The 55,608-nt window shown below is 70.8% G+C and carries 52 protein-coding genes and 1 pseudogene (1 of these 53 only partly in view); 28 read left to right on the top strand and 25 right to left on the bottom strand.

Going from position 1 to position 55,608, the window contains the following annotated elements:
* Positions 1–8 precede the first annotated feature (8 nt).
* Positions 9–140: a hypothetical protein gene (locus GSE44_RS26195; RefSeq protein ID WP_268893635.1), complete on the bottom strand. Its 132-nt coding sequence runs from the start codon at positions 138–140 to the stop codon at positions 9–11.
* Positions 141–151: 11 nt separating this feature from the next.
* Between GSE44_RS26195 and GSE44_RS09440 the strand changes: the two genes are divergently transcribed.
* Entirely contained in the window at positions 152–361 is a 210-nt protein-coding gene (locus GSE44_RS09440; RefSeq protein WP_235924677.1) for a hypothetical protein, read from the top strand.
* A 25-nt stretch (positions 362–386) separates the two neighbouring features.
* Here GSE44_RS09440 and GSE44_RS09445 read toward each other — a convergent pair whose 3' ends face one another.
* Together GSE44_RS09445 and GSE44_RS09450 are read right to left on the bottom strand one after the other, a co-directional pair.
* Positions 387–2,201, bottom strand: coding sequence for an ATP-binding protein (locus GSE44_RS09445; RefSeq protein ID WP_159348548.1), 1,815 nt, complete (start codon positions 2,199–2,201; stop codon positions 387–389).
* A 111-nt stretch (positions 2,202–2,312) separates the two neighbouring features.
* A complete protein-coding gene (locus GSE44_RS09450) occupies positions 2,313–3,557 on the bottom strand; it encodes an MFS transporter (RefSeq protein ID WP_159348549.1) in 1,245 nt (414 codons plus the stop codon).
* 54 nt (positions 3,558–3,611) lie between these two features.
* On the opposite strand from GSE44_RS09450, the gene GSE44_RS09455 reads away from it, so the two are divergent.
* Positions 3,612–4,466 (top strand): AraC family transcriptional regulator, encoded by an 855-nt coding sequence (locus GSE44_RS09455; RefSeq protein ID WP_235924678.1) that lies wholly within the window; start codon positions 3,612–3,614, stop codon positions 4,464–4,466.
* 126 nt (positions 4,467–4,592) lie between these two features.
* On the opposite strand, the gene GSE44_RS09460 is transcribed toward GSE44_RS09455, so the two are convergent.
* The 3 genes from GSE44_RS09460 to GSE44_RS09470 form a co-directional block, all read right to left on the bottom strand.
* Positions 4,593–4,904, bottom strand: coding sequence for a hypothetical protein (locus GSE44_RS09460; RefSeq protein WP_159348550.1), 312 nt, complete (start codon positions 4,902–4,904; stop codon positions 4,593–4,595).
* Entirely contained in the window at positions 4,904–5,578 is a 675-nt protein-coding gene (locus tag GSE44_RS09465) for an AzlC family ABC transporter permease (RefSeq protein WP_159348551.1), read from the bottom strand. The genes GSE44_RS09460 and GSE44_RS09465 overlap by 1 nt, the downstream gene beginning before the upstream one ends.
* Before the next feature lie 85 nt (positions 5,579–5,663).
* On the bottom strand, positions 5,664–6,467 hold the full coding sequence (locus GSE44_RS09470) for an EcsC family protein (RefSeq protein WP_159348552.1): 804 nt from the start codon (positions 6,465–6,467) through the stop codon (positions 5,664–5,666).
* A 137-nt stretch (positions 6,468–6,604) separates the two neighbouring features.
* Between GSE44_RS09470 and GSE44_RS09475 the strand changes: the two genes are divergently transcribed.
* From GSE44_RS09475 to GSE44_RS09490, 6 genes and pseudogenes are all read left to right on the top strand, one after another.
* The gene (locus GSE44_RS09475; RefSeq protein WP_159348553.1) at positions 6,605–7,012 is read left to right on the top strand and encodes a hypothetical protein; all 408 of its coding nucleotides are present in this window, start codon (positions 6,605–6,607) and stop codon (positions 7,010–7,012) included.
* A gap of 251 nt (positions 7,013–7,263) precedes the next feature.
* A pseudogene (locus tag GSE44_RS26400) lies at positions 7,264–8,064 on the top strand (PepSY-associated TM helix domain-containing protein); the annotation flags it as partial.
* A gap of 62 nt (positions 8,065–8,126) precedes the next feature.
* Entirely contained in the window at positions 8,127–9,917 is a 1,791-nt protein-coding gene (locus tag GSE44_RS26405; RefSeq protein ID WP_328799065.1) for a sulfite reductase flavoprotein subunit alpha, read from the top strand.
* A 243-nt stretch (positions 9,918–10,160) separates the two neighbouring features.
* Positions 10,161–10,871, top strand: coding sequence for a cysteine hydrolase family protein (locus GSE44_RS09485; protein WP_159348554.1), 711 nt, complete (start codon positions 10,161–10,163; stop codon positions 10,869–10,871).
* Positions 10,872–10,925: 54 nt separating this feature from the next.
* Positions 10,926–11,057, top strand: a complete 132-nt coding sequence (locus GSE44_RS26200) for a hypothetical protein (protein WP_268893636.1) — start codon at positions 10,926–10,928, stop codon at positions 11,055–11,057.
* A gap of 15 nt (positions 11,058–11,072) precedes the next feature.
* Positions 11,073–11,279, top strand: a complete 207-nt coding sequence (locus GSE44_RS09490) for a hypothetical protein (RefSeq protein WP_159348555.1) — start codon at positions 11,073–11,075, stop codon at positions 11,277–11,279.
* A gap of 18 nt (positions 11,280–11,297) precedes the next feature.
* On the opposite strand, the gene hslU is transcribed toward GSE44_RS09490, so the two are convergent.
* Positions 11,298–12,635: an ATP-dependent protease ATPase subunit HslU gene (gene hslU / locus GSE44_RS09495; RefSeq protein ID WP_159348556.1), complete on the bottom strand. Its 1,338-nt coding sequence runs from the start codon at positions 12,633–12,635 to the stop codon at positions 11,298–11,300.
* A 74-nt stretch (positions 12,636–12,709) separates the two neighbouring features.
* The gene (locus GSE44_RS09500) at positions 12,710–13,093 is read right to left on the bottom strand and encodes an ArsR/SmtB family transcription factor (protein ID WP_201306000.1); all 384 of its coding nucleotides are present in this window, start codon (positions 13,091–13,093) and stop codon (positions 12,710–12,712) included.
* Between the two features lie 77 nt (positions 13,094–13,170).
* On the opposite strand from GSE44_RS09500, the gene GSE44_RS09505 reads away from it, so the two are divergent.
* Together GSE44_RS09505 and GSE44_RS09510 are read left to right on the top strand one after the other, a co-directional pair.
* On the top strand, positions 13,171–14,382 hold the full coding sequence (locus GSE44_RS09505) for an MFS transporter (RefSeq protein WP_159348557.1): 1,212 nt from the start codon (positions 13,171–13,173) through the stop codon (positions 14,380–14,382).
* Positions 14,383–14,501: 119 nt separating this feature from the next.
* A complete protein-coding gene (locus GSE44_RS09510; protein WP_159348558.1) occupies positions 14,502–14,873 on the top strand; it encodes an HPF/RaiA family ribosome-associated protein in 372 nt (123 codons plus the stop codon).
* Between the two features lie 84 nt (positions 14,874–14,957).
* Here the strand turns inward: GSE44_RS09510 and hslV are convergent, their stop codons facing one another.
* A complete protein-coding gene (hslV, locus tag GSE44_RS09515; protein ID WP_235924679.1) occupies positions 14,958–15,527 on the bottom strand; it encodes an ATP-dependent protease subunit HslV in 570 nt (189 codons plus the stop codon).
* 234 nt (positions 15,528–15,761) lie between these two features.
* On the opposite strand from hslV, the gene GSE44_RS09520 reads away from it, so the two are divergent.
* The 7 genes from GSE44_RS09520 to GSE44_RS09550 all read left to right on the top strand — a co-directional run bounded on the left by GSE44_RS09520 (position 15,762) and on the right by GSE44_RS09550 (position 21,517).
* Positions 15,762–16,994: an energy transducer TonB gene (locus tag GSE44_RS09520; RefSeq protein WP_159348559.1), complete on the top strand. Its 1,233-nt coding sequence runs from the start codon at positions 15,762–15,764 to the stop codon at positions 16,992–16,994.
* A 98-nt stretch (positions 16,995–17,092) separates the two neighbouring features.
* Complete coding sequence (gene hisB / locus GSE44_RS09525; RefSeq protein WP_159348560.1) at positions 17,093–17,698, top strand: imidazoleglycerol-phosphate dehydratase HisB; 606 nt, start codon at positions 17,093–17,095, stop codon at positions 17,696–17,698.
* A complete protein-coding gene (locus tag GSE44_RS25650) occupies positions 17,698–18,063 on the top strand; it encodes a DUF2628 domain-containing protein (protein WP_159348561.1) in 366 nt (121 codons plus the stop codon). The genes hisB and GSE44_RS25650 overlap by 1 nt, the downstream gene beginning before the upstream one ends.
* Positions 18,060–18,710, top strand: coding sequence for an imidazole glycerol phosphate synthase subunit HisH (gene hisH, locus GSE44_RS09535; RefSeq protein ID WP_235924680.1), 651 nt, complete (start codon positions 18,060–18,062; stop codon positions 18,708–18,710). Before GSE44_RS25650 ends, hisH begins: the two co-directional genes overlap by 4 nt.
* Entirely contained in the window at positions 18,707–19,282 is a 576-nt protein-coding gene (locus tag GSE44_RS09540; RefSeq protein ID WP_159348563.1) for a GNAT family N-acetyltransferase, read from the top strand. The genes hisH and GSE44_RS09540 overlap by 4 nt, the downstream gene beginning before the upstream one ends.
* Positions 19,282–20,004, top strand: a complete 723-nt coding sequence (gene hisA / locus GSE44_RS09545; RefSeq protein WP_159348564.1) for a 1-(5-phosphoribosyl)-5-[(5-phosphoribosylamino)methylideneamino]imidazole-4-carboxamide isomerase — start codon at positions 19,282–19,284, stop codon at positions 20,002–20,004. The genes GSE44_RS09540 and hisA overlap by 1 nt, the downstream gene beginning before the upstream one ends.
* Before the next feature lie 25 nt (positions 20,005–20,029).
* On the top strand, positions 20,030–21,517 hold the full coding sequence (locus GSE44_RS09550; protein ID WP_159348565.1) for a mannitol dehydrogenase family protein: 1,488 nt from the start codon (positions 20,030–20,032) through the stop codon (positions 21,515–21,517).
* Positions 21,518–21,557: 40 nt separating this feature from the next.
* Here GSE44_RS09550 and ugpB read toward each other — a convergent pair whose 3' ends face one another.
* From ugpB to GSE44_RS09565, 3 genes are all read right to left on the bottom strand, one after another.
* Entirely contained in the window at positions 21,558–22,922 is a 1,365-nt protein-coding gene (gene ugpB / locus GSE44_RS09555; protein WP_159348566.1) for a sn-glycerol-3-phosphate ABC transporter substrate-binding protein UgpB, read from the bottom strand.
* 118 nt (positions 22,923–23,040) lie between these two features.
* Entirely contained in the window at positions 23,041–23,496 is a 456-nt protein-coding gene (locus GSE44_RS09560; protein ID WP_159348567.1) for a hypothetical protein, read from the bottom strand.
* Between the two features lie 167 nt (positions 23,497–23,663).
* Entirely contained in the window at positions 23,664–24,332 is a 669-nt protein-coding gene (locus GSE44_RS09565; RefSeq protein ID WP_328799063.1) for a bactofilin family protein, read from the bottom strand.
* 334 nt (positions 24,333–24,666) lie between these two features.
* Here GSE44_RS09565 and GSE44_RS09570 point away from each other — a divergent pair, with 334 nt between their 5' ends.
* The 5 genes from GSE44_RS09570 to GSE44_RS09590 all read left to right on the top strand — a co-directional run bounded on the left by GSE44_RS09570 (position 24,667) and on the right by GSE44_RS09590 (position 32,916).
* Positions 24,667–25,668, top strand: a complete 1,002-nt coding sequence (locus GSE44_RS09570) for an adenosine kinase (protein ID WP_159348568.1) — start codon at positions 24,667–24,669, stop codon at positions 25,666–25,668.
* Between the two features lie 62 nt (positions 25,669–25,730).
* A complete protein-coding gene (locus GSE44_RS09575; RefSeq protein ID WP_159348569.1) occupies positions 25,731–27,173 on the top strand; it encodes a hypothetical protein in 1,443 nt (480 codons plus the stop codon).
* Positions 27,174–27,307: 134 nt separating this feature from the next.
* Entirely contained in the window at positions 27,308–27,919 is a 612-nt protein-coding gene (locus GSE44_RS09580) for a hypothetical protein (RefSeq protein ID WP_159348570.1), read from the top strand.
* Between the two features lie 298 nt (positions 27,920–28,217).
* Positions 28,218–30,053 carry a translational GTPase TypA gene (gene typA, locus GSE44_RS09585; protein WP_159348571.1) on the top strand — a complete coding sequence of 612 codons (1,836 nt, stop codon included), beginning with the start codon at positions 28,218–28,220 and terminating at the stop codon, positions 30,051–30,053.
* Positions 30,054–30,267: 214 nt separating this feature from the next.
* Positions 30,268–32,916 (top strand): tetratricopeptide repeat protein, encoded by a 2,649-nt coding sequence (locus GSE44_RS09590; protein ID WP_159348572.1) that lies wholly within the window; start codon positions 30,268–30,270, stop codon positions 32,914–32,916.
* Positions 32,917–33,015: 99 nt separating this feature from the next.
* On the opposite strand, the gene GSE44_RS09595 is transcribed toward GSE44_RS09590, so the two are convergent.
* From GSE44_RS09595 to GSE44_RS09615, 5 genes are all read right to left on the bottom strand, one after another.
* Complete coding sequence (locus tag GSE44_RS09595) at positions 33,016–33,723, bottom strand: alginate O-acetyltransferase AlgF (protein ID WP_159348573.1); 708 nt, start codon at positions 33,721–33,723, stop codon at positions 33,016–33,018.
* On the bottom strand, positions 33,723–34,733 hold the full coding sequence (locus GSE44_RS09600; protein ID WP_159348574.1) for an alginate O-acetyltransferase AlgX-related protein: 1,011 nt from the start codon (positions 34,731–34,733) through the stop codon (positions 33,723–33,725). Before GSE44_RS09600 ends, GSE44_RS09595 begins: the two co-directional genes overlap by 1 nt.
* A 79-nt stretch (positions 34,734–34,812) precedes the next feature.
* Positions 34,813–35,811 (bottom strand): alginate O-acetyltransferase AlgX-related protein, encoded by a 999-nt coding sequence (locus GSE44_RS09605; RefSeq protein ID WP_159348575.1) that lies wholly within the window; start codon positions 35,809–35,811, stop codon positions 34,813–34,815.
* A 177-nt stretch (positions 35,812–35,988) separates the two neighbouring features.
* Positions 35,989–37,755, bottom strand: a complete 1,767-nt coding sequence (locus GSE44_RS09610; protein ID WP_201306001.1) for an ABC transporter transmembrane domain-containing protein — start codon at positions 37,753–37,755, stop codon at positions 35,989–35,991.
* Positions 37,752–38,279, bottom strand: a complete 528-nt coding sequence (locus GSE44_RS09615) for a metallophosphoesterase family protein (protein ID WP_235924681.1) — start codon at positions 38,277–38,279, stop codon at positions 37,752–37,754. The genes GSE44_RS09610 and GSE44_RS09615 overlap by 4 nt, the downstream gene beginning before the upstream one ends.
* A gap of 514 nt (positions 38,280–38,793) precedes the next feature.
* Here GSE44_RS09615 and GSE44_RS26205 point away from each other — a divergent pair.
* The gene (locus tag GSE44_RS26205; protein ID WP_268893637.1) at positions 38,794–38,916 is read left to right on the top strand and encodes a hypothetical protein; all 123 of its coding nucleotides are present in this window, start codon (positions 38,794–38,796) and stop codon (positions 38,914–38,916) included.
* The gene (locus tag GSE44_RS26210; protein ID WP_268893638.1) at positions 38,898–39,023 is read left to right on the top strand and encodes a hypothetical protein; all 126 of its coding nucleotides are present in this window, start codon (positions 38,898–38,900) and stop codon (positions 39,021–39,023) included. Before GSE44_RS26205 ends, GSE44_RS26210 begins: the two co-directional genes overlap by 19 nt.
* A gap of 21 nt (positions 39,024–39,044) precedes the next feature.
* On the opposite strand, the gene GSE44_RS09620 is transcribed toward GSE44_RS26210, so the two are convergent.
* Both GSE44_RS09620 and GSE44_RS09625 read right to left on the bottom strand, forming a co-directional pair.
* Entirely contained in the window at positions 39,045–40,403 is a 1,359-nt protein-coding gene (locus GSE44_RS09620) for a DUF5666 domain-containing protein (RefSeq protein WP_159348576.1), read from the bottom strand.
* Positions 40,404–40,408: 5 nt separating this feature from the next.
* Positions 40,409–41,287 (bottom strand): DUF6502 family protein, encoded by an 879-nt coding sequence (locus tag GSE44_RS09625; RefSeq protein ID WP_235924682.1) that lies wholly within the window; start codon positions 41,285–41,287, stop codon positions 40,409–40,411.
* A 94-nt stretch (positions 41,288–41,381) separates the two neighbouring features.
* Between GSE44_RS09625 and GSE44_RS09630 the strand changes: the two genes are divergently transcribed.
* The 3 genes from GSE44_RS09630 to GSE44_RS09640 all read left to right on the top strand — a co-directional run bounded on the left by GSE44_RS09630 (position 41,382) and on the right by GSE44_RS09640 (position 47,314).
* Positions 41,382–42,065 (top strand): sensor histidine kinase family protein, encoded by a 684-nt coding sequence (locus GSE44_RS09630; protein WP_159348577.1) that lies wholly within the window; start codon positions 41,382–41,384, stop codon positions 42,063–42,065.
* 74 nt (positions 42,066–42,139) lie between these two features.
* Positions 42,140–43,531: a dihydropyrimidinase gene (hydA, locus tag GSE44_RS09635; protein WP_159348578.1), complete on the top strand. Its 1,392-nt coding sequence runs from the start codon at positions 42,140–42,142 to the stop codon at positions 43,529–43,531.
* Positions 43,532–43,648: 117 nt separating this feature from the next.
* Positions 43,649–47,314, top strand: coding sequence for a hydantoinase B/oxoprolinase family protein (locus tag GSE44_RS09640; RefSeq protein WP_159348579.1), 3,666 nt, complete (start codon positions 43,649–43,651; stop codon positions 47,312–47,314).
* A gap of 364 nt (positions 47,315–47,678) precedes the next feature.
* Here the strand turns inward: GSE44_RS09640 and GSE44_RS09645 are convergent, their stop codons facing one another.
* The 6 genes from GSE44_RS09645 to GSE44_RS09670 all read right to left on the bottom strand — a co-directional run bounded on the left by GSE44_RS09645 (position 47,679) and on the right by GSE44_RS09670 (position 54,057).
* A complete protein-coding gene (locus GSE44_RS09645; RefSeq protein ID WP_159348580.1) occupies positions 47,679–48,986 on the bottom strand; it encodes an NAD(P)/FAD-dependent oxidoreductase in 1,308 nt (435 codons plus the stop codon).
* 45 nt (positions 48,987–49,031) lie between these two features.
* Positions 49,032–50,372, bottom strand: a complete 1,341-nt coding sequence (locus GSE44_RS09650; protein WP_159348581.1) for an NAD(P)/FAD-dependent oxidoreductase — start codon at positions 50,370–50,372, stop codon at positions 49,032–49,034.
* 68 nt (positions 50,373–50,440) lie between these two features.
* Positions 50,441–51,433, bottom strand: coding sequence for an asparaginase (locus GSE44_RS09655; protein WP_159348582.1), 993 nt, complete (start codon positions 51,431–51,433; stop codon positions 50,441–50,443).
* Entirely contained in the window at positions 51,430–52,188 is a 759-nt protein-coding gene (locus GSE44_RS09660; protein ID WP_159348583.1) for a glycosyltransferase family 2 protein, read from the bottom strand. The genes GSE44_RS09655 and GSE44_RS09660 overlap by 4 nt, the downstream gene beginning before the upstream one ends.
* Positions 52,185–52,904 carry a lysophospholipid acyltransferase family protein gene (locus tag GSE44_RS09665; RefSeq protein WP_159348584.1) on the bottom strand — a complete coding sequence of 240 codons (720 nt, stop codon included), beginning with the start codon at positions 52,902–52,904 and terminating at the stop codon, positions 52,185–52,187. The genes GSE44_RS09660 and GSE44_RS09665 overlap by 4 nt, the downstream gene beginning before the upstream one ends.
* Positions 52,905–53,058: 154 nt before the next feature.
* The gene (locus tag GSE44_RS09670; protein WP_159348585.1) at positions 53,059–54,057 is read right to left on the bottom strand and encodes a DUF2891 domain-containing protein; all 999 of its coding nucleotides are present in this window, start codon (positions 54,055–54,057) and stop codon (positions 53,059–53,061) included.
* A gap of 284 nt (positions 54,058–54,341) precedes the next feature.
* Here GSE44_RS09670 and GSE44_RS09675 point away from each other — a divergent pair, with 284 nt between their 5' ends.
* A protein-coding gene (locus GSE44_RS09675) for a recombinase (protein WP_159348616.1) crosses the window boundary here: on the top strand, positions 54,342–55,608 show its 5' portion. The gene runs 1,136 nt beyond the window's last position; 1,267 of the gene's 2,403 nt are visible here — the first part of the coding sequence; it begins with the start codon at positions 54,342–54,344; the stop codon falls past the right edge of the window.

Below are 55,608 nucleotides of genomic sequence, written 5' to 3' on the forward strand. Positions count from 1 at the left end.
TCGGGCCTTCAGGCGCGGGCGAGACGCCGGATCACCTCGACCACCCGGGCCTGCTCGCCGGGGACCATGGCGCCGGAGGGAAGACAGAGGCCACGTTCGAACAGCCCGGCCGCGACGCCGCCGCCGCTTCGCCAATGCATCCCGCGCCTTCGTGGTGCTGCCCAACGGGCAGAGCGTGCCGGCCGGGCTGAGAAGCTGGCAGGCGGGCGGGCCGCCAATCCCGCCGGGGAGCCTCGTGGTCGTGCCGCAGGACCCCTCACCCTATGAGACCTGGGGGTTCATCCGGAACCTGACCTCGGTGCTGGGGCAGCTTTCGATCAGCTCGGCGGCGCTGGCGGTGATCGCGCGGCAGGCGAAGTAGGGGCCCGGGAGGGGCCGCCTGCGCATCAGGCGGCCTGGCGGCTCCGCTCCGCCAGGATGGCGAGCAGCTCCCGGCGGTCCACTGGCTTGTTCATGTGCCCGTCCATCCCCGCCTCCCGGCAGGCGGCCACTTGCTCCGGCATGGCGCCGGCGCTCACGGCCAGGATGCGGACGCGCGAGGCCGGGCCGGCCAGGGCGCGGATGCGGCGGGTGGTTTCCAGCCCGTCCATGCCGGGCATCAGCACGTCCATCAGCACCACATCCGGCAGGTTCCCGGCGGTGAGGCGGGCGAGGGCAGCGGAGCCGTCCTCGGCCTCGGTCACCTTATGGCCGGCGCCTTCCAGGATGACGCGCAGGACGAGGCGATTCACCGCCACGTCGTCCACCACCAACACCTGCAGGCACGTGGCGCAGCGGGGCTCGGGCTCGGCGGCGGCGGGCGCGTCCGGGGCCTCGACATCGGGCAGGGGCAGCCAAGCCTCGAAGACGCTGCCCTTGCCGCCGGCCGGCGTGCCGAAGGTAATGGAGCCGCCCATCGTCTGGGCGAGGCCGGAGGAGATGGCGAGGCCGAGGCCGGTGCCGTCGCCCTTGGCGGCCTCCCGCGTCGCGCGGGTGTAGTCCTCGAAGAGGCGGGAGCGGACGTCCTCGGGCACGCCTGGGCCATCATCGGTCACGGTCAGGATCAGGCCGGCGGCGGGGCGGCGGCGGACGGCGAGGGTGACGTCGCCGCCGGGCGGCGTGAACTTCACCGCATTGCCCAGCAGGTTGTGCAGGATCTGGCAAACGCGCAGGGGATCGCAGAGGACGGCCGCGGGAAGGTCCGGCGCCATCTCCAGGCGCAGGGTCACGCCCTTGGCCTCGGCGGCGGCGCGGGCAATGCCCGTGACTTCCTCGAACAGCGGGGACAGCCGGGTGGGGACCGGGACCAGCTCCAGCCGTCCGGCCTCCATGCTGGAGAGGTCCAGCACGTCGTTCAGCAGGGCGTTCAGGTGGCGCCCCGCGCGCTCGAGCATCACCGCGCGCTCGCGCTGCTCGCCGGCCAGGGCGGGGTCGCGCGCGAGGGCCTGGGCAAGGCCGAGCACGCCGTTCAGCGGCGTGCGCAGCTCGTGGCTGGTATGGGCGAGGAAGCGGGACTTGCCGGCATTGGCGCGATCCGCGGCGTCGCGGGCGGCGCTGAGGGCGGCATGGGCCTCCTTCTCCTCGCGCTCCCGCACCAGGGCGACGAGGACGAGGGCGGTGGAGCCGGCGAGGGCGGTGCCGAGGATGACTAGCAGGTCGAACCAGAGGGTGGCGGGAAAGCCGCTGAGTGGCGCCTGGATCGGCTGGAAGATGAGGAAGGGGATGCGCAGCAGGTAGCACGCCGCATTGGCGAGCAGCACGCCGATGATGAGTCGCTGTGAGCGAAGCGGGGCATCCCTCCTGCCCTGATGGAATTCGAGCGCCGCCGCGACGTTGTAGAAGGCGGCGACCAGGCCCATCAGCAGCACCCGTGCGCCGATATCGGCATAGAAGTCAGGGATCTGGCACGCGATCAGCCAGGCGCCCGCCCCAGCGCCGACAATGGCGGGCGGCGCGCGCCGGCCGTTGAAATGGCGCGCGCCTGCCCAGATGAGACCGTAGCCGATCCCCAGGATCGCATTGGCAAGCTGAATAGAGACGAGGCCTGGGAGCGATGCCCGCATCGCGAGCAGCGGCAGGCTCAGGGTGCCGGCCAGATGGCCGCAGCCCCACATGGCGATCGCCCTGTGGCGGCGATCCTGGACCCAGAGGATGAGGAGGATGGCGCCACAGGTGGTGGTGAGGGCGAAGCTGAGAACGAAGGCGGTCGGCGCGTGCAGCAAGCTCCGGTCCCCCTCGCGGCTGTCGCCGCTAAATACGAGGGGCGCCGGAGACAACCAAGCGTTTGTGATCGCGCTGGCTGCGCAACGTGTGGTGGTTGTTGCGCCCCTGCCTCACTCCGCGGGAACGGCGGGAGAGGCCCCGCGCGGGGCGGCGTTCCACAGTTCCGGCCGCAGCTCCTCCGGCCGGTCGGGGAAGAGCAGGGCGCAGCAGAGGGTGACGGCGCCAAAGACCGCAAGCACGATCATCGCGACATCGAGGTTGCCGAAGGCGTCATGCAGGGCGCCGACGGCCGGGGAGGCCGCGGCGGCACCGATGAAGCCGAGGAAGAAGCGGATCGAATAGAGCTTCACGCGGAGTTCGGGCGCGACATAGCGCGCCGTCATCGTCTCATTCACCGTGACCTGGCCGAAGATGGCGGCGGCGGCGAGGCCGGCGACCGGCAGCACGATCCAGCCATCGAGGAAGGAAAGGGCGAGGAGGGCGGGAACGAGGGCGGCCGCGAGCGGCAGGAAGACGCGCTTGAGGGTGGTGCGGTCGATCATGCGGCCGACGGTGAACTGGGTGAGGCCGCCGAACAGGGTGGCGGTGAAGGCGAGGACGCCGACCAGGGGCAGCAGCCCCGGGCTGTCCGCCATGCGCTCCTGCATCAGCTTCGGGATCAGTAGGGTGAAGGCGTTGAAGACGAAGCCCGCCGAGACCGCCATCAGCAGCAGGGAGATCACCGCCTGGCGCACGACCGGGCGCGGGATCTCGGGGAAGGGGCGGGCGTTCTTCGCGTGCTGGCGGGCGTCGTAATGCGGTTCGCGAAGCCACAGCACGCCGATGGCGAGGGCGATCAGGCCCGGCGCGATGAAGGCCCAGCGCCAGTTGCCCTGGGCCACCAGCACGGCGGTCAGCACCGGGGCGAAGGCGACGCCGAGATTGCCGAAGACGCCGTTATTGCCCATGGCGCGTCCGACGCGGTCGCCGGCGGCCTCCACCAGCATGGCCGTGCCGATTGGGTGGTAGATGGCGTTGAACAGCCCGGCGAGGGCCAGGACGGCCGCGAGGCCCCAGGGGCCGGAAACCAGCCCCGCCAGGACCAGCGAGCCGCCGACGCCGAGGAAGAAGGCCGCCATCAGCGCGCGGCGGCCGATCTTCTCGGCCAGCCAGCCCATGGGCAGGGAGCCGACGCCGTAAAGCACGAACATGCCGGTGCCGAGAGCGAGGACGGGCCCGTATTCGGTGCCGAAATTCGCCGCATCCGTCGCCACCATGGCGAGCACGGCGGTGGCGAGGATGAGCAGCACATAGTGGCAGACCACATGGGCGGCGTTGATGAACCAGATCTGCCGGGTGGCGGCGTCGGACGGCATTGGCGTTCTCCCTGCTTTCCAGATTAGCTTGGCCGGGAGGAGACGTCCGGCCAGATGCTGTCGAAATCCAGCCAAGCCCCCGCTTCGCGCCTTCCGTTGCCGCAGGACGCGGTGGACCGGCCGCTGGCGGCCTTCATGCGGGACTATGCCGATGGGGAAGCGACCGGGCGGCACAGCCATGCCCGGGCGCAGCTTCTCTATGCGTTGCGCGGGGTGATGCGGATCGCGACCGATGCGGCGAGCTTCGTGGTGCCGGCGGGTTGGGCGCTATGGGTGCCGGCGGGGGAGCCGCATGAGGTCTCGATCGTCGGGCAGGTGGGAATGCGGGCGCTGTTCCTGCGGGAGGATGCGGCACGGGCGGGGCCTGCCTGGGTGACAGTGCTGGGTACCTCGGCGCTGCTGCGGGAACTGATCCTGGCGGCTTGCGAGGAACCGCTGGAATGGGATGAGCACGGGCGCGGCGGGCATCTTGCGGCCCTGATGCTCGAGGAAATCCGCCGGGCGCCCTCCCTACCCTTCGGGGTGCCGGAACCGCGGGAGCCGCGGCTGGTGAAGCTGGCGGCGGCGCTGCGGGCGGACCCGGCCTGCCCGCTTTCGCTGGAGGAATGGGCGGCGCGGATCGGGGCCTCGCCGCGCAGCCTGTCGCGGCTGTTCCGGGCGGAGACGGGACTTTCCTTCGGGGCATGGCGGCAGGCGCTGCGGCTGGCGGAGGCGGCGGCGCTGCTGGCCCAGGGGGTGCCGCCGGCGCGGGCGGGGGCGGCGGTGGGATATGCGTCGGCGCCGGCCTTTGGGGCGGCGTTCCGGGGGGCATTCGGGGTGACGCCGGCGGGGGCGGCGCGGGTGGCCCCAGGAGGCGCTGCCTCCTGGACCTCCGCCGGGGTGGCGGCGGCCACCCCTGACCCTGCGTAGGATCCTCTGGGCGCAGGAGGACCTGTCGGTCGCCTGAGGTCCAAGACCTCAGGCGCGCTTCCAAACGATCGCGGGGTCCGGGGGCCGCGCTCGGCCCCCGGTGGGGTAGGGGGCGAAGCCCCCTGTTCAGCGCAGGAGCAGGTCCGCAGTCCAAAGAGCAGCCAACCCTACCGCCAGCCCAGGCAGCAGGCGCCGTCCCATGAGCATGAACGCGCCGACGCCGACTGCCGCACCGGCCAGCCGGGCGGCGATCGGCCAAGTTCCCGGCGAGATCAGGGCGAGGACGACCCAGGCGGAGAGGGCGGCCTCGCTGACCGCGGCGGCCCAGGCGATGGCCGGGTGGGAGGGCGGCAGGCGCCAAGCGAGGGCGAGGCCGGTGGCGCGCAGCAGCAGCATGGCCAGGGCGGCCGCGAGGAGAGAGGCCCAGCCATGGTCCATCAGCGGCGGCGCAGCAGGAAGGCGGCGGTGCCGCCGATGAGGGCGGCGCCGAGCAGGCCCCAGGCGGGGGGGATGCCGGCGGGCAGCAGCAGGGCGAGGGGGACGGCGGCTGCGCCGCCGAGCGAGGCGCGCCAGGGCCCGCCGCGGGACAGGCCGGCCGCGATCATCAGGGCGAAGTAGAGCACGTTCACCATGAGCAGCAGCCGCAGCACCGGGGCGGAGAGGGTGCCGGCGACGGCATAGCCGATGGCGGTGGTGAGCAGGCCGATGGTCCAGACCGTCAGGGCGAAGCCAAGGAACCAGCGGGCACGGTCGGGCTGCGGCATGCCGGGCAGGTTGCGCATGGCGGCGGCCCAGGGGGTGATGGCAACGAAGGGCACGCAATAGGGGGCGAGCGGGCCGCGGACGAGCGGGGCGAGGGCGGCGGCCATGGGCATGAAGCGGGCATTGGCCATGATGGCGCCCGCGACCGCCGCGGTGCCGGCGCCGGGCTGGGCGCCGAGCAGGACCATCTGGCCGGCCATGCCGTAGATGGCGGCCGATGAGGTGAGGCTCCAGCCGAGGCTGAAGCCGGCCTCGCGGGCCGCGACTCCGAAGGCGATGAAGGTCGCGGCCATGGCGATGGTGTGCGCGCCGAAGGCCTCGGTGGCGCCCAGGCGGGTGGCGGGGTGCATGGCGCGGAGAGTGCCATGGCCCGGCGGATGGGGCGACCCAGGGGACCGGCTTCCGCCCGGGGCTGTGCCCCGGGAACGTGGTGGTTCAGGCGGTGCTGCCGTCCCGCAGGGCGTCGTAGGCGGCACGGACTCGGTCGGCGCCATAGGTGCGCTCGAGCCGGCGGACGGTGAAATGGGCGTTGGCCACGCCGCGGAAGTGCTCGAGGAAGGCGAGGTTAATGGCGGCGCCGGCGGCGGCGCCGATGATGGGCACTGCCTGGGCGGAGAGCTTGAGGCCGACCGTGCCGGTGAAGCGTGCCGCGATGGCGCCGAGGAAGCCGGGCACCAGGCCGGAGACGAGGCTGGTGGCGGCGTTGGGCAGCATCTGCGCGAGGGCGATGCGGGCCGCGAAGTAGCCGGTCTCGGCGACGTCGTCCTCGGCGGTGGAGGGGCTGCCAATAGCGAAGACGGCCAGGCATTCGGCGGCGGTGCCGGGCACCTTCGGGTCCTCGCCCGCGGCGGCGGCCTCTGCGGCGATCTGGCGGAGGAGGATGGTTGTGGAGAGGGGCAGCTCCGCCAGCGTGCCGATCAGGCCTAGCGCCCCGCCGGCCGCGCCGCTGGCCATGGCGACGCCACGATGGAACCAGGCGACATCCATGCCGAAGGGAGTGCGGCGGGGTTCTGAGCCGACGGCGGTGTGCCAGGCCTTTTCCAGGGCGCGGCGGACAGCGCTGTCGAGCTGGTCACGGATGCGTTCGGGCAGGCGGCCCTTGAGGGCCTCGACCGGCGTACCGGCGATGGCGGCGAGGCGGGCGGCGAAGGAGGGGCCCTCGAGCGTGGCCACCGCCTTGGCCAACTCGGTCTGGGCGTCCTCGGGCAGGGTCAGCAGGGCAGGCAGGGTCGTGCTCATGGCGGATGAAATGGCGTGCGGGGGGCCGGGTTGCATCGGGTGCCAGGCTGCTGCCGGGGGATGGGGAGCCGGGGGTCGTTGATCCGGCAATCCGATAGTCCTATCCCGCCCCGCGATTGGTGAAGGGAATCCGGGCGGTGCTGACGCTGGCGGTGATGGGCGCGCTGGCCGTGCTGGGTGCGATCAGCTGGCGGATCTGGGTGGCATGGGCCGGGCGGCGCAAGGCGGTTGAGGCGCTGGTGGCGGAATGCCCGGCCTTCGACGACCGGCTGGAAGGGCGGGACACCACCATCCTGTTCTGCGGCACGGATGAGATGCTGGGCATCGCCTCCGGCCGCGCAACGCGGATGCTTCCCTATTCGATCATCCGGAAATGGCGGGCGGAGCCGGTCTACAACTCGGCCGACAAGCGAGTGGGCTGGAACTTCATCATCGAGACGGGTGATGTGGCGGAGCCAATCTGGACAGTGCGCATGCGCTCCGGGCCCGGGACCGCGTTGCCAAACCTCTGGATTGCGAAATTCAACGCACATCTGAACGGCTGAAGGGGCCACACGGAGCATGACGCGGGGGCGTGATCGCGGGCTTGTTATTGAATACGATTCGCATTAGCGGGAAAGGGCGGGGAAGAATCATTCTGTTCCCGGTCCAGCCGGATGATCTTCGTGGCCGCCAGCTCTTCCCTCCACCGTCATCCCGGTTGCCCTCCGTGGCATAGCCGGGCTGCCACAGCCGGCGCGGCCCCGTGACGCGCGGCCCCGCGGCGCGCAGCTCCGCGGTGCGCAGCTTGGACGCGATGCGGCTTCCGGCCTGGAAATCCGTCTGGTTCCAGATCCACTGGTTCCTCGGCATCACCGCCGGGATGGTGTTGATGGTGGTGGGCTTCACCGGCGGGATGCTGTCTTTCCAGGATGAGATCCTGCGCGCGCTGAACCCTGGGGTGCTGACCGTCCAGCCCCGGCCGGAGGCGCCGCTTGTACCGGCCGAGCTGGTCCGGCGAATCGAGTCGGCGACTGGGGGGCGCGTGGCGTCCCTGAACATCGCCGCCGCGCCAGAGCGGCCGGCGCGCGCGATGCTGGCGCCGCGGGTTGCGCCCCAGGGTACGTCCCAGGGTGCGCCACAGACTGCGCCACAGGCTGGCGGGCGGCCTCGGCGAGGCGAGATGCACCATGTCGATCCCTGGACCGGCGCGTTGCTCGGCACGCCCCAGGGGGAAGGATTCTTCCGGACGACGCGGGAGCTGCATCGCTGGCTGATGGCCGGGGCGGAGGGGCGGATCGTGGTCGGCGTTTCGACCATCGCGCTTGTCGTGCTGTCGTTAAGCGGGCTGTACCTGCGCTGGCCGCGGCGGCCGCTTCGCTGGCGGAACTGGTTCCATCTGGACCTGCGGTTGCGCGGGCGCAGCCTGTTCTGGCGGCTGCATTCGGTGATCGGCACCTGGGTGCTGCCGCTCTACCTGCTGGCGGGGCTGACGGGGCTGTACTGGTCCTTCGACTGGTACCGCTCGGCGCTCTACGCGATTTCAGGGGCGCCGCGGCCGGCGTCGATGGCGGGGGGGGGCCGGGCGCCAGGGGCGCCGAGGCTAGCGGGGCTCGCCAGGGCGGTGGCGCGCGGGGCGCCGGAGAACGCGCGGGTGGCTCGCGGCCGGCGCCGCTGGACCTGGACCTTGCTTGGCAGGCCTTCCTACGCGAGCGACCGGATTTCGGCACCGCCTCGCTGCGGCTTCCCGGGCCGGGGCAGCCGCTGCGGATCACCTATGTCGATGCGGGGCCGGCGCATGAGGATGCGCGCAACAGCATCGCCATCAACGCCGCCGGCGAGGTGGTGGAGCACCGGCGCTATGACGCGCTGCCGCTCGGGCAGCAGTTGATGGGCAGCATGCTGGCGCTGCATAGCGGGCGCTTCTTCGGGACCGCCGTCACCGTGCTGATGATGGTGGCAAGCCTGGTCATGCCGCTTTTCGGAATCACCGGGCTGCTGCTCTACATCGCGCGGCAGCGGGAGAAGAGCGCGGCGCGACGGCTGGCGCGGCGCGCGTCGGGCGGCCAGGATGCGGTGGATGCGCTGCTCATCGCCTATGCCAGCCAGGGCGGCACGGCGGAGCGCCTGGCCTGGCAGAGCGCCGAGGCGCTGCGCGGCACCGCGCGGCCGGTGCGGGTGGAGCCGCTGGCGAGCCTGGATGCGGCGCGGGTCGGCGCGGCGCGGCAGGCGCTGTTCGTGGTCAGCACCTTCGGGGAGGGGGAGCCGCCGGATGCGGCGCGGCGCTTCGCTCGCAAGGTGATGAGCGTGCCGGCCGTGCTGGACAGGCTGGAATACGGGTTGCTGTCGCTCGGCGACCGGCATTACCCGCAATATTGCGGCTTCGGGCGCGAGCTGGAGGATTGGCTGCGCGGCCAGGGGGCGACGCCGCTCTTTCAGGCGGTGGAGGCCGATCGGGCCGATGACGCGGCGCTGAATGCGTGGCGGCGCGGGCTGGAGGCGCTGGGCGGCGTGGCGGATCCGGCCGCGCTGGAAAGCCCGGCCTTCGGCAACTGGCGGCTGGCGCGGCGCGTGCTGCTGAATCCGGGCAGCGAGGGCGGGCCGGCCTTCCACCTGGAGTTGGAGCGGGCGGGCCCACCGGGCCAACCTGCCCCCAGCTGGGAGGCAGGGGATATTGCGGAGCTGCAGCCGCGCCATCGTGCGGCGGCCGTGGCGGCCTGGCTGGAAGCGGCCGGGCTCGACCGTGCCGACCAGCTGGAGGGCGCGCCGGGCGAGAGCCTGCCCGAGACGCTGGCACGCAGCGTGCTGCCGCCGCCGGAGAGGGTGGCCGCCATGGGTCTGGACGCTTTGGTGTCGGGGCTGCGGCAGCTGCCGCCGCGGGACTATTCCATTGCCTCCATCCCGGATGATGGGCGCATCCACCTGCTGGTTCGGCAGGTGCGGATGGCCGATGGCGGGCTGGGGCTCGGCTCCGGCTGGCTGACGACGCATCTGGCCGAGGGCGAGCCGGTGGCGCTGCGCGTGCGGAGCAACGGCGCATTTCACGGGCCGCCCGATGACCGGCCAATGATCCTGGTGGGCAACGGGACCGGCATGGCCGGGCTGCGGGCGCATCTGCGGCGGCGGGCGGCGCTGGGCCATGGGCGGAACTGGCTGGTCTTCGGCGAACGGAACCGCGACCGTGACTTCCACCATGGGGCGGAGGTCACGGCCTGGCAGGCGGCAGGGCTGCTTGAGCGGGTGGACCTCGCCTTTTCGCGGGACCAGGCGGAGCGGGTCTATGTGCAGCAGCGGCTGCGCGAGGCGGCCGGGACGCTGCGGGAGTGGGTGGCCGCTGGAGCCGCCATCTATGTCTGTGGCAGCCTGGATGGCATGGCGCCCGGTGTGGAGTCGGCCCTGACCGATATCCTCGGAACCACCGCGCTCGAGGCGCTGCGGGCGGAGGGGCGGTACCGGCGCGACGTATATTGAGGCGGGGCGCCAGTCGTCGCGCGGCAGACCATGGAAAAGGGCGGCGTGGCTTTCGCCGCGCCGCTCTTTCGTTGGTTTGCGCCTGGGTTTTGTTTGAACGCGGGGCCAAATCGAAGCGCTGGGGGCACATAATCTTTGGCAAAGAAGCCCAGCGGTCCAATGAGCTGCTCCCCGCCCATGCCCTGAGGCGCTAGCATGCCCGCGTAGCGCCGGGGCTCCGGCGCAGAGCGGGAGGGCACGCACATGCCGTCGGGAAACCGCCTCATCACCCTCGACGCCAGGCCGGAGCCGGTGCGGCTCGAGGCCGGCCGAGCCGCCGTTCTGGTCGTGGATATGCAAAACGACTTCGGCGCCCGCGGGGGCATGTTCGACCGCGCCGGCATCGACATCGCGCCCATCCAGCGCGCCGTCGAACCGACCGCCCGGGTGTTGGAGGCGGCGCGCGCGGCTGGCCTGCCGGTCGTCTACCTCGTCATGCAGTTCCGCCCCGACCTGTCCGACGCCGGCGCCCCGAACTCACCGAACCGCATCAAGCACGCCCCTCTGGCGCTCGGGTCCGAGACCCCTGCGCCGGACGGGCGCCCCGGGCGCGTCCTCGTCGAGGGCACCTGGAACACTGCGATCCTGCCGCGCCTCGCCCCGGCGAAGGGCGACCTCGTGGTCCCTAAGCACCGCTACAGCGGCTTCTTCGAAACCAACCTCGACTCCATCCTTCGCGCCCGGGACGTGCGCCACATCGTGGTGACGGGCTGCACGACCAGCGTGTGCGTGGAGTCCACGGTCCGGGACGCCATGTTCCGCGGCTACCACTGCGTGGTGCTGGAGGACTGTACCGGGGAGCCCATCGGGGCGGGCCTGCCACGGAGCAATCACGAGGCATCGCTGCTCAACATCCAGCTGCTCTTTGGCTGGGTGTCGGACTCCGGCCGTTTCGTCGAGGCGCTGGCATCGTAGCGCCGGCCTGGCCGAGCGCGCCCTGCCGGGTGGGAGAGACCACCGGCACCGGGTATGGCGCTTGTTCCCGCCAGCATGCAGGACCGGGACACGCTTTGGGCACTGGGGGCGGGGAAGGCGCGCTGGCCAAGCTTGCGCGAGGCGATCCACAATGGTGCCTTCGCCGCCGGCTGGTGCCGCAAGTGAGCGAACCTGCACGGCATGCACCATCGCGTGGTCCAGCGCGATCCCGCCCAGAATGGCTTTGCCGTGCTGAAGCGCCGCTGGGTGATGGAACACGCCTTCGCCTGGCTCGCGCACTGGGGCGGCCTGCTGCGCGACCGCGCCGGACGACTGGATGCCCCGGCCGCCCTCTCGGGCGTCGAAGCCTTAATCGATCCCATGCCGCTCCACAGTGCCGCAGAGTAGCGGCACTCAAGCAGGATCTTAGAGGATGAAGCGTGACAGGTCCGTGCTGGAGGCGAGCGGCGCCACCTTCTCGCGGACATAGGGCGCGTCCACCCGCACCGTCTCGCCGCGCCGGTCGGAGGCGGAGAAAGAGACCTCCTCCAGCAGCCGCTCCAGCACGGTGGAGAGGCGCCGCGCGCCGATATTCTCGACACGGTCGTTGATGTCCGCGGCCAGCTCGGCCACGGCATCGATCGCATCGGGCGCGAAGTCGAGCGTCACGCCTTCCGTGCCCATCAGCGCGGTGTATTGCGCGGTCAGCGCGTGCTCGGGCTCCGTCAGGATGCGGCGGAAGTCGTCGCGCGTCAGGGCGCTCAGCTCCACGCGGATGGGCAGGCGGCCCTGCAGCTCCGGCAGCAGGTCGGCGGGCTTGGCGAGGTGGAAGGCGCCGCTGGCGATGAAGAGGATGTGGTCGGTCTTCACCGGGCCGTGCTTGGTGTTGACCGTCGTGCCCTCGATCAGCGGCAGCAGGTCGCGCTGCACGCCTTCACGTGAAACATCGCCGCCACGGAAGCCACCCTCGCTGGTGCGGGCGCAGACCTTGTCGATCTCGTCGATGAAGACGATGCCGTTCTGCTCCGCGTGCTGCACGGCGTCGCGCGTCAGCTTCTCCTGGTCGAGCAGCTTGTCGGCCTCGTCGCGCTGGAGCGCGGCGCGGGCCTCGGCGACCGTCATCTTCCGCGCGCGGCTCCGCTGGCCAAACATCTTGCCCATCATCTCCTGGATGTTCTGGGCGCCGGGCGGCATGCCGGGGATGTCCATGGCGCCGATGGGCGTGGCCTGCTCGGCGACCTGAACCTCGATCTCCTTCGTCTCGAGGGAGCCTTCGCGCAGGAGCTTGCGGAACTTCATGCGCGTCTCGCCCGAAGCGCCCTCGCCGACCAGCGCGCTGACCAGGCGTTCCTCGGCGTTCAGCTCGGCCTTGGCCTGCACCTCGGCGCGGGCGGTGTCGCGCATCTGGACGATGGAGGATTCCACCAGGTCGCGGACGATGCTCTCCACGTCACGGCCGACATAACCGACCTCGGTGAACTTCGTGGCCTCCACCTTCAGGAAGGGAGCATTGGCAAGGCGGGCGAGGCGGCGGGCGATCTCGGTCTTGCCGCAGCCGGTGGGGCCGATCATCAGGATGTTCTTCGGCACCACCTCCTCGCGCATGCCGTCCGGCAGCTGCTGGCGGCGCCAGCGGTTGCGCAGCGCGATGGCGACGGCGCGCTTGGCGTCGTGCTGGCCGACGATATAGCGGTCCAGCTCCGAGACGATCTCGCGCGGCGAGAGGTTCACGGCTTCCGCGATGTTCAGGGACGGGGTGTTCATTCGGTGCATCCGGGCGCAGGGCGCGCCCTGTTCGGGGTGTTCAAGGCGTTAGGGGTTGCGGGGTTCGGCGGCTGTCAGGCGGGCTCGACCAGCCGGGCGAGCGGCGGATCCTGCCTTGCGCCGTTGAGCACAGAGTCGAGCAGGCCGGGGAAGCGCGCCTCCAGTTCCGCCCGCCGCAGCGAGACGACTCGGGCGGAGCCTTCGGCCCGCACCCGGACCACCCCGGCCTCCCGCAGGCGGGCGACATGATAGGTGAGGTTCGTCTTCGTGGCACAGTGCAGGAAGGAGGAGCAGCGCTTTTCGCCCTCCTCCGCGACCATGAGCACGATCGAGCGGCGGATCGGGTCCCGCAGCGCGTCCAGCACGGCGGAGAGGTCGATCTGCTCCGGCCCGGGGTGATGGAGCGCCTTTGACATGGCCAGGAGATAGGCAATCACCGCGGCGGGTCCAAGAGGCATGTTCAGGACCCCTTGAACTCCTTGACGTCCGCTGCGGTGCAGCATAGTTCAATGAATATTGAACTGACGAGGCCGTCATGCCGCGCATCCTGCTCTGGCTCACCCTGGGCACATTTGCCGTGGGGACGGGAACCTTCAGCATCGCGGGGCTGCTGCCCGTGATCGCGGCTGATCTGGGCGTCAGCGTGCCATCGGCCGGCTATCTCTCCATGACCTTCGCCCTGGCCTATGCGCTTGCCTCCCCGGTGCTGGCGGCGGCCCTGGCAGGGGTCGAGCGGCGGCGGATGCTGGTCCTGGCGATGGGCGTCTATGCAATCGCCTCCGCGGCCTGCGGGTTGGCGCCCGGCTATGGAGCGCTGATGGGGTTGCGGATCGTCGCGGCACTCGCGGCGGCGCTTTTCGTGCCGACGGCGGGGGCCTGCGCCATTGCGCTGGTGGAGCCGCATCACCGTGGCCGCGCCATGGCGATGGTGGTTGGCGGGATGACGCTGTCCACCGTGCTGGGTGCGCCGATCGGCACGCTGATCGGCGAGGAGTTCGGCTGGCGGGCGGCCTTCCTGCTCGTAGCCGGGCTGGGCGCGCTTTCGGCCGCGGGCAGCCTGGCCTTCATGCCGCGGCTCTCCGGGGCGAAGGCGGCGGGGGTGCTGGAGCGGCTGGCTGTCGTGGCACGCCCGGCAGTGGCGGTGCTGCTGGCGCAGACGGTCATGGTCTTCGCCGGGGCCTTCACCCTGTTCTCCTATCTCGGGCCCTTCGTGCAGGGGGCATTGGGGTTCGACGGAAGGGGGACGGCGCTGGCGCTGCTGCTGTCGGGATTGGGCGGCCTGCTCGGCGTCGTCCTCGGCGGATGGGCGGCGGACCGGCAGGACCCGCGGCGCTTCCTGATCCTGTCCAACGCAGTGCTCGCCCTTTCGCTCGCCGCCATCTCGGTGAGCGTGGAATGGCTGTCTCCGGCCGTGGCGGTGCCCTTCGTGCTGGGGCTGCTCGTGATCTGGGGTGCCTCGGGCTGGAGCTTCCCGGCGGTGCAGCAGGTGCGGCTGGTGGGGCTTTCGCCGGCCATGGCGCCGGTGCTGCTCTCCCTGAATGCCTCCGCCACCTATCTTGGCGCGTCGCTGGGGGCGTTGTTCGGCGGGGTGGCGATTGGGGGCGGGGCCCTGCGGGAGCTGGGGCTGGTGGCCGGGGGGATCGTGGCGGTGTCGGCTGCCATGGTCTGGGCCTCCGGGCGCGGGCGGCGCGGCGCGGGCGGGCCGCCGGCGGTGCCGGCTCGCCCGGCGCTCTCCCGGCAGGGCTGAAGCCGGGGCGTTTCACCAGGCATCGTTCCAGGGGCGGATAAGGCGCCGGGCGTCGGTAACGTACCCGCTGGTGCCGCGTTTACCTCGGTCGACTATCTCAGCCATGGAGGGAGAACGCAGTGGCAGCTCCGGAAGACGTGGATATCGCACGCGAAGGCCGCATTATCGTGTCGGGCCATCAGGTGGATGTCGGCGAGGCGTTGCGGACGCATGCGACGGAGCAGTTGACGCGGCTTTCGGCCAAGTACTTCAACGGTGCCGAGGACATCACCGCCACCTTCAGCCCGGGCGGCAAGGGCGCCGGCTTCGGCTGCAACGTGCGGGTGCATGCCGGGCGTGGCCTGTTCTTCGATGGCCATGGAGAGCATTCGCGCAACGCCTATACAGCCTTCGCCTCGGCGCTGGAGCATGTGGCGAAGCAGTTGAGGCGGCAGAAGCGGGCAATGCGCGAGGACAAGCCGGTGAACGCGACAAAGGCGGCGCTGCTGTAGCGGCAGCCGGGAGGGAGCCGGGAGAGGTGGTCTCCCGGCTCCTGCGTCAGGGTTCGGAAGCCCCGTTGTTCCGGGGGCATCCGGTCAAAGCGTTTCGACGATGAAGCGGCCGTTCGTGTAGACGCAGATATCGGCCGCGATGGTCATGGACCGCTTCGCGATCTCCTCGGCCGTCAGCCCGTCCACCGTCATCAGGGCGCGGGCGGCGGCGAGGGCGTAGTTCCCGCCCGAGCCGATGCCGATGATGCCGTCCTCCGGGTCGAGCACGTCGCCCTGGCCGGTGATGAGGAGGGAGCGGTCCTTGTCCGCGACCGCGAGGAGGGCTTCCAGGCGGCGCAGGTAGCGGTCCGTCCGCCAGTCCTTGGCGAGTTCGACGGCGGCGCGCTCGAGCTGGTCGGGAAAGCGTTCTAGCTTCGCCTCCAGGCGCTCGAGCAGAGTGAAGGCATCGGCCGTTGCGCCGGCGAAGCCGGTGATGACCTTGCCGCCGGCGATGCGGCGGACCTTCCGGGCGTTGTTCTTGACGACCGTCTGGCCCATGGAGACCTGGCCGTCGCCGGCCATGGCCACCTGGGTCTTTCCGTCCGGACCTGTCTTGCGGACGCAGAGGATGGTGGTGCCGTGCCAGCCGAGTGGATCGTGTTGTTGAGTATTCATGATGGGTGCCATGTGAGGCGCCCCATGTGGCGATCCGATCCGCCTGTTGCAATTGGCCGTCGCGGGGGCGGTTCCGCCGGGGCGGAGGGCGCCCCATCTGCCCATGGATACGGCAGGGCGGCTATGGCGTGACAGGAACAGCGTGACAGGTTCGGGCGGGGCATGAGCATGGGCGCGGTGAGCCTTTCCGCCACGGGGCCTTCGATGGTGGGGCCTTCGATGGCGGGGCGTTCCATGGCGGGACGTTCCACGGGAGGCACGCTGTCGCCGGCGGGTGACCTGCGGCCGCCGCCGCTGCGCCGGCCGGCTCCGCCTGGGCATGGGCCACAGAACGGGCGGCGACCAGGCTGGGTTCGGGGCTGGCGCGGCGTGGCGCTGGGCCTTTCGCTGCTGCTGCATCTGGCGATCGGTTGGTGGCTGATGTTCGGCTTCGAGCGACGGGCAGTGCAGGAGCCCTCGGCGGCGTCCTCGATGGAGGTCGTGTTCGAGGGCGGGACGGCGGAGAGCACGCCCGCGCCGCCGCCAAGCGGGGTGCCGGCGCCTCTGGAACCGCCCGAGCCGGCGGAGCTGCCGCAGCCGCCGGAGCCGATGCCGCGCATGGCAGAGCCGCCGGGTGGCGGGCCGCTCGGCGAGGCGCCGCCGGTCGCGCCGTCGGTCGCGCCGTCGGGCGCGCCGGGGCCGCTGCCGTTGCCGCCCGTCGCACCGCCGGTGGCCCAGGCGCCGGTTCCGGCCCCGCCTCCGCCGGCGTCGGTGGCGCCCATGCCACCGCTGGCGCGTGTGGTGCCGCTGCCGGTTCCGCTGCCAGCCCAGCCGGCGCCTTCCGACCTTTCCCTGCCGCCTCCCCCGCCGCCGGTGGAAGCCCAGAGCCAGACGGAGATGGCGGCGATGCCGCTGCCTCCCCCGCCAGCGCCGGAGCCCTCCCCGCCCGAGACAGTGACGGCGCGGCCGGTGCCGCCGACGCGGGCGCCGCAGCCGCGCGCGAGGGCTGCGGCGCCTGGTTTGCCCTTTGCGGGAGCGCTCGACCTCAGCCAAGGGCCGCCCATTTCGCTGGGGCGGCCGGCAGCGCCGCCGCGGCCTTCGGCGGCTGGGCCGCGGCGGGAGCGGGATGCAGATATTTCCACGGCGCCAGCCGCGGCGGACGCGCCGAATGCGCAGCTCCGCATTCGGGGGGCGAATCTTGGGGCCGACTGGCGCTCGGCCTTCATGGCCTGGCTGCGGCAGCATGGATATTACCCGCGCCAGGCGGCAGAGGCGGGGGAGGACGGCACGGCGATCGTGCGCTTCTCGGTGGACCGCAGCGGGCGGGTAAGCGCATTGCAGCTGATCGGACGGTCGGGCTCGATCTGGCTGGATGCCGGGGCGCAGGCGCTGCTGCGGGGGCGGAGCGTGCCACCCTTCCCGCCCGGCACGCGGGAGGACAGCGCTGAGATCGACCTGACGATCAACTATGTCCTGCGGCGGCGGTGAGGATCTGGAACGGCGGGACAGTAACCGATTGGTTACAAAATGGCTGTCATTCACACCGCTTGGTTCCACCCCGGGTCATCGCGGTCTAAAGGGGCGACATGGACGCCTTTCCCCGCCGCGCCGAAATCAACCGCGAAACCGCCGAAACCCGGATCCATCTCAGGCTGGACCTGGATGGGACCGGACGCGCCGAGATCGCGACCGGGATCGGCTTCCTGGACCACATGCTGACGGCGCTGGCGCGGCATTCGATGGTCGACCTCTCCGTGAAGGCGGAGGGCGACCTGCATATCGACTTCCATCACACGACCGAGGATGTCGGCATCGTGCTGGGGCAGGCGATCCGCAAGGCGCTGGCCGACAAGCGCGGCATCCGCCGCTATGGCCAGGCCTTGGTGCCCATGGACGAGGCGCTGGCGGAATGCGCGATCGATATCTCCGGGCGCCCCTTCCTCGTCTGGTCGGCCAGCTTCCCGCGCAACAAGGTGGGCGAGATGGATACCGAACTGTTCGAGGAGTTCTTCCGCGCGCTGGCGATGAATTCTGCGATGACGGTGCATCTGACGCAGCGCGCCGGGACCAACGCGCACCATATTGCCGAGGGGCTGTTCAAGGCCTTCGCCCGGGCGCTGCGGATGGCGGTGGAAGCCGATCCGCGGGCCGAGGGGACGATTCCCTCCACAAAGGGGATGTTGGAAGCCTGATGCGGGTCTTCACCATTCACGCGAAGGGTGGCGAGCGGCCGCGCACGCGGCTGGTGCGCGAGGGGTTCTCTTTCTGGGCCTTCCTGTTCGGTCCGCTCTGGCTGCTGTGGCACGGCTTGTGGCTGGCGCTGCTGGGCTATCTCGTGGCGGCGGTGGCGATCGCCTTCATCCCGGACCCATGGGAAGGCTTCGCGGGGCTCGCGCTGCAGCTGCTGTTCGGCTTCCACGCGCGGGACCTGGAGCGCTGGACGCTCCGGCGGCGCGGCTTCGCGCCCGAGGGCGTGGTGGCCGCGCGGGACGAGGACGAGGCGGTGTTGCGGGCGGTGCGGGCACGGCCCTGGCTCGCCCGGGGAGTGGCGGCGTGAAGCTTGCGGTGGTTGATTCCGGATCGGGGAACCTTGCCTCCGTGCGACGTGCCTTCGAGCGCGCGGCGCGGGAGGAAGGCGTGGCTCTGGACCTTTCGGTGACCACGGATGCGGCGGATGTGCTGGCGGCGGATCGCGTCGTGTTGCCGGGGCAGGGGGCCTTCGCAGCCTGCACGCGGGGGCTGGAGATGCTGCCCGGGATGCGGGAGGCGCTGCAGGAGGCGGTGATCGCGCGCGGGCGGCCGTTCCTTGGCATCTGCGTCGGCATGCAGATGATGGCGGAGCGCGGGCTGGAGCATGGGGTGACCCCCGGGCTCGGCTGGATCGCGGGCGAGATCGCGCCGATGGACCCGCGCGACCCGGCCGGGGCCGAGCTGCCGCTGCCGCAAATGGGCTGGAACGCGCTGGAGCCGCATGGCGCGCATCCGCTGCTGGCCGGACTGCCGGACGGGGCGCATGCGTATTTCGTGCATTCCTATGCCCTGCGTGGCGGAAAGCGGGACGAGCTGCTGGCGAGCACGGCCTATGGCGGCGATGTCGCGGCCGTGGTCGGGCGGGACAATTTGGCGGGCACGCAGTTCCATGCCGAGAAGTCGGGCCCGGTGGGGCTGCGGATCCTGCGCAACTTCCTACGTTGGGCGCCATGAGCCAGGTCGCGCATTCCCTGTCCGTCGAGCGCGTGGATTCGCTCGAGGACGCCGACATGGCGGATCTGTGCGAGGCCACGGATGCGGCCATCATCGAGGGCGGCGGCTTCGGTTGGCTGGCGCCGCAGGGCCGCGAGGCGCTGAAGCGCCATTTCCGCGGCGTGATGCTGGTGCCGGAGCGCGAGCTGTTCGTGGCGCGGCTGGATGGGCACCCGGTGGGATCCGCGCAGCTGGTGCGTCCCGCGCGGAACAACGAGGCGCAGGCCTGGTCCGCGCATCTGACCCACGCCTATATCGCCCCCTATGCGCGCGGCCATGGGTTGGCGCGGATGATGGTGCGGCGGGTGGAGGAGCGGGCGTCGGCGCTGGGGCACCGGGTGCTGAACCTGGATGTGCGCGAGACGCAGCGGACCGCCATCGCGCTGTTCGAGGGGCTGGGCTATGTGCGCTGGGGCACGCATCCGGCCTATGCGCGGATCGACGGGCGCACCGTCGCCGGGCATCACTACTACAAGACGCTGGAGCCGGTGCGGGGCCGCCCGACCGAGGCGCTGTTCCCGCAGGACAACTGATGGACTTCATTCCCTATCCCGCCATCGACCTGAAGGGCGGGCAGGTCGTGCGCCTCAAGCGCGGCGACATGGCCCAGGCGACGGTCTATGGCGACCCGGCCACCCAGGCGCGGGCCTTCGACCAGGCGGGCTTTCCCTGGCTGCATGTGGTGGACCTGGACGGTGCCTTCGCCGGCAAGCCGGCCAATGTGGAGGCGGTGCGGGCCATCCTGGGCGCCACGACGCGGCCTGTGCAGCTCGGCGGCGGCATCCGCGACATGGCGACCGTGGAGGGCTGGCTGGAGGCGGGGATCGCGCGGGTGATCCTGGGATCGGCGGCGGCGAAGGACCCGGATTTCGCGCGGGCGGCCTGCCGGGCCCATCCGGGACGGGTGGCGATCGGGATCGACGCCCGGGACGGCTTCGTGGCGACCGAAGGCTGGGCCGAGACGGGTACTCTGACGGCGCTGGATCTGGGGCTGATGCTGGAGGATGCCGGGGCGGCCGCCATCATCCACACGGATATCGACCGGGACGGGATGCTGGGCGGGGTCAATGTGGCGGCGACGGCAGCCCTGGCCGAACGCCTCACCACCCCGGTGATCGCCAGCGGTGGCGTGGCCGGGCGCGCGGATCTGGACGCGTTGCGGGCAACGGGCACGATCGCGGGGGTGATCATCGGCCGGGCGCTGTATGACGGACGGCTGACGGCGGCGGATGCGCTGGGAGGCCCGGCTTCCTGATCCCAGGCCGGTTGGGGGGGGCGCCATGGATGCCGTTGAGCTGAATCGAGCGAATCTCTCCCGCCTAGCACCGCCTGTCCGCCTGCCGCGCTACGATCCCGCCCAGGTCAGGGCCGGGATGGTGCATCTCGGGCTCGGGGCGTTTCACCGGGCCCATCTGGCCCGCTACACGCATGACTTGATGGAACGGCAGCCCCAGGCACTGGGCTGGGGAATCGCCGGCGCCGGGCTGCTGCCCGGCGATCTGCGGATGCGCGAAAGCCTCGCTCCCCAGGACGGGCTCTACACGCTGGTCGAGCGCGGCGGGACAGATGAGACCGTCTCGGTCATCGGCTCGCTCGCGGAGGTGATCTTCGCCGGGGCATCGAGTGATGCGCTGCTCGCGCGGATGGATGACCCGGCGATCCGCATCGTCAGCCTGACCGTCAGCGAGAATGGCTATTGCCTCAACCCGGCGACGCGGCAACTCGACCCCGATCATCCGATGATCCGCGCCGACCTGGCGGAGCCGGCGCGGCCGCGCAGTGCGGTGGGTGTCATCGTCGAGGCCTATCGGCGGCGCATGCTGGCTGGACAGAGCGCCTTCACCGCCATGTCCTGCGACAACATCCAGAACAACGGGGATGTGCTGCGCGAGGCGGTGCTGGCGCTGGCCGGGCTGCGGGACGCGCGGCTGGCCGGGTGGATCGCCGCCCACGGCGCCTTTCCCGACACGATGGTGGACCGGATCACCCCAGCGACCCGGCCCGACCACATCGAACACCTGGCGCAACGCTACGGCATCCGGGATCGCTGGCCGGTCGTCTCGGAGAGCTTCACGCAATGGGTGATCGAGGATTCCTTCGCCGCCGGGCGGCCGGATTGGGAGGAGGTCGGCGCCCAGGTCGTGCCGGATGTCGCCCCCTATGAGATGATGAAGCTGCGGCTGCTGAATGGGAGCCATCTGGCGGTCACGGCGCTCGGACGGCTGATGGGCCACCGCTTCGTGCATGAGGCGATGGGGGATGCGCGGTTGCGGGCCTATATGGCGGCGCTGATGGACCGCGAGACGGAGCCGACCCTGCCGCCCGTGCCGGGCGTCGACCTCGCCGGCTACAAGCGCACGCTGATCGCGCGCTTCGCTAATCCGTCCATCGAGGACACGGTGGAGCGGGTCAACACGGATGCGCCGATCAACCTGCTCGTCATGCCGATCGGGGCGTGCCTGGCGATGGGCGTGGAGGTCGAGCTTCTCGCTCTCGCGCTTGCGGCCTGGATGCGGCGCATCCGGGGTGTCGATGAGAGCGGCGCGGCCATCGAGATCCGCCATCCGCTTGCATCCTTGCTGCAGCGGAAGGCCGCGGAGGGTGGGGCGGATCCCATGCCGCTGCTCTCGATTGAATCGCTGTTCGGAACGCTCGGCCAGGATGAGCGCCTGGTGCGGCCGCTGCGGCGGTGGCTTGCGTCGCTCTACGAGATCGGCAGCGCCGGGACGCTGGAGCGGGCGGCGCGGGAGTTGCGGTTCGGGGCCTGATCGCGGCCGGGCGGGATGGATCCCCGCCCGGCGACACGGCTCAGTTGCGGTTGGTGCGCTCGAAGTTCCGCAGCACCTGGTTGCCGCGGGTGTTCATGCTGGCGAGCGCCTGTTCCGGCGTCACCTGGCCCTGGAAGGCCCGCTCCATCTCCTCCTGGATGATGTTGCGGATCTCGATGAAGCCGCCGAGGCGGATGCCGCGGCTGTTCGGGGTGGGATCGCCGCCGCGCAGCATCTGCTCAATGGGGACATCCGCCCCGGTATTGCGGGCGTAGTAGTTCTGCGAGCGGCTCAGCTCATAGGCGGCGCGGGTGACGGGGACATAGCCCGTGTCCTGGTGCCATTTGGCCATGACGGGCGGGCTGGTGATGTAGCGGAAGAACTCGGCTACGCCGCGCCATTCCTCGGCGCTGCGGGTGGCGTTCGGGCCGCGATTCATCGACCAGAGCGCGGCGCCGCCGATGATGGAGTTGCGCGGCGCGGTGCCCTCGTAGAAGGGCAGCATCGCGGCGCCCCACTGGAAGCGCGCCTCCCGTTCGATGCGGCCGCGCAGGCCGGAGGAGCCGAAGGCGATGGCGCATTCGCCCGAGGGGAAGAGCGGATCGCCCGCCGCGTCGCGCCCGCCATAGCGGAACAGGCCTTCCTTCTGCCAGTTCACCAGGTTGGTCATGTGCCGGACCATCAGCGGGTTGGTCAGGTTCAGCTCGGCATTCAGCCCCTCGAAGCCGTTGGAGCGGCTGGCGAGCGGCACGTCATGGATGGCGAGCAGCTGCTCCACCATGACCCAACTCGGCCAGGAGGTGCCGATCGGGCAGGCGATGCCGGCCGCCTTCAGCTTGCGCGCCGCTTCCTCCACGCCCTGCCAGGTGGCGGAGAAGGCGTTGGGGTCGAGGCCTGCGCGCTGGAACATGTCCTTGTTGTAGAAGGCGATGGCGGTGCTGCTGTTGAAGGGCAGGGCCATCATCTTGCCGTCGGCGGAGCTGTAGTAGCCGGCGACGGGGCCGATGAAGTCGCGCGTGTCGATGGCGACGCCGCTTTCGGCGATGATCTCATGCAGCGGCTTCACCGCGCGCCCGGCGGACATCATCGTGCCCGTGCCCACCTCGAACATCTGGACGATGTGCGGCGCGGTGCTGGCGCGGAAGGCGGCGATGGCGGCCACGACCGTCTCGGGGTAGCTGCCGCGGAAGGACGGCACGACCTTGTACTTCGCCTGGCTGGCGTTGAAGTCGGCCACGATCTGCTCAAGCTGACCGCCGGCGGGCGGGCCGAGACCGTGCCAGAACTGGATCTCGATCGGCTGTCCGGCGGGAGCGGCTGCCGGCGCTTGGGCGCGGGCTGGCGGCCAGCCGGAGACAAGGGCGGCCAGGGCCAAGGCGCTGGCCGCGAGAATGCGTCGCCACATGGATTCGAACCTCCCTGCATCTCCGGACCGCCTGCACGGCGCAGCCCGCTGTTTCCGCGAGCCTAGTGGCATACGGGAGCGTTGTGGAAGGACGCACATGATCCGGCGGAAGCCGGTGCTAGCCCGATACCAGATCCCGCAGGCAGCCCGCCTCGGTCCGGCGTTCCGTGCCGCTGGCGCGGGCCGCGGCCCAGGCGACGCGGGCGATGTTGCGCTCGCGGTAAAGGACGACGTCGAGAGCGCAGCTGGGGCCCTGGTAGAGCCAGATTTCCGCATCGCCTTCGGGGCGGCGGCGGGTGGGCCGGCCGAGGGTGGCAAGGACGCGGTCGGGGGACTGGCCGATGAGGGCGGCGACGCTGCCCGGAGCGACGCGGCCCGAGGGGCGGCTCGCGACCGGGGTAGCGCGGGGCGGCGGTGTGGCGCCGAGGCCGGCGAGATTGGCGCGGTGGCTTTCCAGCACCTCCTCGAGCACCTCGCTGGCGGCATGGTCGGGGCCGGCCGCGCAGGCGGGGAGAAGAAGGGTGACGGCGAGCGCCAGGACTGGTGCGAGGCCGCGGGGGATCGCGCGGCGCATCGATGGGCGCCTCCCCGGAAAGCCCGCTGGAAGGCTCCCTGAAAGGCAGGTGCTGCGGCGGGTTTCGCGGGGCGCGATCATCGCCGGCCTTGGTTGGTGGGTGGTTGCGGGTGCGGGGCCGCGCACCCCGGGATGTCCCGGGGGCGCGTTCCGCAGGGGTCAGCGCGTCAGGAGCGCGGGGCGGCCAGGTTGGGCGTCGCGTATTGCGGCGCCTGGCTGGGCTGCGGGGCGGCGGCGGGGACGCCCGGGGGGGCCGCCGAGGCCTGGGCCTCGGTAAGCATCTCCATGCGGCCGGAAAGCTGGCCGCCATCCTCGACCGACAGGCGGCGGGTGCGGGCGACGCCGAGCACGCGGCCAGTGGCGCGGATGATGAGCGAGCCGCGAGCGGTGATGGTGCCGTCGAACACGCCGGCGATCTCGGCGTCCTCGACCTGGACCTCGCCCTTGAAGACGCCGGAATGGGTGATCTGCAGCTCGGTGGCCTGGATCATCTGGCTCTCGACCGTGCCGTCCACGACCAGGCGCTCGGCATCGGTGACGGTGCCCTGGAGGGAGATGCCCTTGCCGACGACGAGGGTGCGGCGCTCCGCGGTGGAGGCGGCCGGGCGGCCGGCGGCTGCGGCGGAGGCCGGGCGGGGCGGCATGGTCACGCCGGGGGCGCCCTGGGGCGCGGTGGGCTTGGGCGGCAGGCTCATGGCGGTGTCCTTGGAGGCTTGGCCCGGGGCGGGGCGGAACGGGGGCACGGCCAAGTCGGGATCGCGCATGACCGGCACGGTGGCGGGCTCGGCGACCTCGGTGGGCCCTTGGTCGGCTGGGCGGCGGCGGAAGACGGACATGGAAATTTCCCCCTGCGCGAAAGGCGGTCTTGGCATGGCATGGCACGGCCCGCCGGGACGCGGGTTCCGCGGGCCTTCCCGGGCAGCGATCGGATGCGGGGAGGATCCCTGCCCCGCATCTGCCGCAGCGGGGCTATCACGGGCGGGAGACAGGGCACAACGGCCCGATCGAAAGTTCGGGTGTATAATCGGAGTTCCGTGATGCCGGGCGGCTTCCGGCCACGCCGCCGCATGGTATGGCGGCGGCCATTCGGGGCGCTGTCCCCCGGCCTTGGGCCGGGGGACGGCGCCCCTCGGACAGGGCCGCAGGGCCCGGCGGCATGGGAAGACGGGCATGGCGGATCGGCAGGCGGCGCTGGATATCCTGGGTATCGGCAATGCCATCGTGGATGTGGTGGCCTCGGCCACCGAGGCGATGCTGGCGGAATGGGGCATGGCAAAGGGCGGCATGACCCTGATCGACACGGCCCGGGCCGAGGCGATCCATGCCGCGATTGGTGCCAGCGTGCAGACGGGCGGTGGCTCGGCGGCGAATACCTGCGCGGTGGCGGCATCGCTTGGCGCGAAGGTGGGGTATCTCGGCAAGGTGGCCGACGACGCCCCCGGCAAGGCCTTCGCGGAGGACCTGAAGGCGCTGGGGATCCATTTTCCGACCAAGCCGCTGAAGGGAGGCGACCCCACGGCGCGATGCCTGATCCTGGTGACGCCGGATGGGCAGCGGACAATGAACACCTATCTCGGCGCCTGCGTGACCTTCGGCGAGGCGGATGTGGACCAGGCGGCGGTGGAATCTGCCTCGGTCACCTATCTGGAGGGCTATCTGTTCGATCCGCCGGCGGCGCAGGCGGCGTTCCGCAAGGCATCCCTGATCGCGCATGCCGCGGGGCGCCGGGTGGCGCTGACCCTCTCCGACAGTTTCTGCGTCGGGCGGCACCGGACCGCCTTCCTCGATTTCATCGTGAAGAACAGCGACATCGTCTTCGCCAATGAGGCCGAGGCGCTGTCCCTGTTCCAGGTGAATGACGTGGAGGAGGCGACGCGGGCCTTTACGGCCACGGGCAAGCTGGTTGCGCTGACGCGGAGCGAGAAGGGTAGCCGGATTATCGTCCCGAATGCCGGGCAGGGCGCGCAGGTGATCGAGGTGCCGGCGGTGCCGACCACGGTGATCGACACGACCGGGGCGGGCGACGCCTATGCCGCCGGCTTCCTGGCGGCCCATGCGCGCGGGCTGCCGCTGGCCGAGTGCGGCCGCTGGGGGAGCGTGGCGGCGAGCGAGGCGATCTCCCATTTCGGGGCTCGGCCGCAGGCCGATCTGCGGGTGCTGGTCGGCGCGTGAGTTCACCGCGGCAGGTATTCGGAGCGGAGGCTTCCGGCGTCGCGGGGGGCGTGGCTTCCTGGGTGGTGCTCGTCCCGTTCGCGGCTTGCATCGCCGCGCTCGTCGCATTCGCGGAGAGTCATCCGACCGGTGCCGACGCCTGGGGCTACATGTTCTACGCGTTCCGCTTTCGGATGCACGGGCTGTTGCATGATTTCGGGACCGTGCGGACCTATGGCTATCCGCTCTTCCTGACGCTCCTCACCTATCTTTCCGGCTTCGGCAACGACCGGCTGGTGGTTGCCGCCGCCGTGGTCCAGGCCGTCCTCTACGCGGGCGCTGCTTTTTGGCTTTCGGCCCGGCTGCGGGTGCTTGGCAAGCCGTGGCCCTGGGCGGCGCTGATCGGCACCCTGTTGAGCCCGATGGCGCTCGTCCTGGTGTCGGATGCGCTGACGGATGGCCTTTCCCTTATCCTTTTCGTCTCGCTCTCGGCCTTGGCGTTGCAGCTGAGCGGCCCCTATGCCCGTTGGCGGACCGAGGGCTCGATGCTCGCGGGGGCCGTCATCGTGGCCTATGCGCTAATGGTGCGGCCTGCAAACCTGCCGGTCCTGGCCGCTTGGCATCTCGCCATCCTCATCGGGGTTGGCCTGGCGCCGCAGTGGCGGGCCGTGCGGGGGCGCCTCGCCCTGGTCGCAGTCCTGTCCTTCCTGGCCGCCGGCGCGGCGATCTGGGGGCCGCAGGCTCTCTATGCCCTGCGTAATTATGGCCAGGCGAGCATCCTGCCGCTGTGCCAGCTCGGAGGGCTGCAGACGGCATTCGGCATCATTGCCTGGAAGTACGACACGCTGATCGCGAACCGGGAGGCTCTTCCCTGGTTTCATTTGAACCCACTGTTCTCCGGCCCGATCAGCGCGGATGGCGGCTGGCGGTGGTACCTGGAGAATCCCGGCCAAGGGCTGGCGACCCTCCTGGCGCATGTGTTCATGAGCTTTAGCGCGGACACGCCCTTCGTCTACATCCGCGACCTCCACCCATCCTACGGCCCCGTCTTCCGGGCGGTAACCTGGCTGCTGTGCATTCTCGGGCTGGTCCGGACCGGGGCCTTCGCGCTCCTCCTGTGGCGGAGCCGGGCGGCGCGCCTGGAAGCGCTGCCCCGCATCCTGCCCCTGGCATTCCTCCTGCTGGCCTGTCTGGGCATCACGGCGCTGAACAGCATCGCGGCCGTCGAGAGCCGCTTCAATGTGATCCCGATCACTGTGCTTTCGGTGATCGCGCTGGCCTACCTCATCCGGTTCTTCCGGCGGGAGGTCTCGCCCGGGCGGGGGGCTGTGTCGGGCGTTCTGGGGACGACGCTTCTCTGCATCGGCCTGTCCTACGCGGCCGATCGCCTCGGGAGTGCCGAGTACCAGTCGCGGGCTCAGCTCATCCCGGGCCAGAAGGGGGACCGCTGCGCCGTCACGCGAGAGCCTCTGGGCTGGCCGGATCTGATCCGCCGGCATGAGGTGGAGATGGCGGCCCGGCGCTGAAGAATCTGGCGGGGGCGGTCACTTCATCTGCTCCAGGAGCGGGATCGCCGAGGCGGACCGGGACTGGCTTTGCTTGCCTGTGCCGGAAGCCGATCCGCCTGCCGCGCGTTCCGGCCCCGACATAGGAGAAGACCATGATCCGCTCGACCACCCTGTCCGCCGCCCTGACCGCTATCCTGCTTGCGGGGCCGGCCTGGGCCCAGGGGCAGGCCTCGGATGACCCGGCTGTGCGAGAGATGCAGCGCGAGCGCAACAATCCCGCGGCCACCCCCTATGTGCCGGCGCAGAACCGGAATGCCGCGGCGGCCGATGCCGCCCAGGTGGAAACCGCGAGGGCATTGTTGTCCGAGGCGCGGGCCTTCCTCATCCGCCGTAACACGGGGCCTGCCATCGAGGCGATGGAGCGGGCGGAGACGCGGTTGCTGACGAATTCGGTGGTCGCCAGCGAGGCGAGCCGCCCGCAGGGCAGTGCGGCGCTGAGCCAGCTCGCCTCGGCCCGCCGGCTGGCGAGGCAACGGGACACGCGCGCGGCCTTGAACGCGCTGGATCAGGCGGAGGCGGCGCTGCCAGCCTCGCCGAGCGGCCCAGGCGCGCGGCCTCTGCCGCCGGGGGTGCCCACCGGCGTGGATGCCCAGCCGCCGGTGCCGCCCTCTGCTCAACCGCAGCGGCCGTTGCGGCAGGGGCCGCGCCCGGCGGTGCCGCCGGGGCCAGGCATGCCAGCCGAGCGGCTGCCGCCGCGGGGGTAGAGGGGGGCTTTTGCGCCCGTTTCGCTGCCCCGCTTCCTTTGCATGGGCGGAACGGGCGGGGGGCATCGCGGAAACCCTCGCAATCCGGTGTGCGGCGCGCTATGTGTGCGCCGCAACACGCCGGACCGCCGAAGAGAAGCCCCGCCGCCCCACAAGGCCGCGGGGTCTTCATGGATGGAACTTCGGGCGAAGGCCGCTTCCCCGCCGGGGATGTGAAACTGGCGCGATCGGCCCTGCAGGGGCCGGCATCGCGCGTGGCGCCGGGGCGGCCCCGGTGCCGGACGAAGGATACCGCGCGATGACGCAGAACATCCGCAACGTGGCGATCATCGCCCACGTTGACCATGGCAAGACGACGCTTGTGGACAACCTGCTGAAGCAGGCCGGCGCCTTCCGCGCCAACCAGCAGGTGGCCGAGCGCGCCATGGACCGTAATGACCTGGAGCGGGAGCGTGGCATCACGATCCTGGCCAAGTCGACGGCCGTGGAGTGGAAGGGCACCAAGATCAACATCGTGGACACGCCAGGCCACGCCGACTTCGGCGGCGAGGTCGAGCGCATCCTATCCATGGTGGACGGCGCAATCGTGCTCTGCGACGCGGCCGAGGGGCCGCTGCCGCAGACCAAGTTCGTGCTGACCAAGGCGTTGGCCCGCGGGCTGAAGCCGATCGTGGTCATCAACAAGGTGGACCGCCAGGACGCGCGGGCCGATGAGGTGCTGAACGAGGTGTTCGACCTGTTCGCGGCGCTGGGTGCCAGCGACGAGCAGCTCGACTTCCACACCATGTTCGCCTCGGGCCGCCAGGGCTGGGCCGATCTGACGATGGATGGGCCCCGCAAGGACCTGTCGCCGATGTTCGACCTGATCCTGAGCCATGTGCCGGAGCCGACGGTCGATCCGGCCGCGCCCTTCGCGATGAACGCCTCGATTCTTGAGGCGGACCCGTTCCTGGGCCGCATCCTGACGGGCCGCATCGAGCAGGGCATCGCCCGCACCAACATGCCGGTGCGCGTGCTGCGCCAGGATGGCTCGGTTGTCGAGACGGGCCGCCTGACGAAGCTGATGACCTTCTCGGGTCTGGATCGCGTGCCGGTGGATGAGGTGCAGGCGGGCGACATCTGCGCCATTGCCGGCCTGTCCGACGCGACGATCCCGGACACCATCGCCTCCCCCGAGGTGACAGAGCCGCTGCCGGCCATTCCGGTCGACCCGCCCACGCTTTCCATGACCTTCCGCATCAATGATGGCCCGCTGGGCGGTCGCGAGGGCAAGAAGGTCACGTCGCGCCAGATCCGCGATCGCCTGATGAAGGAAACGGAGGGCAACGTCGCCATCCGCGTGAAGGTCAGCGAGGAGGTGGATGCCTTCGAGGTGGCCGGCCGTGGCGAGCTGCAGCTTGGCGTGCTGATCGAGCAGATGCGCCGCGAGGGTTTCGAGCTGACGATCGGCCGGCCGCGAGTGCTGACGCAGGTGAACCCGGAGACGGGCGAGCGCGAAGAGCCCTTCGAGGAGGCGCTGATCGACGTGGACGAGGCCTATTCGGGCGTCGTCGTCGAGAAGATGGCCCAGCGGAAGGGTATGATGCAGGACATGCGGCCTTCGGGCGGCGGCAAGGTCCGGCTGACCTTCCACATCCCGTCACGCGGCCTGATCGGCTATCACGGCGAGTTCATGACGGACACGCGCGGCACCGGCATGATGAATCGGCTGTTCCTGGGCTATCAGCCCTGGGCTGGCGCGATCGAGGGGCGCGTGAAGGGGAGCCTGATCTCCAACTCGGACGGCGAGGCGGTGCAGTACTCCTTGTTTGCCCTGCAGGAGCGCGGCGCGCTCTTCGTGGATCCGGGCGTGAAGGTTTATGTCGGCATGATCCTCGGCGAGCATTCGCGCGAGAACGACCTCGACGTGAACCCGATCAAGGAGAAGAAGCTCACCAACATCCGTGCCGCCGGCAAGGATGAGGCGCTTCTGCTGGTTCCGCCCCGGAAGATGAGCCTGGAGCAGGCCATCGCCTATATCGAGGAGGACGAACTGGTGGAGGTGACGCCGACGGCGATCCGCCTGCGCAAGCGCTACCTCGATCCGCATGAGCGCAAGAAGCACGCCCGCCGCGCGGAGAGCGAGGCGGCGTGATCTGAAAGGGCGGTTCCGGGGAGACCCGGGACCGCCCTTTTTCTTGGCTGTAGTGTTCTAAAAAATGATTATTGTCCCTTCATGCAAGGCGGTTTGCGTGTTTTTCCCGCGACGTGGTTTCGTGTCCGGTTTATAGATGGGCGGCGAGGCGACGGCGCGGACACGCCGGAAGGGTCGATGGCCCGTGCCGCCTGTGGTTTGGGGAGTTTCGGGCATGTCCGCTCGCGTTGCGCGTTTGGCTCCGACCGTCCTGGCTGACCGGTGCGAGGCCGATTCGCGCCTGCATGGGAGTGTTGCGGTCCGCTTGGCCGGGGCCGTCGCCCTCGGGCTGGTGCTGGCCGCGGTTCCGGCTGGGGCGCAGGTGCCGTTCGGATCCGGCATGGCCCAGCCGGATAGCGATGCAGGGACGGTTCGCGCCGGCAGCCGCGGCTTCGGCATCCTGCTGGACCAGGCGAATTACTGGAGCACGCGGGGACGGCCGGAGCTGGCGCAGCAGGCACTCGAGCGCCTGCTCATGTTGGAGCCGAACAATCCGGACGTGCTGGCGACCGCGGCGGAGGTGGCCGCGCAGAATGGCGACCGGCAGAATGCCGAGGCCTATCTGACGCGGCTGAACCAGACCGCGCCCCATAGCGACGCCGCCTTCCGCGCCTCCGCGGCGCTACGGGCGATGGTGGTGAACCAGGCGGTGCTGGCCGAGGCGCGACGCCTCAACCAGACCGGCCAGCGGCAGGCCGCGATGCAGCGCTACCGCGAGCTGTTCCCCGACGGAGAGGTACCGCCGATCTTCGCCGTCGAGTACTACCAGACGCTGGCGGGCTCTTCGGAGGAGCATTTCGAGCTGGCCCGGCAGGGGCTCGCGAAGGTGCTGGAGCGCTCGCCGGAGAACGGCACGCTGCAGCTCGCCTATGCGCAGCTGCTTTCCTACAACGAGATCTACCGGCTGGAGGGCATCCAGCGCTTGCGGCAGCTTTCTGACGTGCCGGCGATCGGGCCGGCAGCGCGGGCGGCCTGGCGGCAGGCGCTGCTCTGGCTGCCGACCGATCCCGAGACGGCCGATGCCATCGCGGCCTATTTCAGCTCTAACCCCGCCGATCCCGAGCTGCAGGCCAAGTATGACGAGGCCAAGGCGACGCTTATCCCGCAATGGGTGACGGATCGCCTGGCTGGCTGGGAAGCCGTCTCGGCCTCCCGCCTGGCGGATGCGGAGCGCAGCTTCACCTCGGCGCTCGCCGGCGACCCGAGCGATGCGGAATCGGCCATTGGCATGGCGATCGTGCGGAAGATGCAGCAGCGCTTCCCGGAGGCACGCGAGTACTTCAACAAGGCCGTGGAACTGGCGCCCTTCCGCCGCGACGAGTTCGCCGAGAAGACGGGTGACTTGAACGGCTTCGCGGCCCCGGCCCCTGGCGTGGCCACGCGAGGCGGGCGCGGCGGCCAGGCAGGACCACCGAGCAATTCGGCGCAGGCATGGCAGAATCTGAGCCGCGGCGGGCTGGGCCGTGCCGACTCCTTCGCGCGCCGAGCCTTGCGCGGGAATGCCGAGGAGCGGCTCCAGGGCGAGATCGTGCTGGGGATGGTGGCGCTGCGGCGGAACGACTTCTCCACTGCCGAGACGCGCTTCCGCACCGCGCTTTCCATCCGGCGGAACCTGCCGGCGGCGCAGGCAGGGCTTTACGAGGCCCTGCAGCGCCAGGGGCGGTTCCCCGATGCAGACCGCTTCCTGGCAGATACGGGCTTCCGGCCACCCGCGGGCTCGCAATCCTTCCGGGCCGCGGCCCTGCGGCAGGAGGCGCAGCAGACGCGCGATCCCGCCGCCCGCCTCGGCCTGTTGCGCGACGCGTTGGCAGCCGATCCGAACAATCCATGGGCGGCCTTCGACCTAGCCCGCGCGCTGAAGGAGCGCGGGCAGGTGGATGAGGCGCGGCGCGTGGAGCAGAGCCTGGCGGCGCGCAATGCGCCGGACGCGCTCTTCGCCTCGGCCCTGCTCGCCAATGCGGATGGGCGGCTGGGCGAGACGGTCTCGAGGCTGGAGGCCATTCCACCCCGGGCGCGCACTCAGGACGGGAACCAGCTGCTGGAGCAGAACCGGCGTGAGCTGGAGGTGCGGCAGCTGGAGCGCTCGGCGCAGGGGAACCCGCGTTCGGCGGCGGCGCAGCGGCTGATCGCGCTTGCCGCGCGACCGGATCCGACAGGCGCGACGGCAGCGAATGTCATCCGGGTGTTCAACCGGCTACGGCAGCCCGGCAATGCCGATGCGGCGGCGCGAGCGGCCAATCCCGGCAGCCCCTCCACCCCGCCGGCGGCGCGGGTGGCGATCGCGGGTGCGCTGCTGGAGGGTGGCCGGGTGGCCGAGGCCGAGGCACTGGCCGCGAGCGTGGCGCGCGACCCGCGTCTGACCGGCGAGTCCCGGCAGCAGGTGGCCAATCTCCGCGCCAGCTCCGCCGCCAGCGAGGCCGAGCGACTGACCGACCGGGGTGACCGGCGCGCGGCAATGAACCGGCTGGCGCCGGCGCTGAACGAGGCGCCGCAGAACCCCGCGCTGCAACTCTCGCTGGCGCGGGTCTATGCGGGCTCTGGCCGGGCGGAGGAAGCTTCGCAGATTGTGGAACCGATCCTTGCGCGCAGCCCGGACAACATCCAGGCCCGCGCCGTGGCAGGCGAGGCGGCGGTCGCGCGGCGGGCGCTGGGCCGGGCGGAGGAGATCCTGCGCGAAGGTCGGGCCCGTAAGGCGGATGAACTGCAAATGGCCTTGCTGGAGGCACGGATCGCGCGCGCGGCGGGCGACCAGTTCCGCGCCCGCGAGGCGTTGGGGGAGGCGGCGCGGCTGCGCGCGAGCCAGCTTCGCGCCAGCAGCCAGTGATCGGGGTGGACCGGCGCGCCTGACCTGCCGGTCCGGTCATAAAGAAAGGCGCCGGAGGCCATGCCTCCGGCGCCTTCTTCGCATGCGTCCCTCGGACGGTCAGTTCCGCCAGCGGGCCGTGGTATCGCGGGTGAAGAAGGCGGTCAGGGTGCGGCCGTCTGGCTGCATCAGCCAAATGCTGTACATGCCGCCGGCCTCGAGACCCTGGAGTGGGAAGATCGGCGCGGCCTGGCCGCCGGTGCATTCCGCGCGGAGTTCAGCGGTGACCGGGTTCACGCTGCGGGCCTTGGCGGCGTTGGAGGCCACGCCCTCGAGCACGGCCGGGCCGCTGGGGGCGAGGGAGACGGAGGCGGCGGGGCAGTTAGCGGCGTTGTAGAAGCTTAGCCGCGAACGCGCCCGGTTGAAGTCGGCCTCGTCCACGATCGGGGTGGCGGCGATGCCGCCATCGCCCTGCGGCTGCAACAGGATGGTATTGAAGCTGCCCGGGCGCATGTTCAGCGCCACGCGGCCGGTACGGCGCCCGGCGGTTGCTTCGACCGAGAACTCCTGGTTACCGCCGACGCGCTGGGCGACGTGATAGACGCTGATCCGCTCCTCCGGCTTCGTGCCGAGGCGCTGCGCCGGCAGGAAGGAGGGGCGCAGCGCCAGCTCCTCACCCAGGGTGTTGACGAAGCGGATATAGGCGGAGTCCGGCGGCGGCTGCGGATCGTAGATCTGCGCCTGGCCGGGCGGTGTCTGGGCCATGGCCGCCAGCGGGGCCAGGCCGAGGAAGGCGGCGAGCGCGCCGCGCAGGCTACGGGCGGGCATCACGCCGCCACCGCCCGGCGCAGGTCGGCCAGGAATTTCTCGGGTGCCATGGCGTTCTGGCCCCAGCCGCTGCTGCTAGGCAGGCCGGGGAAGTCCACCTCCAGATGCGTCCAGGCGATCACCTTCGGGCGCTGTTGCTTGAAGCCCGCGCTGGCCACGTATTGCAGCATAGTTGCATAGGGTCCCACGTTGTTCGGCTTCCAAAACAGCGATACCGGGCGGCTGAGCTGGTTCGAGAGGATGGGCTGGAAGAGGTATCTCGGCTCCATGTAGCTGTTGCCGACCACAGTGACGTCCGTGGTGTCATCGGCGATCAGCGCGGCCTGACCGCCGGCCTGGACGACTTCGCGGACCTGGTAGGGCTCGGGGCCATAGCTGGCGCGCTGGGCCTCAGGCAGGTTGCGCACGAGGTCGCCGCGCGGATGCATCTTGTTGGACAGCGTGGAGACCTGGGTTCCCGGGCGGGTGCTGCTCGGCACGGTCGGGCCAATGGCCTTGGCCACCTCCACGGCGGCCAGCTCCGCGCCCATCGGGGTCCAATGCGTGTCGGACTTGAAAAAGAGTTGGACGCCGGCGGCCCTGGCCCGGAAGGCGGCATCCAGGTCCGGCAGGATGGCGCCGGGGCGACGCAGGTCGTTCATGATGCCGGCGTAGCGGCGGTCCGCCTCGGCCGAGACGCGTATCTCGGCGGGAAGATACTGGCGGTAGATCCGGGCCTTGGAGGGGATCAGGGTGATCGCCGTGCCGATGCCCGCGGCCTTGAGGATGTCGATGGCCTGAGCGATCACCTGGGAGGTCTGGCGAACGAGGTTGCTATCGACATCCCAGACCTTATCCCAGACGGGGAAGAGCCAGCCTTCCTTGCCGATCACGGCGAGCCCGGCGGTCTGCGCTTCGGCTTGCCGCGGGACGGCCCCAAGCCCAGCGGTGGCCAAGCCGGTGGAGCCCAGGGCGCCCAGCAGGCTGCGCCGGCTGGTGCCGGTGGCCGCTCGATCGGTGTTGGCACTCATCGCAAACCTCTTCGCAGGATGGGTAGGGCGCGTCGTCGCCACGCTGGCCTGCCCCGGATCGGGATGGGGGAGCGGCCGCTCAGGCCAGAGCCTGGCGGATGCCGGAGAGGAACTCGTCCACCGAGAGGGCATTGTTCGGGAAGGCCCGGCCATCGGAGGGAAGCAGGCTGAGATCCTGCTCGATGATGTTCCAGACCAGCAGCTTCGGCTTCTGCTTGCGGAAGTTGTTGCCCTTCACGGCGTTCAGCAGGGTGCGGTAGGGGCCCGTCAGATGGACCTCCCAGTGGAGCGCCACAGGGCGGTTCAGGCGGTTCGAAAGCATCGGGCCGAGGTTGTACTTCGGTTGCGCGAAGCTGTTGCCGACGACAACGACATCTGCGTCGTCATCCTCAACCAGGGCGTTGCGACCGCGCACCGGGGCGGGCTTGCGGATGAGGAAGGCCTCCTGCTGGTACTTCGAGCGCTCGGGCCCAGGCAGCAGGTTCAGCAGGTCGTTCTCGGAGCCGGGGATCTGGGCGCGTTCCAGTAGCTCCGTGCCGCGGGCGCGGCTGGCGGGGAACTGCATCCGCTGGGCGATCTGAGCGGCGAGGTCGGTGGCCGCCAGTTCCGCCCCGATCGGCGTCCAATGCGTATCGTTGCGGAAGAACAGCGCCTCGTTCGGCGTGCTGCGGCGGTGGGCGAGGAACAGCTGCAAGACGTCCGGCACAATTGCGCTGCTCGTGCGGAGTTGCTGCACCGCGAGGGCGTAGCGCCGCTCGCTTTCGGCGTTGAAGCGCCAGTCATCGGGGAGGAAGTCCGCATAGATGCGGGCCTTCGCCGGGGTGAGAAGCACCGCGCATTCGATGCCGCGCGCCCGGAACAGCGCGACGGCATCGTTCATGATCCTGGTGACCTGCCCGATACGGGCGGTCTGGGCCTGCCGGGGGTCGTCATAGACCAGGAAGAGCCAGCCTTCCTTTCCGACGACGACACCATTCGTGATGGTCACCGCATCGGCGGGGCGGGCGCCGAGAGCACCCAGGCCGAGTCCCATTCCAGCCAGCAGCGCGTTGCGGCGTGTGAGATCAATGCACTTCATTGTGCGGGTTCGTCCTGCTGAGCCATCTCAATCACCAATTGGATAGCACTTTTTTGATACGTCTCACAATTGCGTTGCTGGCTGGGTGGTGGGTTGTGAAGCGGTGTTGCGCGCGTGCCGCTTTCCCGCTCCGACGACGCCGCGCCGAGGCTAGGCAGGCCAGTTGCAGGCGAAGGTTCAGGCGGCCGCGAATTGCAGCCGGGCGAGGCGGGCGTAGAGGCCTTCCGCCGCCACGAGGGTGTCGTGGCTGCCCTCCGCCACCACCCGCCCGGCCTCAAGCACGATAATGCGGTTGGCGCGGCGGACGGTGGCGAGGCGGTGGGCGATGACGAGCACGGCACGGCCGCGGGCGAGGCGGGCAAGGGCGGCCTGGACCGCGGCCTCGCTTTCGGCGTCGAGCGCGCTGGTGGCTTCGTCGAGCAGCAGCAGGGGCGGGTCGCGCAGCACGGCGCGGGCGATTGCGATGCGCTGGCGCTGGCCGCCGGAGAGGCGGACGCCCTTCTCGCCGAGGAAGGTGGCGTAGCCCTGGGGCAGGGCTTCGATGAAGCCGGAAGCGTCGGCGGCCTCGGCGGCGGCGCGGATCTCGGCATCGGTGGCGTCGGGGCGGCCGTAGCGGATGTTGTCTCGCACATCGGCGCCGAAGATCACCGGGTCCTGCGGGACGAGGCCGATGCGGGCGCGGATGGCGGCGGGCTCGGCCTGGCGGAGATCGATGCCGTCCAGGGTGACGCGGCCGGAATCGGGATCGCGAAAGCGGAGGGCGAGTTGGAAGAGGGTGGACTTGCCGGCGCCGGAGGGCCCGACGAGGGCAACCGTCTCGCCCGGCTCCACGGCGAGGGTGACGCCGTCGAGCGCCGGCTGCCCGGGACGGCTGGGGTAGCGGAGATGGACATCCTTGAAGGCGAGGCGGCCCAAGGGGCGCAGCGGGGCGGGGGTAGGAAGTGGGCCAGGGAGCGGGACCGGGCGTTCAGGTGGTCGGATCGCGGGCACGGTGGCGAGGAACTCGCCCACGCGCTCGGCGGCGCCCGCGGCGCGCTGCACCTCGCTCCAAAGCTCCGAGAGGGAGGTGACGGAGGTGGCGGTGAGAATGGCGTAGAAGACGAAGGCGGAGAGTTCCCCGCCGGTGAGATTTCCCGCCAGCACCTGCCGGCCGCCGACCCAGAGGCTGAGGGTGATGGCACCGAAGCCGAGGAGGATGATGCAGAGCATCAGCAGGGCGCGGACGCGGATGCGGGCGAGGGAGGCGGCGACGCTTTCCTCCGCGCGGGCGGAGAAGCGGTCGAGATCGGCTTCCTCATGCACATGGGCCTGGACCGTGGCCATGGCGTTCAGGGTTTCCTCTGCCTGGGCGCCGAGATCTGCGACGCGTTCCTGCGCGACGCGACTGAGGCGGCGTTCGCGCCGGCCGAAGGTGACGAGAGGGATGACGATCAGCGGCGTGACGGCCACCACCAGCAAGGTGAGCTCGGGGCTGGTGACGAAGAGCATGGTGAGCGCGCCGAGGGCGGTGATGACGGCGCGCAGCCATTGCGACACGGCGGCGCCGACCAGGCCGCGGAGAATCTCGGTATCAGCGGTGAGCAGGGTGAGGACGTCGCCGGTGCGGTGCTGCTCGTAATGGCTGGGGGGCAGGGTCAGCGCATGGGCGAAGACCTTCCGGCGCAGGGCGGCGCCGATCCGCTCCCCGAGCCAGGAGACGAGATAGAAGCGGGTGGCGGTGCTGAGGGCGAGGAGAAGGATCAGCCCGGCCATCAGCAGGGCGTGGTGGTCGAGATTGGTGGTGGCGTGATGCGAGAAGCCGTCGTCGACGATCCGGCGCAGGCCCTGGCCGAGCAGAAGGATCATGCCGGCCGCCGTGCCCATGGCAAGCACGGCCCCCGCGACCCGCGCCAGATGAGGACGGAGCAGCGGCAGGACGATGCGGAGGGCGGGGAGGCGGCTCATGCGGCGTCTCCGGAGGTGGGTCCAGCCCCCGGGGTGAGATCGGCGAGGCGGATGGGGCGGAAGCCGCGCGGATCCACGCCCACGTCGAATTGCCGGGGAAGCGGCTTCAGCCGGCCGTGGGAATGGCCATGCAGGTTCCAGGCTCCCTTGGACTGCCGGTTCCAGCTTCGAAGTGGATAATGGAACAGGATGAGGAAACGGCCTTCGCGTTCGAGTTCGGCATAGGCCTGGCTGCTGGCCCAGCCGGCCAGGTCGCGGATGGCAGGCGGGTCGTTGTTGCCCCAGATCAGGTGCTTCCGGCCATGCAGGCCGGCGAGGAGGGCGGCGGGATCGGGGTGGCCGATGGCGAAGTCGCCGAGATGCCAGATTTCATCCTCCGGAGCGACGGCGGCATTCCAGGCGGCGGCGAGGGCGGCGTCCATGCCCGCCGTGGAGTCGAAAGGGCGGCGCATCAGGGCACGCAGGGCGCCATGGCCGAAATGCGTGTCGGCGGTGAACCAGCAGGCCAAGATTGTCGCGCCCATCAATGCTGCGTTCCGGCGCGTTTGCTCCCGGCTCCTGGCAGCCGGGGGCGAGATGGCGCGGAGCGCGGGCTCCCGCAAGGGAGGTGGGACAGGGTGGCGGCTTGACCGGAACCGGTGTGGCGCGAGGCGCCTGGTCTGAACCTACATCGCTTGAAGGAAGCCCGGCCCGCGCCAGCGCTTTCCATGGAGTACGCTGATGAGTCTTGTCCTGCGATGCACGCCCAAAGGGGTGCAGGGCTGGATTTCACGGGAAGCCGCCTCCATGCGTCGCTCTCGCTCACCTTAACGGCATGCCGATCGCGGAGACCGGTGCGGCACGGATCGTCGAGGTGGATGGCGTGACGTGGGCGGAGTTCAACTTCCGGGTCGATTCGCTCTGGCCGCTTCTCGGGCGCGGTGACCGGCTGCAGGTTTTACTCGACGGCTCAGCAGCGACCATGATTGGAAAAGCTGAATCTTCTCGCTGTTTGACGAGGTCCGCGCGGCGCTGACGGCCGAGTTCGGCTATCAGCTGATGGTCACCTACGGAACCTTGCTGGGCTGCGTGCGCGACGGCAGCTTCATCAAGCAGGCCAATGCCTTCGCAGCCGCGCATTTCCGCCGCTCCATCGGCCGGAGGTGCTGCGCCGCAAGCTGACCGACCGCTACGACATGCGGATCCTGCATCATGAGGAAGCCCACGGGCTCTCGGCCTGCAAGAAGGAGGATCCGCATCTCTGCCGGCTGATCGCGGCCCGGGGATAGGGGCGCGCGACGCGGCGCGTGCTACCGGCCGCGTCCGGAGCTCATGGGGCCACCCTCGGGACGCGAGCCATCCGGTGCGGTTCCATTCAGCCTGCCATCCGATGCTGCGCCCTCGCGGCTGCGTAGGGCCTGGCCTGCACGGCCGGTTGCCGGCGGGCTTTGCATGTTGCGCCAGCGCCCGGAGGCATCGCGCTCCTCGCCGCGGCGTGTCTCGAAGCTGCGGTCTGGCATGGGGGCACGGTCCCCCGCCGCTGCGCCGCGCGGGGTGAGAGGCAGGCCGTTGCCGGATGCGGCGCCTGATCCGCCTTCCCGCCCCGTTTCCAGACCCGATCCCCGCGCGGCATCCGCGGGGCCGGGCTCGCCCCCGTTCCTGAGGCCAGTCGCGGAGAGGGGAGCGCCGGGGCCGCCGCGCAATTCCACCACGCGCCGCCCGGCTGCGGCGGGGCCCATCCCGGCGCCGGCGGGAAGGGCGAGGCCGGGGCCGAGGAGCAGGCGGCGGCCATCGAAGCCGACCTGCGCCTCGAGCAGGACGCGGGTCGTGCCGAGATAGGCAGGCGGGTCGCGCATCAGCCGGTCGGGCTCGACGGAATCCGCGACGAGCGCGCCATCCTCCATCCGGCCCCGCGCGAGGACCGGGCCGGCGGGGGGAAGGGCAAGGCCGGGCACGGGGCGGAGGGGCAGGTCGCCAATCCAGGGGGCGCCGCCGCGGCGGGACAGGCTGCCGAAGATGGTGGTGGCACCGGCGGAGGGGCGCGGGTCGATTCTGGTGGCGGTGAGGCTGCCATCCGGCGCGCGGAGGCCGCTGACCATGACCTGCTCGCCCACCCGCCAGGCGCGGCCGGCCGGGAGGGCGGCGGTCGTGACGCGCTGGCCCGCGATCCGGAGGCCGGTTTCGTCCACGGCCTCGATCGGACCGGCGAGTTCGTGGCGCACGGCGATGCGGCGGGCGCGCAGCGCCTGTTCGGGCCCGAAGGCCTGGACCACCACCACCTGACCGACCCGCAGGGCCGCAGGGGTGGCGGGGCCATCGGCAAAGGCGACGGGCAGGGCCGGATTATAGGCGATGTGGAGGCCATTGACGCAGATGCTGGCGAAGCCGGTCACGACGCCGACAATGCCCGTCCCGCCAATGCCCCGTTCGCCATCCGCCGTGTCCGCGGCAGCCTGCGCCAAGGTGGTCGCGGGGGCGCCTGTGCCGCCGATGCCGCGTTCGCCCTCGGCGAGGATCAGGGGCGGGCCGCCATCGGGGCCGATCCGGCAGAGGCCGGGGGCCGGGCTGGCGGCAACGGGGGCGGGCCCGGGATCGGCGCTGCATGCCGCGAGCAGGGCAATGGCGGCCGGCAGCGGCGCGCATACCCCAGGGGGCAGGAGGCGGCGCATGGCGGTCAGCCGCCCGGCGCCGGCCGCGTCTCGTCCTCGGCATAGAGGTAGATGCCGAGGTTGACGCGCTTCGTCGGGGTTCCGGGCGCGGCCTCGCCTTCCTCGAGGAGGGAGAGGGCAAGGCGGTTCATTTCGAGCAAGAGGCGCTGCGCGCCTTCGCGGCTGGCGGCTTCGAGCTCTGCTGCGGCCTCGGGGGGCAGGCGGTCGTAATGCAGACTGCGGTCGAGGAAGGGCGGCGTGTCGGTGGCGGAGATGTTGGCCGCGGCGGCGGCGAGGTGGTCCCGCAGATTGCGCGCGAAGTAGAAGAGCTGGCCCTCGATGGCGCGGTTCGGAATGAAGGCGCAGGCATTGAGGCGCAGCCGGTCATCCGGGCCGATCGAGACGATGCCCTGGTCCAGCCAGCTGTCCAGCACGGTGCGGGGGCGGACATCCGTGGTGACGGAGGCGACCAGCGCGTCGAAGGAGGGTTCGCCTTCGGCTGCGCTGCGGGGCAGGGGTAGGGGCCGGCCCTCGGCATCGGCATAGCCGGGCAGTCCGAGCCAGCGGCCGACGACCTGGCTGCCAAGGGTGACCACGGGCGGGACCTGGTCCGGCTCGGAGGGCGTTTCGCGCAGGCGGCGCAATTCCTTCCGATGGACGCCGGTGAGAAGGCTGAGGCGGCTATCCGTGCGCGCGCGGGCATCCTCGGCCATCTCCGCGGCCACTTCTACATAGAGGCTGCGCAGCAAGTCGGCGCAGACGGGAAAGGTCAGGCCGGCGCGGATCAGCAGCCGCACCAGCGGGCGCAGGAGGCGCCGGAGCGGGCGGACGAGGGTTTCCGCCGCGGGGGGCGAGGGGAGGATGGGGGGCGACATCGGCTGGAGGACAGATAGCACCTCCGGCATGTGGGAAGAAGTCCCACAAACGATTGACGTGGGAAATTTTCCCACATACGGTTCAGGCATGCCCCGGCTGGGGCGCCATAGGGATCCACGCCACATGACCTTCCTCGCCCGCCGTCCCCTTCATTCCTCCTCGCCCTGGTCCGCCCGCCCCCCGGCTGAGCCCCAGGGGGAGGAGGAGGTTTCGATCGGCCTGCTGCGGCACCACACCAAGAATGCGCTGCAGCGGGTGCTCTGCGAGGTGGCGAAGGTGCGGGGCCTGCAGGAGACGCGCGACGGCCGGCGGGTGATGCAGGAGCTGGAACGGCGGGTGATGCTCAGCTCCGCCCTGTCCAACGCGCTGTTCGGGATCACCCAGGCGCCGGGTTCCATGGAGGACCGCCTGCGCTCGGTCTGCGAGGCGACGATGGAGCTGATGGAGGACCCTGACCAGGTGCTGCGGCTGGAGGTGGTGGTGGAGGGCGAATGCCCGGCGCCGCTGCGCACCACCGTGTTCCGTGCGGCGCATGAGATGGTGGGGAATGCCGTGAAGCATGGACTGCACGCGCGCCTGATGGGCCATGTCAACGTCCGGCTGGTGAGCGAGGCGGGTTGGACGCGGCTGGTCGTGGAGGATAACGGCTGGGGCTATGCCGGCGCGAGGGATGGCGGCGAGGGGCTGGGCCTGCTGCGGGCGCTTGCGGCGCTGCATGACGGCACGACCACGCTGCAGCGGATGCAGATGGGCAGCCAGGCCACGATGGAGCTGCTGCATGGGGTCCAGCCCGATTCGGTGGACTGAGGCGGGACGCGGCCCGCCCGATACCGCACTGCGGCATTCCGCTCTAACCTGCTGGCGGAATCGGAGGATGGGGCATGTACGACCTGGCCATCCGGGGCGGCACGGCCGTCCTGGGGAATGCGGTGGTCCGCTGCGACATCGGCATCTCCGGCGGCCGGATCGCCGCGGTCGCGGAGCGGATCGAGGACGCGGCGCAGGTGATACCGGCGGATGGGTTGCTGGTGCTGCCCGGTGGCGTCGACACGCATTGCCATATCGAGGAGCCGCTGCCCGAGGGCGGCGTGCAGGAGGAGAGCTGGGAGAGCGCGTCCCGCTCGGCCTTCGCGGGCGGGACGACGACGGTCGTCGCGCATACGCCCCAGTTCAAGGGCGGTGGGTTGCTGGAGCAGCACCGGGCGGCGCGGGAGCGTGCGGCGCGCGGGATGCTGGACCACGGCTTCCACCAGATCGTGGCCGATCCGTCCGAGGCCGCGATGGCGGAGGTGCCGGCGCTGGTGGCGGATGGGGTGGGAAGCCTCAAGGCCTTCCTGACCTATGATTCGCTGCATCTGGACGATGCCGGCTTCCTGACGGTGCTACAGGCCGCGCGGCAACATGGGCTGATGGTGCATGTGCATTGCGAGAACTTCGACGCCATCCGGCTCGCGACGCGCACGCTGATCGCGGCGGGGTGCACGGCGCCGAAGTACCATGCCGTGTCGCGTCCGCCGGTGGTGGAGCGGGAGGCGACGCATCGCGCCATCGCGCTGGCGGAGCTGGTGGGGCAGCCGATCCAGATCTTCCATGTCTCCTGCGCGGAGGTTGCGGAGGAGGTGGCGCGTGCCAAGGCGCGCGGCGTGAATGTGAGCGCGGAGACCTGCCCACAATATGTGACGCTGACCGCCGACGATATGGACCGGCCGGGTTTCGAGGGTGCGAAGTTCATGTGCAGCCCGGCGCCGCGAGGCGTGGAGGAGCATGGGCGGGTGTGGAACATGATCCGCCAGGGCGTGCTGGATGTGGTGACCTCCGACCATTGCGGGTTTTCCTTCGGGGGTGACCGCGGCAAGGCGAAGCACGGGCGGGATGCGCCCTTCGACGTGATCCCGAACGGAATTCCGGGGCTGGCGGCGCGGCTGCCGATCATGTTCTCGGAAGGTGTCTCCAAGGCGCGGATCGACCTGCCGACCTTCGTGAAGCTGGTGGCGGAGAATCCGGCGAAGGTCGCGGGGCTATATCCGCGCAAGGGGGAGATCGCGGTGGGAAGCGACGCCGACCTGGTGCTGTGGGATGCCGGTCGGCGGGTGACGATCACCAATGCACTGATGCAGCACGCCATCGACTACACGCCCTATGAGGGCATGGTGGTGACGGGTTGGCCCAGCGCGACCATCCGCCGGGGCGAGGTGGTGATGCGGGACGGGGCGGTGCTGGCACGGCCGGGCAGCGGGCAGTGGCTGCCACGGGGGCCCGGCGCGTCCCGGTGAGGCTGGCGGGCTCGCGGCGGCGGGGCGGTTCCTGGGCCAGCCCCCTCGCGGGGTGGCACGCCGCGCGCTAGAGCATCACCTACTCAGCTTTCGATGCGCCGCAACAAGGGGTTCCGCATGTCCGTTCCCGATCAGCGTTCCTGGGATTTCTGGGTGGATCGGGGCGGGACCTTCACCGATGTGATCGGTCGGGATCCGCAGGGGCGGCTGCATGCGCGGAAGGTGCTGTCGGAGAATCCAGGCGCCTATCGGGATGCGGCGGTGCATGGAATCCGGCTGCATCTCGGGCTGGCGGCGGGAGCGCCCATCCCATCGGGCGCGGTGGGTGAGGTGCGGATGGGCACGACCGTCGCCACCAATGCGCTGCTGGAGCGGAAGGGCGAGCGGACGGCGCTGATCACCACCTGCGGCTTCCGCGATGCGCTGGCGATCGGGCACCAGGCGCGGCGGGACATCTTCGCGCGGCGGGTGGTGAAGCCGGAGCTGCTCTATGCGCGGGTGGAGGAGATCGGCGAGCGCGTGCGGGCCGACGGGACCGTGGAGGCGGCGCTGGACGAGGCTGCGCTACGTGCGGTGCTGGAGGGGCTGAGGGCGGATGGGTTCCGCTCCCTGGCCATCGTGTTCCTGCATTCCTGGAAGCATCCGGCGCATGAGGCTGCCGCCGCCGCCATGGCGCGGGAAATGGGCTTCGCGCAGGTATCGGCCAGCCATGAGGTCGGGCCGCTGATCAAGCTGGTGGGGCGTGGGGATACCACCGTTGTCGATGCCTATCTGTCGCCGGTGCTGCGGCGCTATGTGGCGCAGGTGGAGGAGGAGCTGGACGTCGCGCGCACGGGCGCGCGGGTGATGTTCATGACCTCGGCGGGCGGTTTGACGGCGGCGTCGCTGTTCCAGGGGCGGGATGCGATCCTGTCGGGGCCGGCGGGCGGCGTGGTGGCGCTGGCGCGGACGGGGGCGGAAGCCGGGTTCGAGCGGGTGATCGGCTTCGACATGGGCGGCACCTCCACCGATGTCGCGCATTACGCCGGGCAGTTCGAGCGGGCGCTGGAGACGGAAGTGGCGGGCGTGCGGATGCGCGCGCCGATGATGCTGGTGCACACGGTGGCGGCCGGTGGCGGGAGCATCGTGCGCTATCGGGATGGGCGGCTGCGGGTGGGGCCGGAAAGCGCGGGAGCCGATCCCGGGCCGGCCTGCTACCGGCGCGGCGGTCCGCTGACGGTGACGGATTGCAATGTGATGACCGGCAAGCTGGTGCCGGACCTGTTTCCCGCGATCTTCGGGCCGAAGCAGGATCAGCCGCTGGATGTGGATGCGGTGCGCTCGGGTTTCGCCGCGCTGGCGGAGGAGATTGGCGGCGGGCGTTCGCCGGAATCCGTGGCGGATGGCGCGCTGCGCATTGCCGTCGCGGGGATGGCGGAGGCGATCAAGACCATCTCCGTGCAGCGTGGCTATGACATCACGAAATATGTGCTGAATGCGTTCGGCGGCGCCTCCGGGCAGCATGCGTGCCTGGTGGCGGATGCGCTGGCGATGACGCGGGTGCTGATCCATCCCTTCTCGGGGCTGCTTTCCGCCTATGGGATGGGGCTGGCGGATATCCGCGCCGTGCGGCAGCGAACGCTCGACCGGCCGCTGGTGGATGCGTCGCTCGGCGAGGTAGCCGCGGCGCTCGGGACACTGGCAGATGAGGCGCGGAGCGAGGTGCTGGGGCAGGGCGTGGCGGGGAGTGCGCTGTCCACGCGCATCGCGCTGCAGCTTCGCTATGCCGGAACGGACACGCCGCTGGAGGTGCCGGCGCTGGATCTGGCGGGGCAGGCGGATGTGGTGGCGGCTGCGGGCGGATTGCGCGCGGCGGGGCTGCGCGAAGCCTTCGAAGCGGCACATCTGGCGCGCTTCGGCTTCACCGATCCGTCGCGGGATGTGGTGATCGAGGCGGCGCTCGCCGAGGCCGCGGGCGGTGGGGCTTCGGCGCCGGAGCCCGTCACGGCCGCGGAGGATGGGACCGCGCCGGAGGCGCTGCGGCACACGCGGATCTTCTCTGGCGGCGCCTGGCATGACGCGGCGGTGTACCGGCGCGAGGTGATGCGGCCCGGGCAGGCCATTGCGGGGCCGGCGCTGATCATCGAGCCGAACCAGACGGTGGTGGTGGAGCCGGGATGGTCCGTGTCGCTGACAGCGGCGGACCACCTAGTGCTGGACCGGGTGGAGGTGCTGCAGCGTGGGACCGCCATCGGCACCGAGGCCGATCCGGTGATGCTGGAGATCTTCAACAACCTGTTCCGCTCCATCGCGGAGCAGATGGGCGTCGCGCTGCAGAACACTGCGAGTTCCGTGAACATCAAGGAGCGGCTCGACTTCTCCTGCGCGGTGTTCGATGCGGAGGGCGGGCTGGTTTCCAATGCGCCGCATATCCCGGTGCATCTGGGTTCGATGGATGGCAGCGTGGGGAGCGTGATCCGCGCCAACCCCAACCCGCGGCCGGGCGATGTATGGGCGCTGAACGCGCCGTATAACGGCGGAACGCATCTGCCCGATATCACTGTCTGCACGCCGGTGTTCGGTGCGGATGGGAAGGTAATGTTCTGGGTGGCGTCGCGCGGGCATCACGCGGATGTCGGCGGGACGGCGCCGGGTTCGATGTCGCCGGATGCGACGACGATCGAGCAGGAAGGTGTGTATATCGACAACCTCCTGCTCGTGGAGCAGGGGCGGTTCCGCGAGGGTGCGGCGCTGGGGCTGCTGACGGGCGCGAAGTACCCGGCGCGCAACCCGCCGCAGAACATCGCGGACCTCAAGGCGCAGGTGGCGGCGAATGCGCGTGGCACGGCGGAGCTGCTGCGCGCCGTGGAGAATTTCGGCGCGGATGTCGTGCACGCCTATATGTCGCATGTGCAGGACAACGCGGCGGAGAGCGTGCGCCGCGTGCTGGACCGGCTGCCGGAGGAGGCATCCTTCGACTATGCGATGGATTCCGGGCGGCGGGTGCGCGTGAGGATCAGCGTGGACCGCCGTGCGCGGGAGGCGGTGGTGGATTTCACCGGAACCTCACCGCAGCAGCCGGACAACTTCAATGCGCCGAAGCCGGTGACGCGGGCGGCGGTGCTCTATGCCTTCCGGCTGCTGGTGGATTCCGATATTCCGATGAATGCAGGCTGCCTGCGGCCGATCCGTATCCTGGTGCCGGAGGCCTCGATGCTGGCGCCGCAATGGCCGGCGGCAGTGGTGGCGGGGAATGTGGAGGTTTCGCAGGCGGTGACGAGTGCGCTGCTCGCTGCCGTGGGCACGCTGGCGCCGGCGCAGAGCACCATGAACAATCTCACCTTCGGGAATGAGACCTACCAGTATTACGAGACGATCTGCTCCGGTGCGTCGGCCGGCGAGGGCTTCGATGGGGCGCCGGGCGTGCAGACTCATATGACCAACTCACGGCTGACCGATCCGGAAATCCTGGAAACGCGCTTTCCGGTGGTGCTGGAGGAATTCTCCATCCGCATCGGGTCCGGCGGGAAGGGGAAGTGGAACGCGGGCGACGGCACGCGGCGCACCATCCGCTTCCTGGAGGACATGGAGGTGGCCATCCTGGCCGGGCATCGCGAAGTGCCGCCACCGGGGCTCTTTGGGGGTGAGCCGGGAGAAATGGGGCAGAACCTCGTGCGGCGGCTGGATGGGAGCGAGGAGGTCCTGCCGGGATGCGCGAAGTCCGCGCTGCGGGCGGGAGAGGCGGTGACAATCGTCACGCCGACTGGCGGCGGGTATGGGCCTGTGGCGGAGCGTGCCGCCTGAGCAACGGCCGCTGTTGTTTTGGTGGCCCCCGGAGGCTCTGCCTCCGGACCTCCGCCTGGATGGCGGCGGCCACCCCGGACCCCGCGTTCAGTTTTTCAGGGGAAGGATGTCGGCTGTGGCGCCGCAGGCAGATTTTTCAGGTGGCTCGGGCTGAAAGATCGGTCGCCTGAGGTCATAGACCTCAGGCGCACCAACAGATCGCGGGGCCCGGGAAGCCCGTCGGCTCCCCGGCGGAAGGTGTGGGAGGCCGCGCCTCCCAGAGGCCGCCGCGACAACAGATCGGATCATGCGCGCCGGTGTCAGGCGATGGGTCCCGCCACCTCCTGACCGTTCTGCATCACGCCTTGCCTCGTGGAGGCGCCTTCTATTCAGCCGCCATCATGGCGGGACGTGCCTCTGGCATGGCGGGTCCCATCCCATGGCGGTGCAGCCAGGACATGACGTGGAAGACGGCCTTGAAGGAGAGGATCGGCAGCACCGCGCGTGGATCACCGAAGCGGCCGCCGGCAAGGTTGCCGGCGAGCATGTTGATGATGCCGTCCCGCATCCAAAGCGTGTTCTTCGGCGCCATGAAGAGGCTACGCATCACCGGGTCGTTGATGCGGTAGATGAGCCAGCCGATGCGGTCCATGGCGCGGGCGAGTTCCTGGTTCGTCGCGCGGCAGGCGGCGGCGCCGCGCACCGGGTCCTCCAGCCAGAGGTCGGCGGCCTGGGCGCCGAGTTCGCCAGCGGTCATGGCCATCAGCACGCCCGTCGAGAACATCGGGTCCACGAAGCCGAAGGCGTCGCCGATCATCAGATAGCCTTCGCCGGAGCCCGAGGTGGCGCGGTAGGAGTAATTGGCGGTGCTATAGATCTCCGAGGTCATCTCAGCGTTGCGGGTGCGGGCGGAGACGGTGGGGCTGCTGGCGATGCGTTGGAGAAAGAGTTCCTTCGCGCTGCCCTTGCGGCCCTTCCAGGCGGATTGGTTGCCGACGAAGCCGATGCTCATCACATCGCCCGGTAGCGGAATGAGCCAGAACCAGCCGTCCTCGGCGAGGTGGATGGAGATGTAGCCGTCCAGCTCACCTTCGCGCCGCTCCACGCCGGTGAAGTGCGCATACATGGCGGCGGTGTTGTTGTGCTTGTTCGATTCCTTCAGGCGCAGCTTGCCGGCGAGGAAGGTGTCGCGGCCGGAGGCGTCCAGTACGAAGCGAGGGCGGAAGGTGAGGTCCACGCCTTCCTTGGTGCGCGCCTTGACCGTCGCGCGTTCGCCGCTGGCACCGAAGGTGATGTCGGTGACGCGGGTTTCCTCGAGCGTCCTGGCGCCGAGGCGGTCGGCATTGGCGAAGAGGGCGGCATCGAAATCCGAGCGGCGGACCTGCCAGGAATGGGTGCGGGCCTTGTTCAGCGCCTGGGCGAAGGGAAAGGCGCAGGAGCGACCGGTGCGGTCAGAGACGAATTCGGCGCCTGGCTTGTGCACGCCCATGTCCCGGACCGCCTCGAGCATGCCGAGGCGCTCCAGGATGTCGAGGTTCCGCGGGAGCAGGCTTTCGCCGATGTGGAAGCGCGGATGCGCCTCCTTCTCGATCAGCACCACGTCCCGGCCGGCCTTGGCCAGCAGGGCGGCGGCGGTGGAGCCGGCGGGTCCGCCGCCGACGACGAGGACATCGGGTGAGGCGCTCTGTTCCATGAGGGGAAGATTTCCGCCCCGGGCGGGGACGGGTCAAGCGGTTCGTCAGATCATCCCCGGCTCGCGGATGGGGGAGCCGTCGATCAGGCGATCGAGCTTGAAGGGCGTGGGGTCCACGATGGGGGGCGTGCCCAGAATCAGGTCGGCCGCGAGGCGGCCGGCGCCGGGGCCGATGCCGAAGCCATGGCCGCTATAGCCGGTGGAGAGGAAAAGGCCCGGCAGGGCGTCTATCGGGGCGATCACGGGGACGGCGTCCGGGGTGGAATCGATCCAGCCGCCCCAGGTGGCCGCCGCCTTCGTGCCGGCGAGGGCGGGCCAGGACTTCGCCAGCTGGGCGAGGCCGGGACCCTCGACTCCGGGGCTCGGCGCGGGATCGAGGACGCGCATGTCCTCACGCTCGAACATGGTGGGGCGGTCGAAGGACCAGTTACCCGCCCAGGCGTCCGGGCCACGAAAGAAAGACCTTCCGGCGCCGAAGGAGACGCTGTTCCAGCGGCTGATGAGGGTGGGCCAGAACTTGCGGGCGTGGCGGATGCCGTTGGGCGTGACCTCGATCCGGCCGCGGTTGTTGGCGGCGACGATGTAGCCGCCATTGGCGCGGCGGCCGATGGTGATGTCAGGCGTGTTGATGCCGCCTTCCGTCACCGAGGGCGCGGGCTCGGTGAGGAAGACGGTGGAGCGTACGCTGGTCTGCGGCAGGTCCACGCCGTGACGGCGGAGGAACATGGAGGACCAGGCGCCGCCGGCGAGCAGGACTGACGCGGCGCGGATGGTGCCGCGCTCGGTGACGACGCCGCTGACGCGGCCGGCGGTGATGTCCAGCCCGCGCACGGCGCAGCGCTGGTGGATGGTGGCGCCGAGGCGGCGGGCGGCTTCGGCGAGGGCGGGGACCGCCTTGAACGGATTGGCCATGCCGTCCCGCGGGGAGGCGACGCCGCCGATCCAGGCGCCGTCATTGCCGGGGGTGGCGGCGCGGGCTTCGGCGGCGGTGAGCATCCGGCTATGGGCCTGGTATTGCCGGGCCATGGACACCCAGGATTCCCACTTGGCCATGTCGGCCTGGCTGCGGGTGACATAGACGAGGCCGGTGCGGCGGAAGCCGTAATCGGCGCCGGTTTCGGCGGCGAGGTTGGCCCAGATCTCCACGCTGCGTTGGACGAGGGGGATTTCGCGCTCATCGCGGTTCTGCACGCGGCACCAGCCCCAGTTGCGGCTGGATTGCTCGGCGGCGATGGCGCCCTTTTCCAGGATGGCGACGCGGCGTCCGGCCTTGGCGAGGAAATAAGCGGCGGCCACCCCGGCAATGCCGCCGCCGATCACGGCGACATCCACCTCCGCCGGAAGCGCGGCGTCGTCCTGCACGCGGTCGATGGGGGGGATGGCCATGATTGGGACTCCGGGGAAACCAGAATCATGGCCCACCCTTCCTGGCGGGCAAAGCCGCCGGGCTTCGCTCAGGCTAGCGGCAGCGCCGCGACCTCACCCACGATGCGGTTGTTGCTGTCCAGCACTGGCGCCTCCACCGCTCGCGCCAGCTCGGCCGCGCGGTCGGGCGGGAGGAGGCCGAGGCGGCCGAGCACGGTGGAGAAGACCGCCATCTTCCCGCGCGAGGCGCCGTCCAGGATCTTCACGGCGATGCCGAGGCCGCGCTCCGGCACGAAGCCGATGACGAAGCCTTCCGCGCCCTCCTTCAGCACGACTCGGCCTTCGGTGGCGGCGACGATCTTCGAGGTGGGACGGTTGCGGCCGGAGACATGGTCCGGGTGCTCGCGCAGGGCGGCGAGGAGGCGGCGGATGGCGGCCTCGCGCTTCAGGTCGGAGACGGCGAGGGCGGCGTAGCGGGCCGCGGCGCGGGCGGCATCCGTCATGGTCAGGGCAAGGGCGGGAAGGCCGCATCCATCGGTGCCGCGCGGCAGGGCCGTGGCGTCATGGCCGATGAGTTCGGACAGGCCGGCAAGCCAGTGTTGCTGGGCGGGATGGTCAGGGCGTTCGTAGCCATCCGGCGTGCCGAAGGCCTGGGCGGCGGCGAGGAAGCCGCAATGCTTGCCCGAGCAGTTGTGGAAGGCGCGGCGCTTGCCGCCGGCGCGCACCGCATCGGCCATGTCGCCTTCGCCCATGGGGAGCGCGGGGCCGCAGACCAGGACGGATTCGGGGCGGCCCATCCGGGCGAGCCAGGTTTCCACCATGGCGACCTGGAAGGGCTCGGCGCGGTGGGAGGCGCAGGCGAGGGCGAGATGGGCGGAATCGAGCCCGTCGGCCGCGCCGCTTTCCACCAGGGAAAGCGCCTGGAAGGGCTTGAGGGAGGAGCGGGGGAAGGTGAGGAGGTCCGCGTCGCCCCAGGCATGGAGCAGGCGGCCATCGGCATCGGCCACCACGGCGACGCCATGGTGGAGGCTTTCGGTCACGCCGTTGCGGCGGATCTCGACCATCGGGTTGGGGAGGTTCATGCGCGGCTTCTCCGCCAGAGCAGCGCCGGGAGGCGCCAGAGGAAGCCGAACACCAGCCTCGTGTGCATGCCGGTGAGCAGCAGGTTGTCGCGGCCGTAACGGAAGTGGGAGACGCCGCCCTCGGCGGGGGCGAAGTAGCGCACGGCGGCGGGGATGTTGCAGGCAGGCACGCCGCGCCAGGCGAGGCGGACGGCGGCCTCGGCGTCGAAGTCGTAGCGGCGCATGAACTGGGTGCGGCGCATCACTTCGAGCAGCGGGGCGATGGGGTAGATGCGGAAGCCGTAGAGGCTATCGGCGATCGGCTCGCCACCGCGGGTGCACCAGAGGGTTTCCAGGCCGGTCCACCAGTTGGAGATCCGACGGCCGCGTACGCGGAGCCTCGGGGCCTCGGGGCCGAAGACGGGGGTGCCGAGGATCATTGCCTCCGGATGGGCGGCGGAGGCGGACATGAAGTCGGCGATGCGGTCGGCGGGGTGCTGGCCATCGGCATCCATGGCGAGGGCATGGGTGAAGCCGGCGCTGGCCGCGGCTTCGAAGGCGTCATGCAGGGCGGCGCCCTTGCCGCCGTTGGACGGGCGCTCGATCAGGCGGAAGCCGGGATCCTGAATGGCACGGAGCGGTGCGGCGGATCCGTCGGTGCTGCCATCCACCACCACCCAGACCACGGGCCAGGCGGCGCGCGCGGCCGCCACAGTCTCCGCAAGGCGCGGGCCGGTGTTGTAGCTGGGGATGACGACGAGATGAGTGCGGCTCAACGCAGCGCCTTCCCCAGGGCGGCGGCATATCGCGGGCGCAGGTTCGCGGCGAAGGCTTCGGCGGAGCCCTGGACGGTCACGCGCTCGCCCAGCCAGGCGCGGTAGTGCAGCGGGAAGTCGGGGCGGCGCCAGATCGGCCAGCCCTTCCCGAGATAGCGGGTGTTGCTCTCGATGAAGACGGGCTGCACCGGGACGCCGGCACGTCGGGCGATGAGGGCGAAGCCCGGGTGGAAAGGGCCGATGCAGCCATCGGAGGATCGCGTGCCTTCCGGGAAGACGAGGAGGTTGGCGCCGGCCCGCAGCTCCTCGGCCGCGCGGCGGATGACCGGGAGGCCGGCATCATTGGGAATGTAGCCCGCCATTCGCGCGCCGCCGAGAGCCGGTTTCCGCTCCAGCCCCGCCTTCATGATGCAGACGGCATCGGGCAGGTGGGAGGCGACCAGCATCACGTCGATGAGGGAAAGGTGGTTGGGCGCCACCACCAGGCCGCGCGCCTCGCGCAGCGGCTCCAGGGCCGTGAGGTCCAGCCGGACGAGGTCCGCGTGCTGCATGAGGCGGAGCAGGAAGCGGAAGCCGGCGCTGATGGCCCGACGGCCGATGGGGCGGCCGAGACGCGGTGGAAGGACAAAGGAGAGGGGGAAGGCGAGGAGGGACCAGCCAAGGAAGACACCACCGAGGGCCGCCAGCACCCCGTAGAAGGCCAGCGTGTCCCGCATGCGGCGGGGCCGGTCGGCCCTGGACAGGGGGGGGCGGCCCGGCGGGGCGGCTGAATGCGGCGTCGGCAATGAGTCCCCTCTCCGGCCGGGCGGACCGCCGCGGGGCCCGGCTCCGTTCTGTTTGAGGGAAGATAGCGGCAATGCCGGGGCGGCCCTACCCCTCCAGCGCCAGCACCGCGAAAGATGCGAGCCAGTGCTCGCCCATGTAGTCGCCGGCGACATGAGGCAGGCCGGCATCGAGATGGCGGGCGGCGGCGGCCTCCATCGGGGCGCGGCGCGGGTCCTGCGCCGGCAGGGCGGCGGCCAGGCGGCGCCAGCACCAGGCGCGGGAGAGGTTCAGCCCGTCCAGATGGGCGATCTTGCCGTCGCTGCGGTCAGAGACGGTCGCGGGAATGAAAAGGGTGGCGGGTTCGCCTTGCGCAATGCGCGGGAAGAAGGCGGCGAACCAGGGGGCGAAATCCTCTGGCGGGAGGAGGCGGGCCATGCAGGCGGCCTCGATAAGCGCGGAGGAGAGGAAATCGTCGCCGCTGGGTTCCCCCCAGGCGGGGCAGTCGCGGTCCGCGCCGTACCAGCGGAGGGCGGTGGTGCGGAGGAGGGGGAGGTCCTCCGCCATGTGGTCGGCGGCCATGAGGAGGCCGAAGGCGGTGTTGGGATGGGTGCCGACGCGCACCGGATAGGTGGCGATGGGCAGGAAGGCGCGGAAGCGTTGCGCGAAGGCGCTTGCGAGCGGGGCGAGGGTGCGGGCCCAGGGTTCCTCCTCATGGCGGGCGAGTTCGGCGGCCAGCGCCAGAAGCCAGCCCCAGCCATAGGGGCGCTCGAAGCCGCGCGTGCCTGGGGCCTGGAGATAGGCGGTTTCGGCGGCCACTGCCTCGGGCGTCAGGCGGCGGTGGAAGAGGGCGCGGATGGCCTGGGCGGGCGCCATGTCAGGAAAGCGGCGCAGTAGGCGAACCAGCATCCAGTAGCCATGGACGCAGGAATGCCAGTCGTAACTGCCGAAGAAGACGGGATGCAGGGCAGCGGGGGTGCGGGCGTCCTCCGGACCGTTCAGCACGTGGCCGGGCTTGTTCGGATACTCGCGCTCCACATGGCCGAGGGCGATGGCCGCGAGGCGGGCGGCGAGGGGCTCGGTAAGGCTGGGGAGGGAGCTGCTCATCGACTCAACTTTCAGTGCGGATCGGGTCGGACTCGGGGCGGCGAGGGGACGTTCGAGCCAGCAGGGCATGGGGTTCCGGCGCCTGCAAGGGTGGGTGTGATTCCGGGGGCGAAAACACCATATGGTAGGTGGTGATGAAACTCAGCACGAGATATGGTGTTCACCGGGCCGATTCGCGGGGCCCGGACGCGAGACGCCGCCGGAAATCCGGCGGGCGAACTGCGCCATACCGAGTCCGACATGGAGCGTGCCGAATGGACGGCTATCACCCTCATCCCGACGCCATGCCCGCTTTCCGGCGGGTGCGGGCGCTGCCGGGCCAGGCCTTCGGCGAGGCACCCCTTCCGGAGCGAGCGTTGGACGAGGGGATGGGCGTGGCGGTGGGCCGCCGCACCGTTTTCCGGCCGGAGGATGGCGAGGATTTCGGGCGCGTGGCCGACCGGGTCGCGGCGGGGAACATGAGCCTCGCGCCGGTGGCGGACGCCGTGGAGCAGGCGCGGCTGCGCAATGCCATCGCGACGGGGGCGCTGCTGACCTCCGGCCGCCATCTGCAGCATGGCGACGCCGCGCAGGCAGGGCGGAACATGGAGGTGTTCACCAATTGCGCGACGGCGATCGCCTCCTTCGCCGAGTTTTATCTGCTGCTGAACGGCTCCGGCGTCGGCCGGGCCTATGACGACGAGCTGTCCCTGGTGGATTGGGGGCAGGCGCCGGCGCTGATGCTGTATCTCGATCCATCCCATGCGGATTACCCGCGCGGCCGGGATGGGCTGCGGCGCTTCGGGATCGAGCTGGGAATCCTGCCCTGGGGCACGGATGAGGCCGGCTTCGATGCGGGTGCCGAGGCGCGGGTGCGGGAGTTCCTGTCGGCCGAGCTGCTGGCGGACCTGTCCGCCGCCCCGGCCGGGGCGGTGATGCACCGGGTCGAGGACAGCCGCGAGGGCTGGGCCAAGGCCGTCGAGCGGCTGGAATCCATGGCTTTCGAGGGCGCGCGGGACGGGGTGCTGGTGGTGGACCTGTCCGCCGTGCGCCCAGCGGGGAGCCCGATCAAGGGCATGCAGGGGCGGCCGTCCTCGGGGCCGGTTTCGCTGCTGCGCGGGTTGATGAACATCCGCCGCCATGTGCTGGTGCCGGCGCGGGAGCGCGATCCGGCGGGCGAGGCGTTGCAGCCCTGGGAGCAGGCGCTGCTGGTGGACCATTACCTCTCCGTCGAGGTGCAGGTGGGCGGGGCGCGGCGTGCGGCGCGCATGGCCACCAAGTCCTGGCGCGATGCCGGCGTGCTGCGCTTCGTGCGTGCCAAGTCCGAGGGTGGCCTGTGGACGGCGAATAACTCGGTGATGGTGGATGCGGAGTTCTGGGCCCGGGTGCGGGCGCCCGAGGGCGAGGCCGATGCGCTGACCGCCCATGCCAAGGCGGTCTTCGCCGAGGTAACGCGCTGTGCCTACATCAATGGCGAGCCCGGCTTTATCAATGGCGACCGGCTGGAAGACCAGCGGACCGGCAGTGCCTGGGAAAAGCCCGTGCATGACGATGGGCGGGATTTCCGCAGCG

The sequence above is a fragment of the Muricoccus harenae genome (assembly GCF_009848505.1).
Lineage (GTDB): Bacteria > Pseudomonadota > Alphaproteobacteria > Acetobacterales > Acetobacteraceae > Roseomonas > Roseomonas harenae.

Excerpts from the sequence above, each read along its gene's own strand:
- GSE44_RS09460 (WP_159348550.1), bottom strand. The coding sequence starts at position 4,904 with ATGGACCATGGCTGGGCCTCTCTCCTCGCGGCCGCCCTGGCCATGCTG.
- ugpB (WP_159348566.1), bottom strand. The coding sequence starts at position 22,922 with ATGTGGCGACGCATTCTCGCGGCCAGCGCCTTGGCCCTGGCCGCCCTT.
- GSE44_RS09590 (WP_159348572.1), top strand. The coding sequence starts at position 30,268 with ATGTCCGCTCGCGTTGCGCGTTTGGCTCCGACCGTCCTGGCTGACCGG.
- GSE44_RS09570 (WP_159348568.1), top strand. The coding sequence starts at position 24,667 with ATGGCGGATCGGCAGGCGGCGCTGGATATCCTGGGTATCGGCAATGCC.
- GSE44_RS25650 (WP_159348561.1), top strand. The coding sequence starts at position 17,698 with ATGCGGGTCTTCACCATTCACGCGAAGGGTGGCGAGCGGCCGCGCACG.
- hisA (WP_159348564.1), top strand. The coding sequence starts at position 19,282 with ATGGACTTCATTCCCTATCCCGCCATCGACCTGAAGGGCGGGCAGGTC.
- GSE44_RS09490 (WP_159348555.1), top strand. The coding sequence starts at position 11,073 with ATGCACCATCGCGTGGTCCAGCGCGATCCCGCCCAGAATGGCTTTGCC.
- GSE44_RS09670 (WP_159348585.1), bottom strand. The coding sequence starts at position 54,057 with ATGAGCAGCTCCCTCCCCAGCCTTACCGAGCCCCTCGCCGCCCGCCTC.
- GSE44_RS09620 (WP_159348576.1), bottom strand. The coding sequence starts at position 40,403 with ATGCGCCGCCTCCTGCCCCCTGGGGTATGCGCGCCGCTGCCGGCCGCC.
- GSE44_RS09605 (WP_159348575.1), bottom strand. The coding sequence starts at position 35,811 with ATGAAGTGCATTGATCTCACACGCCGCAACGCGCTGCTGGCTGGAATG.
- GSE44_RS09610 (WP_201306001.1), bottom strand. The coding sequence starts at position 37,755 with ATGAGCCGCCTCCCCGCCCTCCGCATCGTCCTGCCGCTGCTCCGTCCT.
- GSE44_RS09455 (WP_235924678.1), top strand. The coding sequence starts at position 3,612 with ATGCTGTCGAAATCCAGCCAAGCCCCCGCTTCGCGCCTTCCGTTGCCG.
- GSE44_RS09485 (WP_159348554.1), top strand. The coding sequence starts at position 10,161 with ATGCCGTCGGGAAACCGCCTCATCACCCTCGACGCCAGGCCGGAGCCG.
- GSE44_RS26200 (WP_268893636.1), top strand. The coding sequence starts at position 10,926 with ATGGCGCTTGTTCCCGCCAGCATGCAGGACCGGGACACGCTTTGGGCA.
- GSE44_RS09650 (WP_159348581.1), bottom strand. The coding sequence starts at position 50,372 with ATGGCCATCCCCCCCATCGACCGCGTGCAGGACGACGCCGCGCTTCCG.
- GSE44_RS09580 (WP_159348570.1), top strand. The coding sequence starts at position 27,308 with ATGATCCGCTCGACCACCCTGTCCGCCGCCCTGACCGCTATCCTGCTT.
- GSE44_RS09600 (WP_159348574.1), bottom strand. The coding sequence starts at position 34,733 with ATGAGTGCCAACACCGATCGAGCGGCCACCGGCACCAGCCGGCGCAGC.
- GSE44_RS09640 (WP_159348579.1), top strand. The coding sequence starts at position 43,649 with ATGTCCGTTCCCGATCAGCGTTCCTGGGATTTCTGGGTGGATCGGGGC.
- GSE44_RS09505 (WP_159348557.1), top strand. The coding sequence starts at position 13,171 with ATGCCGCGCATCCTGCTCTGGCTCACCCTGGGCACATTTGCCGTGGGG.
- GSE44_RS26205 (WP_268893637.1), top strand. The coding sequence starts at position 38,794 with ATGGTCACCTACGGAACCTTGCTGGGCTGCGTGCGCGACGGCAGCTTC.
- GSE44_RS09540 (WP_159348563.1), top strand. The coding sequence starts at position 18,707 with ATGAGCCAGGTCGCGCATTCCCTGTCCGTCGAGCGCGTGGATTCGCTC.
- GSE44_RS09645 (WP_159348580.1), bottom strand. The coding sequence starts at position 48,986 with ATGGAACAGAGCGCCTCACCCGATGTCCTCGTCGTCGGCGGCGGACCC.
- GSE44_RS26195 (WP_268893635.1), bottom strand. The coding sequence starts at position 140 with ATGCATTGGCGAAGCGGCGGCGGCGTCGCGGCCGGGCTGTTCGAACGT.
- GSE44_RS09565 (WP_328799063.1), bottom strand. The coding sequence starts at position 24,332 with ATGTCCGTCTTCCGCCGCCGCCCAGCCGACCAAGGGCCCACCGAGGTC.
- GSE44_RS09465 (WP_159348551.1), bottom strand. The coding sequence starts at position 5,578 with ATGCACCCCGCCACCCGCCTGGGCGCCACCGAGGCCTTCGGCGCGCAC.
- GSE44_RS09500 (WP_201306000.1), bottom strand. The coding sequence starts at position 13,093 with ATGCCTCTTGGACCCGCCGCGGTGATTGCCTATCTCCTGGCCATGTCA.
- GSE44_RS09595 (WP_159348573.1), bottom strand. The coding sequence starts at position 33,723 with ATGCCCGCCCGTAGCCTGCGCGGCGCGCTCGCCGCCTTCCTCGGCCTG.
- GSE44_RS09625 (WP_235924682.1), bottom strand. The coding sequence starts at position 41,287 with ATGCCGGAGGTGCTATCTGTCCTCCAGCCGATGTCGCCCCCCATCCTC.
- GSE44_RS09470 (WP_159348552.1), bottom strand. The coding sequence starts at position 6,467 with ATGAGCACGACCCTGCCTGCCCTGCTGACCCTGCCCGAGGACGCCCAG.
- GSE44_RS09615 (WP_235924681.1), bottom strand. The coding sequence starts at position 38,279 with ATGGGCGCGACAATCTTGGCCTGCTGGTTCACCGCCGACACGCATTTC.
- typA (WP_159348571.1), top strand. The coding sequence starts at position 28,218 with ATGACGCAGAACATCCGCAACGTGGCGATCATCGCCCACGTTGACCAT.
- GSE44_RS09665 (WP_159348584.1), bottom strand. The coding sequence starts at position 52,904 with ATGCGGGACACGCTGGCCTTCTACGGGGTGCTGGCGGCCCTCGGTGGT.
- GSE44_RS09520 (WP_159348559.1), top strand. The coding sequence starts at position 15,762 with ATGGCGGGACGTTCCACGGGAGGCACGCTGTCGCCGGCGGGTGACCTG.
- hisB (WP_159348560.1), top strand. The coding sequence starts at position 17,093 with ATGGACGCCTTTCCCCGCCGCGCCGAAATCAACCGCGAAACCGCCGAA.
- GSE44_RS09560 (WP_159348567.1), bottom strand. The coding sequence starts at position 23,496 with ATGCGCCGCGCGATCCCCCGCGGCCTCGCACCAGTCCTGGCGCTCGCC.
- hslV (WP_235924679.1), bottom strand. The coding sequence starts at position 15,527 with ATGAATACTCAACAACACGATCCACTCGGCTGGCACGGCACCACCATC.
- hydA (WP_159348578.1), top strand. The coding sequence starts at position 42,140 with ATGTACGACCTGGCCATCCGGGGCGGCACGGCCGTCCTGGGGAATGCG.
- hslU (WP_159348556.1), bottom strand. The coding sequence starts at position 12,635 with ATGAACACCCCGTCCCTGAACATCGCGGAAGCCGTGAACCTCTCGCCG.
- GSE44_RS09655 (WP_159348582.1), bottom strand. The coding sequence starts at position 51,433 with ATGAACCTCCCCAACCCGATGGTCGAGATCCGCCGCAACGGCGTGACC.
- GSE44_RS09550 (WP_159348565.1), top strand. The coding sequence starts at position 20,030 with ATGGATGCCGTTGAGCTGAATCGAGCGAATCTCTCCCGCCTAGCACCG.
- GSE44_RS09450 (WP_159348549.1), bottom strand. The coding sequence starts at position 3,557 with ATGCCGTCCGACGCCGCCACCCGGCAGATCTGGTTCATCAACGCCGCC.
- GSE44_RS09630 (WP_159348577.1), top strand. The coding sequence starts at position 41,382 with ATGACCTTCCTCGCCCGCCGTCCCCTTCATTCCTCCTCGCCCTGGTCC.